This is a genomic window from Arthrobacter sp. B10-11 (assembly GCF_033142195.1).
Lineage (GTDB): Bacteria > Actinomycetota > Actinomycetes > Actinomycetales > Micrococcaceae > Arthrobacter > Arthrobacter oryzae_C.
In genome coordinates, this window is sequence record NZ_JAWMTH010000003.1 from 628,525 (window position 1) to 686,195 (window position 57,671).

Consider the following 57,671-nt stretch of genomic DNA (forward strand, 5'->3'; position numbering starts at 1 on the left):
CCTGGACGATCATCGGGCCATAGGCGGTGACGTCGCCCGCGCCGGCCGTAAGCACGATGTCCCCGGGTACCGCGTTCGCCACAATGGCCGGGACTGCGTCCTCGGCAGCGACAAGCCGGCCGCCCGTGGAAAGGCGGTCCGCGATCAGTTCACTGCTGACTCCCGGAATCGGATCTTCACGGGCCGGGTAGATGTCCAGCACGAGGGCGGTGTCAGCGGCGTTGAGGGCTTCGGCGAACTCGGCCGCGAACTCCCGTGTCCGGGAAAACAGGTGCGGCTGGAACAGCACGTGCACCTTGTGGTCGCCCGCCACGGAACGGGCAGCCGACAACGCCGCCCGGACCTCCGTGGGGTGGTGGGCGTAGTCGTCGTAGACCCGCACTCCCCGCCCCTCCCCCTTGAATTCAAAGCGGCGCGATGCTCCGGAGAAATGGGCCAGGGCGCTGGACGCCGCCTCGGGCGCAACACCAAGTTCCAGTGCCACGGCAAATGCCGCGGCAGCGTTGAGTGCATTGTGGCGGCCGGGGACCTGCAGTTCCAGCGCGAACCGTCCCGCAGGGGTGGACACCCACACGTCTCCCGGTCCGCCGTCGTGCAGCCGCAGCTGCGAATCTTCGGCGGTGCCGTAGGTGACCACCCGGGTGTTGCCCCGTGCGCTGGTCCGCTCCGCGAGGGCGCGGGCGCCGGCATCATCGGCGCACGCCACGAGGACGCCGTCGGCCGGGAGCAGTTCCGTGAAACGGTCGAACGACTCGTAGACGGCTTCCGCGGTTCCGTAGTAGTCAAGGTGGTCGGGTTCAACATTGGTGACAACGGCGATGTTCGGCCGGTAGTTCAAAAACGATCCGTCGGATTCGTCTGCCTCGGCGACAAAGACGTCGGACGTGCCGCTGGCAGCGTTAACCCCCAGGGCCGGAACGTTGGCGCCGATGGCAAACGTCGGGTCCAGGCCGGCACGCTGGAGCAGCACCGTGACCATGGACGTAGTGGTTGATTTTCCGTGCGTTCCGGCAACCGTGACCACACGGTCGCCCGCCATCGCGGCCGCCAGCGCCTCCGAACGGTGCAGCACGGGCAGCCCGGCGTCACGGGCGGCCTGGAGTTCCGGATTGTCCGCCCGGATGGCGGAACCTGCCACCACGGTCTGGGCGGCCCCCACGTTGCCGGCGGCGTAGCCCACGCGGATGCCGGCACCCGCGGCGGCCAGGTCTGCCATCACCGGGAGGTCCTTGGCGTCGGAGCCCGTCACCGGGACACCGCGGGCCACCATGATGCGGGCAACGGCCGACATGCCCACGCCGCCAATGCCGATGAAATGTACGCGGCCCAGGGATTCCATACTCCGCTGGCCGGCGCCTGCCGTTGACGTGGTCATTTGCTTACCGCTTCCAGGACAAGATCAGCCATGCGGCGATCTGCGTTTCGGATACCCAGGGACTCTGCGCTGGCTGACATCTTGGCCAGCCGGGCAGGATCTGACAGCAGGGGGATGATTTCGCGGGCTACCCATTCGGGCGTGAATGCGGCATCGTCCACCATCAGCGCCCCTCCCGCCGCCACGGGACCGGCCGCGTTCAGTGCCTGTTCACCGTTGCCGATAGGGAGCGGAACGAACACTGCCGGAACCCCAACGGCCGCGGTCTCGCAGACGGTGGCTGCCCCCGCGCGCCCCACCAGCAGGTCGGCAGCGGCGTAGATGTTCTCCATGCCGTCGACATATTCCACCTGGCGGTAGCCGTCGGCAGCCAGCGGTTTGCCGTCGTCGTCAAGAACGGCTTTGCCCTTTCCGGTGATGTGGAGGGTTTGGATTCCTGCCTCGGCCAAGGCGTGCACGGACGCCGCGACGGTCCGGTTGATGCTCTGCGCCCCGGACGATCCGCCTGTGACAATCAGGGCCGGCTTGTCCTGGTCCAGACCCAGCAGTGCGCGTGCCCCGTGCTTTGCGGCGGCACGGTCCAGCCCGGAGACTTCCTTGCGCATCGGCATGCCGACGTGACGGGCGCCCGGGAGTTTGGTGCCGGCGAAAGCAACTCCGACATGGCGGCTGAACCGGGCGCCCACCTTGTTGGCCAGGCCGGCCCGCGTGTTGGCTTCATGAATGACGATGGGGAGCTTACGGCGCCGGGCGGCGAGGTACAGCGGCGTGCAGACGTAGCCGCCAACACCGACCAGCACGTCCGCGTGGGCGTCGTCGAGGATTTTTCCGGCCTGCTTGACCGCGCCGGCCAGCCGTCCGGGAAGCCGCAGCAGGTCCAGGGAGGGCCGGCGGGGAAATGGCACCCGGCTGATGGTGGCCAGCTCAAGGCCCGCGGCGGGGACCAGCCTGGTCTCCATCCCGCTGGGCGTTCCCACTGCCAGCAGGCGAACGTCCGGACGGACGTCCCGTACCGCGGCCGCTATGGCCAGCAGCGGACTGATGTGCCCCGCTGTTCCGCCGCCGGCAAGGACTACTGACAAAGACTCGGCATTCATTAAGTGCTATTTACGCTTTCGTGTGGGGTGTGGGCGCCCGCCCTTGGTGCGGAACTTGAGCAGCCGCTTGGGCTGGACGCTTGGCGCCATCTGTTCCCGCGCCAACGACAACACTACGCCGACGGCACACAGCGACATCAGCAGCGCCGAACCGCCGTAGGAAATGAACGGCAGCGGAACTCCGATGACAGGAACGAGTCCGGTGACTACGGACATGTTGACAGTGGCCTGGCCCAGGAGCCACACCATGATGGTCCCGGCAAGGACACGGTGGAACAGGTCTTCCTGCGCCACCACCACGCGGTAGATCGCGGCACCGAGGATGGCAAAAAGGACGAGTACGACGACGGTGCCTACCAGGCCGAGTTCCTCGCCAATGATGGCGAAGATGAAGTCGTTGTGGGCTTCGGGGATCCAGCTGTACTTCTGCCGGCTTTGGCCGAGGCCCACTCCGAACCAGCCGCCGGACGCCAGCCCGTACAGCCCGTTGGTGGCCTGGTAGTTGGCGTCGATGCCGTTCGCGCACGACTCGCCGGTCCACCAGGACGTGATGCGGCACATGCGGTTTGAACTCGTGACGGCCATGACGGCTGCTCCGGCAGCGCCGAGCAGCCCGGCAATGCCAAAGAAGTAGAGCGGGACGCCGGCGAAGAACAGGGCCGCAGCCACCATCATCATGATGATCATGGCGGTGCCGAGGTCGTTGCCCACCAGGACCAGTCCGATGATGATCATGGCCATGGGGACGGCCGGGATAGCAACGTGCTGCCAGCGGCTGAGCAGCTTGCCCTTCATGGCCAGCACGGTAGCCATCCAGAGAGCGAGGGCAAGTTTTGACGCCTCCGACGGCTGGAAGGTGATGCCGCCGAGGTCGATCCAGTTCTTGTTGCCGTTGACCTCGTCGCCCACCACTTGCACGAGGACCAGCAGGACCAGCGCCGCTCCGATCGCCGGCCAGGCCAATCGTTTGAGCCAGACCACATTGATCCTGGACAGCACGAACATGGTGAAGATGCCGATAGCGGCGAACATGCCCTGCTTGAGCGCCGCCGTGTAGGGCGACTCCCCCGCGGCAATGGCTTCGACACTGGAGGCGGAAAGAACCATCATGATGCCGATGGCCGTGAGCGCAAGGGTGGAGCCGAGGATCAGGTAGTACGTGGATCCGTTGCGTGACTTTCCATTGCCTTCCAGCTTCGCCCAAAAGCTCCGGTGCAGGCTGCGAAGCCGGGCCAGCGGAGGCACGTGGCCGGTCCTCGAAGCGGACGGAAGCCGGTTTGCGCCCCGTGGCTTGGCAGCCGGGGCACGGGTGGGCGTGCTGACCATTGTTACTCCTCGCCGGTCTGAGCCTGCCCTTCCACGAGCCCGCGGACGGCTTCAATGAAGGCGTCACCACGGTGAGCGTAGGAAGAGAACTGATCCATGGAAGCAGCCGCCGGGGCCATCAGCACAGTGTCCCCCGGAGCGGCCAGCTGTGCCGCTGCGGCAACGGCCTGGGCCATCACAGTTTCCCCGTAGATTGGCGAGGGCACTGTACCGGCGTCACCCGTTTCGGCGGACTGCACATTTTCAGTGTCGCCCTTGGTGCGGCCGATCACGGGGACATCGGGTGCGTGTCGCTTGAGGGCGGCCGTCAGCGCCGTTGTGTCCGCTCCGATCAGGACGACGGCCTTCAGCCGGGATGCCTGCTCCTGGACCAGTTCGTCGTAGCTCACACCCTTGGAGAGTCCGCCGGCGATCCAGATGACGTTGCTGAACGCCGACAGGGATGCTGCCGCGGCGTGCGGGTTCGTTGCTTTGGAGTCGTTGATCCAGAGCACATCGTTGTGGCGGGCAACAAGCTGGATGCGGTGCTCGCCCGGGATGTAGCTCTTCAGTCCCTGCCGGACGGCCTGCGCTTCGACGCCGTATGCCCGGACCAGTGCCGCCGCTGCCAGGGCATTGGCCACCATGTGGCGCGGTGCCACCGGGCCGAGGTCCGCCATGGCGGCAAGCTCGGCGGCGCTGTCCTTGCGTTCGGCGATGAAGGCGCGGTCCACAAGGAGTCCCTCGACCACGCCGAGCATGCTGATGGCCGGGGTTACGGTGGTGAAGCCCACGGCACGGCAGCCTTCCACGACGTCCGCGTCCTCCACCATGCGTTCGGTTTCGATCTGCTCGGCGTTGTAGATGCAGGCTTTCTGGGTCCGCTCGTAGACCTTGGCTTTGTCCGCCAGGTAGGAAGCGTAGGAGCCATGCCAGTCCACGTGGTCCTCAGCGACGTTGAGGCAGACGCTGGCGACCGGCGAGACGGAGTGGCTCCAGTGCAGTTGGAAGCTCGAAAGCTCTACGGCGAGGACGTCATACTCCACCGGGTCACGCAGGGCGTCGAGGATGGGCGTTCCCACGTTGCCGACGGCAATGGCTTTGAGTCCGGCCGCCTGAAGCATGGACTCGGTCAGGCCAACAGTGGTGGTCTTTCCGTTCGTTCCGGTGATGGTGAGCCAGTCCGCGGTCTTGCGGCCCTCCCGCTCACGCACCCGCCAGGCGAGTTCCACGTCGCCCCAGACGGGGATGTGGGTCCGGGCAGCCAACGCGAGCAGGGCCTGATCCGGACGCCATCCCGGGGACGTCACAATGAGATCCGGCTTCTGGCCGTCAATCTTCGGCATGGCGTGCACGGCGTCTTCGCCGAGGAGGACGTCAACGGCACCAACAATTTTCAGGGTGTCCGCCTGGGCCCGGGCTATCGGACTCGTGGCGGCGTCGACCACCACAACCCGGGCGCCGAGTTCGATCAGGGTGTCGGCGGCGGCGAACCCGGAGACGCCAATTCCCGTGACAACGACCCGGAGGCCGGCCCAATCGGAGTCCCAGCTCACGAGGTTCTCGAGGCGGGGCGACGTTGCCAGCGGCGACGGTATAGGACTGCTCACAGCAGGACCACCCATTCTGCGTAGAAGATGCCAAGGCCGGCGGCGACGAACAGGCCGCCGAGGATCCAGAAACGGACCACTACGGTGACTTCCGCCCATCCCTTGAGTTCGAAGTGATGCTGGAGCGGTGCCATTTTGAAGAAGCGCTTGCCCTTGGTGATCTTGAAGTAACCCACCTGGATGATCACTGACAGCGTGATCAGGACGAACAGGCCGCCGATGAAGGCGAGCAGCAGTTCGGTCCGGGACAGGATGGCGAAACCGGCAACCGCGCCGCCGATGGCCAGCGAGCCGGTGTCGCCCATGAAGATCTTCGCCGGCGACGTGTTCCACCACAGGAAGCCGACCAGGGCTGCGCTCAGGATCGCGGCAAGCAACGCCAGGTCCAGCGGGTCCCGGACGGAATAGCAGCCGCCGCCGGCCTGCCGCGGGGATCCGCAGGCCTGGTTGCTCTGCCAGATGCCCATCAGCGTGTAGGCACCGAACACCATCACCGATGCCCCTGCCGCGAGCCCGTCCAGGCCATCAGTGAGGTTCACGCCGTTGGTGGCCGCCGTGACGATCAGGTTGGACCACAGCACAAACAGGATGGCGCCGAGGACGGAACCGCCGAACGCAAGGTTCAGCCACGGGATGTCACGCACCAGCGAGATCTGGGTGGACGCCGGAGTCACGCCGTCGGCATTGGGAAAGTTCAACGCCAGGATGGCGAAAATAATGCCCACAGCACCCTGCAGAATCAGCTTGGCCTTGGCATTGAGGCCAAGGCTGCGCTGCTTGGAAATCTTGATGAAGTCGTCCAGGAATCCCACCAGCCCCATCCCCACCATCAGGAACAGCAGCAGGAGCGCGGACGCCGACGGTCCGGCCGACCGCGGATTAACCATCCACATGATCAGGTGGGTCAGCGCGTAGCTGAGCAACACCGCCATGACCACCACGGTGCCGCCCATGGTCGGGGTGCCGCGCTTCGTGTGGTGCGACGTGGGACCGTCGTCCCGGATGAACTGGCCGTAGCTCTTCCGTACCAGCAGACGGATGAACAGGGGGGTTCCCACCAATGCAAACAGCAGGGCCAGGCCAGCGCCGATCAGCAGTGCAATCACAGCGACTCGCTCCCTTCATTGGCGGTTGCTCGGACATGTGGGGGTAATGCTATCCGATCACCCAGATGCCGCAGTCCCACGCTGTTGGAGGACTTGAAGAGGACCAGGTCGCCGGGTTCCAGTTCCCGCTGGAGCAGATCGTAGGCTTCGTCCACTGACTCCGTAAAGACGCATTCGTCGCCCCAGGAGCCCTCGTTGACGGCGGAGACATAGAGCGACCGTGCCTCCCGGCCAACCACCACGAGGCGGGCAATGTTGAGCCGCACCACCTGCGTGCCGACTGCCATATGCTCCCGGATGGACTCGTCGCCCAGTTCCAGCATGGCGCCGAGGACGGCCCAGGTGCGGCGTCCGCGGCCGAGGTCCGCCAGTGTCCGCAGGGCGGCACGCATCGATTCAGGGTTGGCGTTGTAGGCATCGTTGATGATGGTCACGCCGTCAGGCCGCTCGGTGCGTTCCATCCGCCAGCGGCTGGCAGCGGCCTGTGAGCTGAGGGACGCCGCGATCCGTTCCGCCGGGACGCCGGCGGCGTAGGCCGCGCCGGCGGCTGCCAGGAGGTTGGTCACATGGTGCGCACCGATCAGCCGGCTGCGGACCTGGTGTCCGGCGGCTTCGCCGGGGAAACGAAGTTCGAACTCGGGATTACCGGCTGCATTCGTCTCCACGTGCACGGCCCGCAGTCCGGCGGCAGGGACGTCCTCTGCGGACTGCGCGGAGAATCCCAGGACGTTCGCCTTGGTCCTGCTCGTCATGGCGGAAACGCGGCCGTCGTCGAGGTTGATCACGGCCGTACCGCTGTCCGGAAGGGCCTCTACGAGTTCGCCCTTGGCAACGGCGATGTTGTCCACGCCGCCGAACTCCCCGGCATGGGCGGTACCGATGCCCAGGACCACCCCGATGGTGGGCCGGACCATGTCGGCGAGGTAGCGGATGTGGCCCACCCCGGTGGCGCCCATTTCGATCACGAGGTAGCGGGTGTCGAACCCTGCCTTGAAAACGGTCAGCGGAACTCCCACTTCGCCGTTGTAGGAGCCCTGGGGCGAGACCGTGGTGCCTTCGGCAGCAAGGATCCCGGCGAGGAGGTCCTTCGTGGTGGTTTTGCCGGCCGAGCCGGTGATGCCGATAACGGTGAAATCCGACCCCTCGGCCTCACGGCGGGCACGGATCCGGCGCACGGACTCGGCGGCAAGGGCGCCCATGGCGAGGACCGCGTCCTCCACCACAATGGACGGATACGGCTTGCCGGAGTCATCCGCCACGTCCCGCTCCACCAACGCCAGGACTGCGCCGCGCTCAAAGGCTGCACCAGTGAAGTCGTGGCCGTCGGCGGCCTCACCGGGCTTGGCTACGTAGAGGGACCCCGCCATGGCCTCGCGGGAGTCCGTGACCACTGCCGAGGGCGTAATGGTCGGATCGGCGGCAAGGCGGCCGTCAGTAATTTCGGCAATTTCCGCCGCAGTAAATGCAATCATCTCGGTCTAGGACTCTATCCGCTGGTCGTTCAGAACGGTGAATCCGCGGGCTGTCAAGGCCTCGCGGAGCTCCACCCTGTCGTCGAGCGCCAGGTTGACGCCCTTGACTTCCTGCCAGACCTCGTGCCCGCGCCCGGCCACAAGGATGGTGTCGTGCGGATGTGCCATGTCCACAGCCTGCCGGATCGCCGCGTCGCGCGGGAAGGACTCCAGGATCGTGCAGCCAAGGCCGTCGGTTTCCTTGGCCTCCAGGGCGCCGGCCAGGACGTCTGCACGGATGGCAGCGGCGTCCTCATCGTGGGGATCGTCATCGCTGACAATGACCACGTCCGCCAGGCGGGCGGCGATGGACCCCATGGCAGGCCGTTTGCCCTGGTCCCGCTGGCCGGTGGCCCCAAAGACCACGATCACCCTTGAGCCGGGCTCAGGTGAGCGGACAGCTTCCAGCGCCCTCTGCAGGGCGTCCGGGTTGTGGGCGAAGTCGACGACGGCGGCCGGCGCCGTGGAGACGAGCTGCATGCGTCCCGGGACGGCCACGGTGAAGGGATCGGCCGAGTCGAGGGCTGACTGCAGCGTTGCGGCGTCAACTCCGCTGGCAAGGACCATAACGGTTGCGAGGGCTGCATTGGAAACGTTGAAGCTTCCCGGGAGACCCGTATGGACCCGGAGTTCCGTTCCATCGCGGTGCCGCAACAGGAAATCCGTGCCGAGCCCCCGGGGCGCGGTGGCCGCGACGGTCCAGTCAGCGGACTCCGCCGGCTCGTTGCCTTGCGCCGTCGCCAGGGTGGTGACCGGAATTCCGGCAACGGAAGCGAGCCGGCGGCCCCATTCGTCGTCCACGGTGACCACGGCTGTCTTGGCGTGCGGGGGCGTGAAGAGCTCCGCCTTGGTCTGGAAATACTCGTCCATGGTGCCGTGCAGGTCGAGGTGGTCCTGGGTGAGGTTGGTGAACCCGGCGACGTCGAACTCAACCCCGTCCACGCGGTGGAACGAGATGGCGTGCGAGGAGACCTCCATGGAGGCAGCGTCGAGGCCACGTTCGCGCATCAGGGCCAGCAGGGCGTGGACGTCGGTGGACTCAGGCGTGGTCAGCAGGCTGGGAATCGGCTCACCGCCGGCCAGGATCTCAATGGTGCCGATCAGGCCGGTCCTGCGGCCCAGCGCCTGCAGGAGCGCGTTGATGAAGTAGGTGGTGGTGGTCTTGCCGTTGGTGCCGGTGACGCCGAACAGCGAGGGAGCAGCGCCGCCTTCCGGCCGGCTCTGGTAGATCAGCGCGGCCAGGCCGCCCACGGCGCCGCGGGGCGCGTCAACCACGAGGACCGGCACGGGAGTGTCCGCGGACAACGCCAGGAGCCTGGCGCCGTCGTCGTCTGTCAACACTGCCACAGCCCCTGCGTCGACAGCCTGCGACACAAAGTCCGCTCCGTGCCGGGTTGCCCCGGGAAGGGCGACATAGAGGTCGCCGGGCGCCACGGTACGCGAGTTGAGGGAAATCCCGGTGACGGGAACGGAGCTTGACGCCCCGGGAACGACGACGCCGACCGACTCGCCGATGGTGCCGAGCGGCACCGCCGCAACGGCGGTGGGGCGGAACCCGGAACCGGGAACCGTGCCGCTCGTTGCGTCTGTACTGCCTGGGGCATGGTGCTCTGACAAGTGGATCTCCGTTGGTGCTAGTGGATCACACCGGGCGTAGGGGAAGTTCCCCTGGTACGTACGATGTAGTGGGCGTGCTATTTGACGTACTGGGGCAGCCTGACCGGCTCGCCCGTCGACGGCGGAACGTTGTACGTCCGCAGGGCCTGGCTCATCACGGAGCGGAACACCGGACCATTGGTAATTCCGTAGATGCTGCCTTTGGGACGCTGCAGGACAACTTCAACAATAAACCGCGGATCGTCCATCGGCGCCATCCCCACCATGGAGGCCGTGTAGCCGCAGTACCCTGACTTGCCGTCATCGCATGGCGATTCGGAGGTTCCGGTCTTGGCGCCGACGCGGTAGCCGTCAATGGCCGCATCCTTGATCTGGCCCTCGGTCACTGCGCTCTCCAGGATGTCCCGCACCTGCTGCGCGGTTTCCTTGGACACGATCTGTCGACTTTCCTTCGGCGGGACTTTCTCTTCGGTTCCGTCGGGGCTGATGTAGCTGTCGATCAGGCGCGGCTGGAGCATGACGCCGTCGTTGGCAATGGACTGGTAGGCGCGGACGGTCTGCAACGTGGATTGCGACACGCCCTGGCCGAAGAGGACGGTGTATTCCTGCCGGCCGTCCCACTGGTCGGCCGGGGTGAGGATGCCGCGGGCTTCGGCGGGAAGTCCGATCTCGGGGGCTTCGCCGATGCCGAACTTCTGCAACCAGTCGTGTCGCTGTTCCTTGGTGAGCCGCTGCCCGGCCATGACGGTTCCGGTGTTCATGGACCAGCCAAGAATGCCGGCCAGCGTCCGTTCCTCGGTCCCGTGATCGAAGGAGTCCGTGAACACCTGGCCGTCGACCACGTACGACGACGGGATGGTGAACTTATCCAGCGGGCTGGACTTGCCTTCCTCGATGACGGCGGCGGCAGTGATCATCTTCTCCACAGACCCCGGTTCGTAGGCCGCCGTCACGGAGCGCACGCCGCGGTCCTTGGCGTCCACTTTGCCGGGATCATTGGGATCCGGAGAGTTGGTGTCTGCCATGGCGACGATGTTGCCGGTCTTGATGTCCTGGACAATGATGACGCCCCACTCGGCGCCCAGCTTGTCCGACTGGTTCTGGATGGCCTGCTGCGCAAAGTACTGGAGGTCGGAATCGAGGGTGAGCCGGATGTCCTTGCCGTCAACGGCGGGAGTCAGTTCGTCCACGCCGACAGGGATGCGCAGGCCGTCGGCGCCGATTTCGAAGAGCCTCTTACCGGGGGTTCCCTTGAGGACCTCGTCCTGGGTCTGCTCCAGTCCCGCCTGGCCGGTGGTTCCGTCCTGCAGGAATCCGACGATCCCCCCGGCCACCGAGCCGTTCGGGTAGACACGCTTGCTGGTGCCGACGGTAACTATTCCCGGAATCTGGAGCTTGGAGATCCGGTCCTCCATATCCGGCTTGAGGTCCTTGGCAACAATGTAATAGGGCTTCTCCCCCGTCAGGGCGTCCTTGATGTCCTCGGAGTCCTGGCCCAGCAGGGAGGCCAGTTCCTTGATGCCCTGGTCCCTGGAAACGGTGACGAGCTCCTCTTTATCGCCGACTGTGTCCAGTCGCTTGAAGGACTCCGTCTTGGTGTTGACGCGCTGGTCCACCACGACGTTATAGCGGATCACGCTGTTGGCGAGGACCGTCCCGTCCGCGTCAAGGATGCTCCCGCGCTCGGCAGGAAGCTCGATGGGAGTGAGCCGGTTGTTCAGCGCGGCCTCAGCCATACCGCCTATGTCCAGTCCCTGGACCATGAACAGCTTGCCGCCGACCACCAGCAGCAACGCAAGCATCATGCCCAGGCCGAGGCGGAGCCTTCTGGTGGCGTTGGGCACTTTTGCGGTTTTCTTCTTGCCGGTGCGCTGTGCCACGGTGAGTCCTTGCTGCTTGCTTGCTGGTGGTCAGTCCCGTCGGTTACTGTCCCGGCGTCCTCTGCTGCGGCGCCGGAACGGATCCGCCGTGAAGATTAACCGCAGGCTTCTGGGCAGCCGCGGCCGGTGCCGGTGCTGCCGGTGGAGCGGCCGCTTCCGGGGCGGCCGCTTCCGCCGGTTTGCGGACGGCCAACGGTTCCTTGGTGGTGGCGGGAGGAACCACGGTCAATTGCCCGGCGACTGCCGGCGCAGCAATGATCGCTCCGGGCTTGTCGCCCTTGACGGCCGGTTTGGGCGTGCCGCTGACGGTCAGCGTGGACAGGTCGATCTGGCCCTTGCCGGTGGAAGCAACCATGCCCAACTCCGTCGCCTTGGCCGCCAGGTTCTGCGGAGCATCAAAGTTCTGGACCTGCTGTGTCAGGTCCTGGTTCTGCTTCGTCAGGGTGGACTGCTCACTGCGGAGCTGCACCAGCTGGTACTGGGCTGTGGAGACGGAAATGTTCAGGACAAGGACCGCCATGAGCGCCACGGCCAGCAGGGCAAAGCAAAGTACGACAAAAGGGGCCCTGCGCTTGCGCGGCGTCGAGCGGACTACGGACAGCGGGGTCCGCAGCTTCCGTTCGGATCCTCCCGCGGGCTTGAGCCCCGTGAGGGCACGGGCCGCCGTGCCGGACACGACTGGGAAGTTCTTGGCAGCGGCGGTGCTCATGCGGCCCTCCTGGCTCTGATTCGTTCAACTGCACGCAACCGGGCGGACGCTGCGCGTGGGTTTTCGGCGATCTCATCGGCGGTGGGCACCTCGGTGCCCTTAGTCAGGGTCTTGAGTTCGGGCTTGTGCTCTTCCAGTTCCACCGGGAACCCCAGCGGCGCGGACGACTTGGAGCCGGCCTGGAAGACCTTCTTGACGATCTTGTCCTCCAGCGAGTGGTAGGACATGACCACAACACGGCCGCCCATCGCCAGCGCGTCCACGGCGGCAGGAACGGCGCGTTCGAGGACCTCGAGTTCTTCGTTGACTTCGATCCGCAGGGCCTGGAAGGTCCGCTTGGCCGGGTGCCCGCCGGTCTTTGCCGCCCCGGCCGGAACCACGGCACGGATGGTGTCAACCAGTTCGCCGGTTGTGGTGAACGGTTTTACCTCACGCGCGGCCACGATGCGGTTGGCGATCCTGCCTGCGAACTTCTCCTCACCCCATTTGCGGATGATGCGGACCAGGTCCTCTTCGCTGTAGTTGTTCACAACGTCCGCGGCCGTCTGCCCGCGGCTGGTGTCCATCCGCATGTCCAGGGGTGCATCAAAGGAATAGGCAAAACCGCGTTCACGCTCGTCCAGCTGCAGGGATGAAACCCCCAGGTCCATGAGGACGCCGTGGACCTCCGTGATGCCAAGGTCCCGGAGAACGTCAGGTATTTCATCGTAAACAGCGTGAACCAGGTCCGTGCGGCCGGCAAAGGGCTTCAGACGCTCGCCGGCCAGCGCCAGAGCCTCTTCGTCACGGTCGATCCCGACCAGGTGGAGGTCAGGAAACCGCTGGAGCAGGGCTTCCGAGTGCCCGCCCATTCCCAGGGTCGCGTCGATGACCACCGGCGTCTCGCCGCGGCGGAGGGCTGCTTCTATTCCAGGGGCCAACAAATTGATGCACCGGTCCTTGAGGACCGGTACATGGCGTTCGGACGTGGGCTTTGGCTGGTTGGGATCGCTCATACCTTCGTCCTTTCGTGCCTGGTTGTCTGCCGTGGTGGGCCTCGGTGCGCTTCTTGAGCCAGATCCCCATCCGCGCCTATCCAAGCGTCCGCCTGGCTCCGGGGAAGTGAGCCAGGACAACGATCGGATGGGCGGCTGGAGATCTCGTTCAAGAAACGCTTGCCTTGTCGCCTCCGGGACTCAAAAGATTCCCGGGATTGCGTCGTCGGTTTCGGAGAAGGAGGTTTCCTTTTCCGCCAGGTACTCGTTCCAGGCCTGGGCGTCCCAGATCTCCGCCCGGGAGCCGGCACCGATAACGGCGAGCTCCCTGCCAAGACCTGCGTACGCCCGGAGTGCGGGAGGAATAGTCACGCGCCCCTGCTTGTCAGGTACCTCGTCCGAGGCTCCAGAGAGAAAAACCCGGATGTAGTCACGAGTCTGCTTGGAGGAGATGGGCGCCTCCCGCATTTGCTCGTGAATCCGTTCGAATTCCCGCTCACTGAAGACGTAGATGCAGCGTTCCTGGCCTCTTGTGAGTACCAGTCCGCTGGCAAGTTCCTCGCGGAACTTCGCTGGGAGGATGATTCGCCCCTTTTCGTCCAGACGCGGCGAGTGAGTGCCAAGAAACATGGCCACCCGCCTGTCTGTCGTCAGGAGCAGCACGTCCCCTGTGCTGCCACTACCCTCTTACTTGCTCCACTTTACTCCACATCGCTCCACAGTCAACGCGACACGGAAGATTCATCCCGGGATTGGAGGAAACCTCGCCGCGAAATACCGGGGTTTTGGGCCGGTGGTGGAAAGTGGAGGGATTATGGCGCCGCGGGGCGCGCCAGGGTGCGTGGGAACGTCCGACGGCGGGCGTCAAGGCCCCTGCGCCTGTTCCGATCCCTGACAACCGGGGGCTTTAAATGCAAAAGACCCGCATGGGCGGGTCTTCCTGCAAGCTGCACCAGGGCAGGTGGTGCGAAGTGGAGGTTAGCTGACGGCCGTCACGCGAAGGCTGTTACGGTTCGCCGCGGCGGCGTTCGTCCCAGCGTTCTTCGAGGCCGCTCATGAAGGAGCTGCGCCCCTTGCCGCTTTTCTTACCGCCGGTCGATTTTGCCTTGCCGGCAGCGGAGCTACGCATCGTTGCGAAATAGACTCCGGCTCCCATCACAATGAATCCGAGGACACCGACAAAAATGCTCTGAAGTGATACGCCCACCAGCAGGAGGAGGACACCGGCCAAGGTGGCCAGCACGCCGATCACGATGTGGCGCGTGGACCAGTTACGGCCCGGATCCGATCCCATTGAGTTGGCAAACTTCGGATCGTCCTCGTGCAGCTGCTTCTCCAACTGCTCGAGCAACTTCTGTTCGTGCTCCGAGAGCGGCATCACGACCTCCTTAAGTCGGCCAACGTCCGGACGTGCCGTGGCCTCTGTGCTGTCAATCCGATAACGACCGGGATGCGCAGGAGGTTCCCGGCACCCGCATATCGGACGACCTGACTCCACGCATTCGGACGAAGGGCTGATCCAGAAGACCTTTAGGCATGTCCAGACGTTCGAAATCTATGTATATCTAAGGATAGTTTGTTGCGCCCTGTTCTGAAAGACACTGCTCAGTTAGTCAGCGGCGTTATGAGGGTCCAGCAGCCGCGCAGGAAGCACTGACTTCGAGCCGAACTTCTCCGCCACCCTGTCCAGGGCTTGTTCCGCGGCCCGCCAGTTATCATCACGGCGGTCAAAGCTCAGCTGGAGCGAGGTCTGGGCCGCGTCCTCGAGTTGCTCGGCCCTGACACCGACCAGACGGACCGTCATGGCCCGCGGACCGAGCGATTCGAGGAGCTGCACGGCCACGGCATAGATCAGTTGCGCACTGTCCACCGGGGCGTGCACCGTCCTGCTGCGCGTGATGGTGGAAAAGTCGGTGTAGCGGAGCTTAAGCGAGATCGTCCTGGCCACCATCCCCGTGCTTCGGAGACGTTCGGCGGTGCGGTGCGACAGGCGCAGCAGCTCGCGGTGCAGGAGTACGTCGTCGGAAGTATCCACGGCAAACGTTTCCTCGGCACCGATGCTCTTCTCCAGGCGGACCGGAGTCACGGGCCGGGGATCGATTCCCCAGGAGAGCCGGTACACGTGCTCCCCCGATGCGCCGAGCAGCTTTTTCAGTGCGGACGGCGGGGTAGCGGCAACATCAGCCACGGTGCGGATTCCCATGCGGGCCAGCACCTCTCCCGTCTTCGCTCCCACACCCCACAGCGCGTTAACCGGAAGACTGTGCAAGTAGGCAACGGTTTCATCCGGGCCGATCAGCAGGAGCCCGTCCGGCTTGCAGCGGGTGGACGCGATCTTGGCCACGAATTTGCTGGCCGCAATTCCCACGGAGGCTGTGATGCCGAGCTCTTCATGCACGCGCCGCCGTATGATCCCGCCGATCTCCCGGGGGCTCCCGAGCCGCCGGATCGCCCCGCCAACGTCAAGGAAGGCTTCGTCCACGCTCAGCGGCTCCACCAGGTCCGTAATCGAGCCGAAGATTGCCATCAGCTGGGCGGAGACCTCGTAGTAGAGCTTGTGCCTTGGCTCGATAATGACCGCCGAGGGGCACATGCGCGCCGCCACCGCCATGGGCATCGCGGATTTGACACCGAATTTCCGGGCCTCATAGGAAGCGGAAAGCACCACCGAACGGTCCGCCGGGTAACCAACAATCACCGGTTTTCCGCGCAGCTCAGGACGGCTCCGAAGTTCCACCGAGACGAAGAAGGCGTCCATGTCCACATGCATGATGCTGCTTCGACGGAGCTCCCGGAGGGTCGCTTCGAGCTGCTGTTTATCCTGTTCCGACCCCACGCCTTCAATCCTATGCCGTGGTACTGACTAAACTGGAGGCTGCATCCGGCGTCAACACCAGGAGGACTGTCCCTGTGAAGGTAATTGGAAAGCTCAAGCCTGCGGGCTGCGCCGTTATGGTGGCTGGCGCAATGCTGGCCCTGGCGGCGTGCACCCCGGCCGATCCCGGCGGCGCGGCCACCGGGACCGCCAGCGCTTCAGCTTCCGCCACGGGGCAGGTAACCACCACGGCACCGGCCAGCCCGTCGGCGTCGCCCGGGACCACCGCGGCCGTCGGTGCCCTCGTCGCCGGGTTCCCGGAAAAGCTGCTTCCCGTGATGCCGGGGGCGAGGGTGGTCTCGAGCAGCTTCGACAAGACGACCACTCCGGCCACGGCAGCGTTGGTGGGCAATATCGGCTCGCCGGCCGCCGACGTCGTTTCCTTTTACACGAAGGCGCTGGAGGCCCAGGGATTCAAAGCGGTGCCCGGGGAGAACGTGGGCGCGGTCGCGTCAAAGGATTTCCTGCGCGGTGACAACGAGACGGTGAACATCGCCGTGGTGGAAACCGGCGGGGTCTCCACGTTCACCATCGGCGCCAACGTCGCAGCCGAGTCCGCCAAGTGACGGTCGCAGAGCAGCTGCGCCTGGAGCAGACGGCCTTCGTGGCCGCCGTCGCCGGCAAGCTCACTGATTTCCTTGCCACCCGCCAGTCGGTCATGTCCGCCATTTCCCAGGACATTGATCCGCTCATGGGCTCCATCTCAAACCTGGTCACCGGTGGCAAAAGGCTGCGAGCCCTGATGTGCTATTGGGGCTGGCGCGGTGCCGGTGGCGAGGCTGCTGCCACCGAAGTGGTTACTGCCGGATCCGCCCTGGAACTTTTCCAAGCGGCGGCACTGATCCACGATGACATTATTGACCGTTCGGATACGCGGCGCGGTGGCCCCAGTGTTCACCGACGCTTCAGCCAACTGCATGAAGCGCAGGGCTGGGCCCTGGACAGTGAACGGTTCGGCCATGCCGCAGCCATCCTGACCGGTGACCTCTGCCTCTCCTTCAGCGAGGAGACGTTTACCGAAATAGGCGAGGCGGCAGCATCTGGCAGCCGGGCCCGGCTGATCTTCAACCTGATGCGGGCCGAAGTGATGGCCGGGCAATACCTTGACATCCTGGAAGAAGTGGCCGGCCCCATGCGCGACCGCGCCGGGGCTGTCAGCCGGGCCCAGTCAATCATCCGGTTCAAATCGGCGAAGTATTCGACTGAGCACCCGCTGGCCCTCGGAGGCGCCCTGGCGGGCGCGTCCGATGAACTGCTCCGCGGCTATTCCGCATTCGCCTTGCCGCTCGGCGAGGCCTTCCAGCTCCGTGACGATGTACTCGGAGTCTTCGGTGATCCGGTTACCACCGGGAAGCCGGCCGGCGATGACCTGAGGGAAGGCAAACGAACGGTCCTGGTTGCCTTCGCCCTCGACCAGGCGTCTCCGGCGGAGTCCAGCTTCCTCGATGCACGACTCGGAAGCCCGGACCTGTCCGACGGCGATGTGGAGGAAATCCGGCGCATCATTGTGGACTGCGGTGCGCTCCAGGCCACTGAAGTCCTGATTGAGGAATTCGGCCGCGCAGCTTTCACGGAACTGGACCTGCTGCCGCTGGAAGACCTGCCTAAGACGGCCCTGCGGAAACTTGCCGAGGCAACTGTCAGCCGCGCCGCCTGACATATCGGAACGGCCCCTGCGCTTGGACTCGTCCAAGCACAGGGGCCGTTCCGGTACTGCCTGCGGGGTACTACCAGGCGAGGGACTGTGCCCGGCGGCGGATCTCCGTTTTGCGGCCTTCGCGCAGTGCGTCAATCGGGCGGCCCCGAAGTGATTCATCCGGAGTAAAGAGCCAGGTAATGAGTTCCTCGTCGGAATAGCCGGCATCGGACAGGACCACGATGGTCCCTTTCAGGCTTTCGACCGGATGGCCGTCCTGCATAAAGTCGGCGGGTACGGACCTGATTCGACGATCGCCGACCCGGAGGGCCACCAGCGCCTTTTCGTCCAATAATCCGTGGACCTTCGTGATGGAAACGTTCATCATTTCTGCAACGTCGGGCAGCGGCAGCCAGTCGCCTACAAGGCTTTCTACAGTACTCACGGATCAAGATTGCCACGGAGGGTGCTATTGCGCCTAGTCGTCGCGATTCGGGGGGCGTGGCCCGTGAATCGACACTCCGCAAATAGGCATATATCCAGTGCCAGACATTTCTTGTGCTAATCGATAATTCGTGAGAGATTCACATAGATCACATTTGCATCAACACTAACTTTAGTAACACTAGTATCATTCGTAACACCGGCCTGACCGACAGCATTCGCCGCTGAGAAGAGGATCATCCCCATGACCACGCCCCGATCGCCAAAGCAGCACCCCAGGCCGAGCCTGCCTATGATTGCGGCGACCACGGCCGCCCTTCCCGCAGTAGTCCTCTCTTCGCTGGCCATCGCGCAGCCGGCAGCGGCGGAATCGCGCCCGCGGACCGTGCCCGCGACCCTGGCGGCTGCCATGCAGGCCCAGGAAGCGGCGCTGAAGTCAGGCGTCATTCCGGCCGGATCCGTTTCCACTTCCCTCCCGGCCTCCCTCCGGCCCGCCCAGCCCTCCGCGCCTGCCGAATACACTATTGCGCGCGGCGACACCATCAGCGGCATTGCAGGTCGCTACGGCCTCGACACCTACGCCGTCCTGAAGCTGAACAACCTGCAGCCGAACACCGTTATTTACCCGGGGCAGAAGATCAAGCTGACCGGTTCGGCTTCCGCTCCGGCCTCCTCCGCTCCAGCCGCCAAGCCGGCGGCCCCCGCCCTGGCCAGCTCCGGGGGAAGCGTTTACACCGTTAAGTCCGGTGACACCCTCGGCGCCATCTCCGCGCGGCACGGCGTCAAGCTGTCCGAGGTGTTGAGCTGGAACGGCCTCAACATGAACTCCGTGATCCACCCGGGTCAGAAAATCAAGATCGGCAGCGGCCAGGCCTCGGCACCGGCTGCTTCCGCCCCGGCGGCCAAGCCCGCTCCTGCGGCGGCTCCGGCTCCTGCTGCCAGCTCGGGCTCTTACACGGTGAAGTCCGGCGATACGCTCTCCGCCATCGCCGCCAAGCACGGGGTCAAGCTGTCCGAGATCCTGTCCGCGAACAAGCTGACCATGAGCAGCGTGATCTACCCCGGCAACAAGCTGGTCATCCCCGGCGCTTCGATCCAGCCGGCCGCGAGCGTCACTCCCCTGGTGCCCAGTTCGTTCCTCGGCTTCACCTACCCGGCCGCAGTGGTCTCCTCCGCCAACCAGAACAAGGCACTGCTCAACGCTTCGCCAGTACCCTCCAGGGAACAGATGAAGTCGATCGTCGCGGACACGGCACGCCGCATGGGCGTGGATCCTTCCCTGGCCCTGGCCTTCGCCTACCAGGAGTCCGGCTTCGACCAGCGCGCTGTCTCGCCGGCCAACGCCATCGGCACCATGCAGGTCATCCCGACGTCGGGCGAATGGGCCTCAGACCTCGTGGGCCGCAAGCTGAACCTGCTCGATCCCTATGACAACGCTACCGCCGGTGTAGCCATCATCCGCCAGCTGACCCGCACCAGCAAGGACATGGACCACGCCATTGCCGGCTACTACCAGGGCCAGTACTCCGTCAGCAAATACGGCATGTACGACGACACCAAGGCGTACGTTGCAGCGATCAAGGCGCACAAAAAGAACTTCAGCTGATTTGTCTCCGGTACTCGTGCAGCGAGTGCCGGGAGGGTAACGATACGGGTCCGGATCGCATGTCGATTCGGGCCCGTTTCCTTGTAGCACTTAGGATCGTAGGGTGCAGGAAAAAGTGTCGGACTCCCTCGTTGGAACGCTGGTGGACAACCGCTACCGGGTTCAGTCCAGGCTGGCGCGCGGCGGCATGTCCACCGTTTACCTTGCTACGGACCAGAGGCTGGAGCGCGACGTTGCACTCAAGGTCCTGCATCCGCACCTCGTCAATGACGGCAACTTCCTGGACAGGCTGGGCCGGGAGGCAAAAGCGGCGGCCAAGCTGTCCCATGCCCATGTGGTGGGCGTCCTTGACCAGGGCAGCGACGGGCACACTGCCTACCTGGTGATGGAGTACATCAAGGGCCACACGCTCCGGGACGTCATCAAGGAGAAGGGGGCGTTGTCTCCCCGGCTCGCACTGGCACTGATCGACCCCGTGGTGGAAGGACTCGGAGCCGCCCACGCGGCGGGACTGATCCACCGGGACATCAAACCTGAAAACGTGCTGATCGCCGACGACGGCCGGATCAAGGTCGGTGACTTCGGCCTGGCCCGCGCGGTCACCACCTCAACGAGCACCGGCGCCCTGATCGGCACTGTGGCCTACCTGTCACCGGAGCTTGTGCTCGGCAGGCAGGCGGACGCCCGCAGCGATATCTACTCGGTGGGCATCATGCTGTACGAAATGCTCACCGGCAAGCAGCCGTTCGACGGCGAGGTCCCCATCCAGGTGGCCTATCAGCACGTGAATTCCTCGGTGGAGGCGCCCTCGGCGGTGGTTCCAGGGCTGGCCGCCGAAGTGGACGAACTGGTGCAGTGGTGCACGGCCAGGGACCCCGAACAGCGCCCGGTGGACGGCAACGCGCTCCTCGCGGAGCTCAGGCACATCCGTACCAACCTGACCGACGCGGAACTTGATCTCCAGCCCCCTGCGGCCATCGCCGCCGTCGCCCATGCTCCGGCGCGCCTCCGCCCGCCTGCACTCCCTCCCGCCACCCCTCCGTCCGGCAAAGAGAAGTCCGGGCCGCAGTCCCCCGGCCGCCAGGACCAAACGGAAATCCTGTCCGCCGGGCAACATCCCACCGAAATCATCACCCGCCAAAGCAATCCCACGACGGTGCTTTCGGCGTCGGGACGGCGGCCGGGCCAGTTCGGCGCACTGGCGGCTCCCTCGGACCCGGAACCCGCCTTCGGGGACGCAGACGATGACGGGCCGGACACCGCCGTCCCCCTGAGCAAACGGGCGCTCCGCAAACAGGACCGCGACGCCGCACGGGCGCAGTCGAAGGCGGCATCAACCCCGGTCCGGTCCCTCCGCGAAGGGAACCCCCGTCGTCGCGGCATCCTCTGGATCATCATCCTGGTGATCGCCGCCCTGCTGGCAACGGGCGCCGGCTGGTTCTTCGGCATGGGCCCCGGCTCGCCCGCGACCATTCCCCGGGTTGCCAACAAAACCGTGGCCGAGGCCCAGCAACTGCTGGGCACCGCGGGGTTCCAGTCCACCACCAAGGACGTATTCGACGACGACATCCGGTCCGGTCTTGTCGTGGGCACTGAACCTGAAGCGGGGCGGGAAATCCGCAAGTTCCAGGTGGTGTCGCTGTTCGTTTCCAAGGGGCCCCAGCTCTTTCCCCTGCCCGGAATGGCGGGAAAGTCTCTGGACGAGGCAAAGAACGATCTCAACAGGGCCGAGATGGCCTTGGGCACCGTCACGGAGGCCTACAACGAAACTGAGCCGGCAGGTACCGTCCTCGCCCAGGACCCGGCGGCTGCCACCCCCGCCCGGCGTGGCACTCCCGTCAGCCTGACGGTCTCCAAAGGACCCGAACCCATTGCCGTCCCCGACGTCCGCGGGCAGGAGCAGGGGGCGGCGGTCAAAGCCCTTGAGGCCGCGGGACTGACAGCCGTCATTTCGCCCGAAACAGTCAACGACAAGAAGGTGCCCAAGGGGGCGGTCGTAGCGCAGGACCCGTCGTCCGGTACGCTCACCCGGGGCAAGCCTGTCACCCTCACCGTGTCCAAGGGCCCCAAGCTCGTGGAGGTTCCCAGCTACATCGGCAAGCAGGCCGATGATGCCCGCAAGGCTTTGGAGAAACTCGGATTCGAAGTCCGGGTGAACAACATCCTGGGCGGATTCTTCGGAACAGTGCGGGACCAGGACCCGGTAAACGAACAGGTGCCCGAAGGTTCCGTCATCACGCTCACCGTCGTCTGACGAAAGGCTCCCGCCTGACGGACGACTCAAACCGCTACTACGAAAAAGCTCCGCCCGGCTGGTACCGGGCGGAGCTTTTGCGTCTCTCAGCTGTTTTTCACGCTAACAGGCAGCGGCTCAGCGCTTGGACAGCGCCCCTGCGACAAGGAAGGCCATCTCCAGGGACTGCATGTGGTTCAGCCGCGGATCGCAGACTGATTCGTAGCGGTCCAGGAAGGCTTCCTGGTCGATGGGGTCGGCGCCGCCGAGGCACTCCGCCACGTCGTCCCCGGTCATCTCGACATGCAGGCCGCCCGGAACGGTTCCGAGCGAGTGATGGACCTCGAAGAAGCCGCGCACTTCGTCGATGACGTCGTCGAAGTTGCGCGTCTTGTAGCCGTTGGGCGATGTGACGGTATTGCCGTGCATGGGGTCGGTAACCCACAGAACCTGCGCGCCGGAGGCCGTGACCTTCTCAACGATTGCGGGGAGCTTTTCACGGATGTTGCCCGCGCCCATCCGCGTGATGAAGGTCAGCCGGCCGGGCTCGCGGTCCGGGTCCACTTTGTCGATGAGCCGCAGGGCGTCGTCCCCGGAGGTCTTGGGACCCAGCTTGACGCCGATCGGGTTGCGGACGCGGGACAGGAAGTCGACGTGGGCGTGGTCCAGTTCGCGGGTGCGTTCACCGATCCAGAGGAAATGCGCCGAAGTGTCGTACGGGAGTCCCGTGCGGGAATCGATGCGGGTCAGGGCGCGCTCGTAATCAAGCAGCAGCGCCTCGTGGCTCGCGAAGAACTCGACGCGCTTCAAGGCCTCGAAGTCGGCGCCGCAGGAAGCCATGAACTTGATGGCCCGGTCAATGTCGCGTGCCAGTGACTCGTAGCGGGCGTGGGCCGGGTTCTCGGTGAAGCCTTTGTTCCAGTGGTGCACCAGGCGCAGGTCAGCGAAGCCGCCCTGCGTGAAGGCCCGGATGAGGTTCAGCGTGGAGGCCGACGTGTGATAGGCCTTCAGCATCCGGCCCGCGTCGTGGGCACGGGATTCCGGAGTGAAATCGTAGCCGTTGACGATGTCGCCGCGGTAGGCCGGGAGGGTCACGCCGTCGCGCGTTTCGTCGTTGGAGGAGCGCGGCTTGGCGAACTGGCCAGCCATGCGGCCCATTTTGATGACCGGCATCGCAGCGCCATATGTCAGGACGACGGCCATCTGCAGGATGGTCTTCACCCTCGCGCTGATCTTGTCCGCCGTTGCTGCCTCGAACGTTTCGGCGCAATCTCCGCCCTGGAGCAGGAACGCCTTGCCCTGCGCAGCAGCGGCGAGCCTTTCGCGAAGGATGTCCACCTCGCCGGCGAAGACGAGCGGCGGAAGGACGGAGAGTTCCCTCACGGAGGCGTCAAAGACCTCTTTGTTTTGCCAGCTGGGCTGCTGGGAAACCGGCAGTTCCCGCCAGTGGTCCAGTCCCGGATAGTTGGCGGCACCGCTCTGGGCAGTACTGGTCAGCAGGGAGGCAGGTTTTGCAGATAGCTCAGTCACACTACAAGACTAGTTCCCGCATCCGGGTTTCCGCACCGCACCCGTCATTCGGCCCGAAGTTCCGTCACAGAACCCCGTCACGATTTTCCGGGCTCCGCGGGACCTGTGCCGCCGGCGCCGTCGCCTGAGCCGGTGCCGTCGCTGGTGGGTTTGCCCGCCAGCCGCAATTTGACCACCGCCGCGTACTCGTCCACATACTCCTGCCCGGACAGGCGCATGAGTTCATACATGATTTCGTCGGTGACGGACCGCTGGATCAGGCGGTCTTCTTCCATCCCGTAGTAGCGGCTGAAGTCCAGCGGTTCGCCGAAGATCATGCCGATGCGCCTGATGTTCGGCATCCGTTTGCCGATCGGCTGGACCTTGTCCGTCCCGATCATCGCAACGGGGATCACCGGAACCCTCGCCTGCAGGGCGAGCTTGGCGACACCGACCTTGCCTCGGTAAAGCCTTGAATCCGGACTGCGGGTTCCCTCCGGATAAATGCCCAGCAGCGATCCGTGCGAGAGGACGTCCATGCCGGCGTTGAGCGAAGCCGCGGAGGCCGCTCCCCCGGACCGGTCCATGGGGAGCTGGTTTGTCAGGCGGAAGAACAGCGCCGTCAGCCTGCCTTTGAGCCCGGTGCCGGTGAAGTATTCCGACTTGGCCAGGAAGATCACGGGACGAGGAACCATCAGGGGCATGAAGATGGAGTCGGAGAACGACAGATGGTTGGAAGCCAGGATGGCGGCGCCGTCGGCCGGGACGTTGTCCAGCCCCTTGACCCAGGGCCGGAACAGGAGCTTGAGCACCGGCCCCAGGACGAACGTCTTCATGAACCAATAAAACACGTGGTGTACCTCTCCGGAAGGCGTCTGGCCGGCCCTCCGTCGGGTCCGGCCAGGACTTCAATGCAACCCTACTCTAGTGAGATTTGTGCCGAATGATGACACGATGGGCATATGAGAGAAAGCAGCAAACCGACGGTGCCTGCCACTTTCAGCTACCCCGGCCATGGACCGAACTCCCGGATCGGCGTTGCCATTTGCCACGGTTTCACCGGGAGTCCACTCAGCGTCATGCCATGGGCCCTGCACCTCGCGGAACAGGGCTTCGCCGTCTCAGTCCCCCTCCTGCCCGGGCACGGGACTGACTGGCGTGAGCTGGCCCGTTCGGGCTGGCATGACTGGGCCGATGCGTTTGAGGCCGCCTATCTCGAGCTCGCGGACCGTACCGACGCCTGCTACGTCGCCGGGCTCTCCATGGGCGGCGCCGTCGCCCTGCGCACCGCGTCCCGCCACCCTGTGGCCGGCGTGGTCGTGGTCAATCCCGGGCTCAGCTTCTACGACCGCAGGGTTCGGGTCATCGGCATCCTGAAGTACTTCCAGCGGACCACCCTTCCGATCGTGGAGGCCAACCCCACCGCGGCCGTCACTGACGACGGCGACTATTCGCAGACTCCGCTGGCCGCTGTCCACCAGCTGAAGAAGCTGTTCGTTGCCACCCGCCGTGGACTGCCCCGTGTGACGGCCCCGGTCCTGGTGTTCAAGTCGGACACGGACGACGTCGTCCCGCCGACCTCCCTTCAAATGATCCGGCGCCGGCTGGGCTCGGCCGAGCTTCAGGTGGTGCCACTGCCCAACAGCGGACATGTGGCCACGCTGGACAACGACGCCCCGGCGATCCTCAAGGATTCGACCACCTTCTTCCACAAGCACGCGCCGCATCACGTACCTTCGGAGACATCATGAGCATCGCCGACCACAGCCCCTTGAGTACCCCTTTCACCGGCGACGGGCCATCGATCGGCGTTGCGGTTTCCCACGGTTTTACCGGAAGCCCGCACGGCGTGCGCGCCTGGGCCCAATCATTGGCCGAAGCCGGGTTTGCCGTGCGGATGCCGCTCCTGCCGGGGCATGGCACCAGCTGGCAGGAACTTGCCAGGACCCGCTGGCAGGACTGGTATGCCGCCTACGACGCCGCCTACCTGGAGCTCGAAGCGGAATGCGACCATGTGTTTTCGGCCGGCCTGTCCATGGGAGGGGCCCTGGCCTTGAGGGTGGCGGCGCTGCGCCCGGTGGCGGGCACGATTGTGGTCAACCCGGGCCTGGTCATTGACGATCCCCGGGCGCCGCTTGCCGGCATCCTGAAGCTGGTCATGAAAAGCACGCCGGCCATCGCGAACGACATCCTCAAACCGGACACGGACGAGGGCGCCTACCCGCGGACACCGGTGGCGGCGGCCCACGAGCTCAACAAGATGTTCAAGGACACCCGGCGGCTGCTTCCGCGGATCACCGCACCAGTGCGCGTGTTCCGCTCCACAGTGGACCATGTGGTGTCCGACTCGAGCATCCTGGCTCTGCGCCGGGGCCTCACGAACGCCCCGTTGCAAGTGACTGCCTTGGAAAACAGCTACCACGTGGCCACCCTGGACCATGATGCCGACCGGATCTTCAGCGGGACCGCGGACTTCATCCGCGCGGTCGTGTCCGGACACGGTGTTGCCGGAAACATCGATGCTTCCCCCGCCAGCCCTGAAGGACACAGCCGATGACCAGATCCGACTCCAACTCCTCGGACCAAAGCGCCAACCAGGACGATGCCGTATGGCTCGACCTGGTTGCCCGGCTCGAGGGCACCGACGCCCCGGCCACCGGCACGCCCGCTCCGGGCGGGGATGATGGCGGACCCCGGAGACGGCCCTTCCGCGACTTCGATCCGCTGGGCCTCTCCGGCGCCGCTCCGGCCGAGCCCTCGGCATCCGAACGGCAGGCTGCTGCGCGGGCGCCGCTCCCGGGCGCGGATGACACCGGAACGGACAACGCAGCAACGGACAGCGCACGCCCAGTCAACGGCCCGCGCGACTATGAGGCCGAGGACGACGAGCCGTTCATTCCGGAAGAACCGCCGAGCCTGGCAGGCACTGATCCCCTCACCATGCTGGCCTGGCTGGGGGCAGTGGGCGGACCCGTCGCCCTGGTCCTCGCCGCCATGTTTTGGCGCTCGGCGCCACTGATGGCAATTTTGGGAATCGTCGCTGCCTTCGTGCTGTCGGTGATCTACCTGATCATGCAGCTGCCGCAGGAAAAGGACGAGCACGACGACGGCGCACGGGTTTAGCTGTCCGGTTGAGGGCTGCTGATTTCGCGGTTAGCCGTGCATCCGGCTGCTGACCCGGGACAGGTCCGCGGCGCCGATCAGCCCGGCGTTGGGCCCCAGCGCTGCCAGGGCAATTTCGGCTGCCGGACGGAATCCGCGGCCGGTCAGGTTCCGGGCAAAAGCCTTCCGGGCCGGCGCCACCAGCAGTTCGCCGGCGTCGCACAGGCCTCCGCCGATTACGAACTTGCCGGGATCCAGCGCGGCCGCCAGGTTGGCGAGCCCCAGTCCCAGCCACTCTCCGACGTCCTCCAGCAGTTCCCGGGAGGTGGGGTCCCCTGCCTTGGCCAGTTCCGTCACGATGACTCCGGTAATCCGGTCCACCTGCCCGTCCACGGCCTTCAGGAGTTCCTGCGCCACCGGCGAATTGGCGGCAGCCAGCTCGCGGGCTTCGCGGCCGAGGGCGTTTCCGGATGCGTATTGTTCCCAGCAGCCTCGGTTGCCGCATTCGCAACGGTGGCCGCCGGGCATGATGATCTGGTGGCCGAATTCGCCCGCAACGCCAAAACGTCCGCGCTCCAGCCGGCCGTCCATCACCATGGCACCGCCGATGCCGGTGCCGAGCGTGATGCACACGAGCCGGTTCTGTCCCTGACCGGCACCAAAGCGCCACTCCGCCCATGCGGCGGCGTCGGCGTCGTTCGTCAGGAGGACCGGCCTGCGCAGCAGGCGCTGGAGGTTGTCCCGCAGGGGCTCATTGCGCCAGGCGAGGTGCGGGCTGAACAGCACCGTCCCGCCGTCGAGGTCCATCCAGCCGGCCGCGCCGATTCCCACTGACCAGATGCGGTGGCCGCGGCTCAACTCCTCCACGAGTTCCACAATCACCTGTTCCACTGCCCGGGGGTCGTTGCCCGGAGTAGAGCGCCGGGCCTGGCTCAGGATCCTGCCGTCGGCATCCACTACGCCGGCGGCAACCTTGGTGCCACCGATATCGACGCCGATGGCCAGGCCCTTGCGCCCCAGCCGGAGGTGCTCGCGGAAGGTCTGGCTTGCGGCCAGCGCTTCCTGCCCCTCAGGCTTCCTGCGCCGCCACGCGGCCGTCCGTCGAAAGGGTCTGGGCGCGGCGCCGGGCGAAGGAGTATGCATGGTTCCCCATTCTATTGCCCGCCCCTTATATTCCGGCGCGGTCCGCCTGCGGGACACGACTCCCGAAGGGCCGGGGGTGGCGGGTGCCAGGCCCTTGACCGTAAAGTTACTCGCCAGTAGGTGAAACAGAACACACCTCCGCAGCGGGCGTACTAGTGTTAGCAGTACCCCCTGCGGGTCTATGGATAACAAAGGAGCTATCGTGCGCGAATTCAGTGTTCCGCCCTTGGTGAATGTACCCCCGGAAACCAACATCACCGACCTGGTGCTGCGGCAGGCCGCCAAGGCCTCGAACCCTTCCCTGTATTCGAGGCTCGATGCCGCCGGACAGTGGCAGGACATTTCCGCCACCGATTTCCTCGCCGACGTCCGCGTGCTTGCCAAGGGCCTCATGGCCAGCGGCGTCGCGGCCGGCGACCGCGTGGGCATCATGTCCCGCACACGGTATGAGTGGGCGCTGGTGGATTTTGCGATCTGGTTCGCCGGCGGCGTCTCCGTTCCCATCTACGAAACATCCTCGCCCAGCCAGGTTGCCTGGAACCTGGGCGATTCAGGGGCCGTTGCCGCGTTCGGTGAGTCGGCGCACCACGAGGACGTCATCCGGCAGGCCGCCACGTCCGAGGGGCTCTCCTCCCTCGCCCACGTCTGGCAGCTGGAGGGCGCGGGGCTGGACGAACTCCGCGCCGCCGGAACCGCCGTCAGCGACGACGAACTGGAAGCCCGCCGGAGCCAGGCTTCGCTTGCCGACGTGGCGACGATCATCTACACCTCCGGCACCACCGGCAGGCCCAAGGGTTGCGAACTGACCCACGGAAACTTCGTGGAGCTTTCGGAGAACGCGCTGGCCACTTCGCTGTCCGGCATTGTCCACGAACAAGCGCGGACCATCATGTTCCTGCCGCTGGCCCACGTGTTCGCCCGGTTCATCTCGGTCCTTGCCGTGGCGGCCGGCGTTACGGTGGCGCACACTCCGGACATCAAGCACCTTTTGCCGGATCTGCAGAGCTACAAGCCCACGTTCATCCTCGCGGTGCCGCGCGTGTTCGAAAAGGTCTACAACTCGGCCATGACGAAGGCGGAGGACGGTGGCAAGGGCGCCATCTTCCACAAGGCAGCCGACACCGCCATCGCCTACTCCCGCGCCCGCCAGGCCGGGTCGATCGGCTTTGGCCTCAAGCTCCGCCACGCGCTGTTCGACAAGCTCGTGTACAGCAAGCTGCGCGCAGCCATGGGCGGCCAGGTGGCCCACGCCGTTTCCGGCGGCGGCCCGCTGGGCGAACGCCTGGGGCACTTCTTCCAGGGCATCGGCATGCAGATCCTCGAAGGCTACGGCCTGACCGAGACCACGGCTCCGATCACCGTGAACACGCCTGACCTCATCAGGATCGGCACGGTCGGGGCTCCCCTGCCGGGGAATGCAGTGAAGATAGCCGACGACGGCGAGATCCTCGCGAAGGGCGTCTGCGTGATGCGCGGCTACTACAAGCGCGATGACCTGGCAGCCGACACGTTCGTGGACGGATGGTTCCGTACCGGCGACATCGGACAAATGGACGATGACGGCTTCCTGACCATCACGGGCCGCAAGAAGGAAATCATCGTGACGGCCAGCGGCAAAAACGTGGTGCCTGCTCTGCTCGAAGACCAGATCCGCGCCGACGCCCTGGTTTCGCAGGTGCTCGTTGTCGGCGACAACATGCCGTTCATCGGCGCGTTGGTGACCCTCGACGAGGAAGCCCTGCCAGGGTGGCTGCAGCGGCACGGCCTGCCGGCTTCCACCACCCTCGCGGAAGCCGCGGACCACCCTGTGGTCAAGGCCGCCGTCCAGGACCTCATCACCCGCGCCAACCAGTCCGTGTCCCAGGCTGAAGCCATCAAGTCGTTCCGGATTGTGCCGTCCGACTTCACGGAGGCTTCCGGCCACCTGACCCCGTCCATGAAGGTCAAGCGGGCCCAGGTGATGAAGGACTTCGAAGCGGTCATCGGGGAGATGTACGCTTCTCCGCGCCCGGCCCGTACGGAGCCGTCCGGACAGCACTAAAGGGTACGCCGGCACAACAAAAGGGAGGTCCTCCCGGTTCGCACTGAACCGGGAGGACCTCCCTTTTGTGGTCTTACTCGGGCTTGTTGCCTTACTCGACGACGAGCAGCAGGTCCCCGCCCTGGACCTGTTCCACGGCCCCGACAGCGAGGCGTCCGACCGTTCCGGCCACCGGCGTCGTGATGGACGCCTCCATTTTCATGGCCTCAATGGTGGCAACGGTATCGCCGGCGTTGACCGCGTCCCCCACCTTGACCGTAAGTGTCACGGCTCCGGCGAACGGTGCGGCGACGTGGCCCGGCTGGCTTACATCCGCCTTCTCTGCTGCCTTGACGTTGCTGACCACGGAACGGTCGCGGACCACCACCGGCCTGGACTGGCCGTTGAGCGTGCACATGACAGTGCGCATGCCCTTCTCATCCGGCTCCGATACTGCTTCAAGGGAGGCGATCAGGCGAACGCCCTTCTCAAGCTCGATCTCGTGCTCCGCGCCGCGCTGGAGGCCGAAGAGGTAATCGCGGGTGTCCAGGACGGACAGGTTGCCGTAAGTCTCCACGCTCTTCTGGTAGTCCTTGGTGGGACCTTCGAAGAGCAGGCGGTTAAGGGTCTGCTGCCGGGTCTTGGAGTCACCCTTCAGCGCTTCGCTGTCCTCGGCCTTCAATTCGGCGTCGCGCACCTTGATGCTCCGGCCCTGGAGGGCCTTGGTGCGGAACGGCTCCGGCCAGCCTCCGGGGGGATCGCCCAGTTCGCCGGACAGGAAGCCGATCACGGAATCCGGGATGTCATAACTCTGCGGGTTTTCGTTGAAGTCCGCGGGATCAGCGTTGAGGCCGACGAGGTGCAGGGCGAGATCGCCAACCACCTTGGAGGACGGGGTGACTTTCACGAGACGGCCCAGGATGCGGTCCGCTGCCGTATACATGTCCTCGATGGCCTCGAAGCGTTCACCCAGCCCGAGGGCCATCGCCTGCTGCCGGAGGTTGGAGAGCTGGCCGCCGGGGATCTCGTGCTGGTAGACGCGGCCGGTGGGGCCCGGCAGGCCCGACTCGAAGGGTGCGTAGACGCGCCGCACGGCCTCCCAGTAGGGTTCCAGCGAGCTGACCTTGGCCAGGTCCAGGCCAGTGTCGCGCGGCGTGTTTGCCAGGGCGGCGACCAGCGCCGACGCCGAGGGTTGGCTGGTAGTGCCTGCCAGGGAAGCCGACGCGACGTCCACGGCGTCCACGCCTGCGTCCACTGCCGCCAGGAGTGTGGCCAGCTGGCCGCCTGCGGTGTCGTGGGTGTGCAGGTGGACCGGGAGGTCGAACCGTTCCCGCAGGGCTGCCACAAGCTTCGCAGCGGCCGCCGGACGCAACAGCCCTGCCATGTCCTTGATGGCGAGGATGTGGGCACCGGCGTCAACGATCTTCTGCGCCAGCGCCAGGTAGTAGTCCAGCGTGTACAGGTTTTCGTCGGGATTCAGCATGTCACCCGTGTAGCAAAGGGCCACTTCAGCGACGGCGGTGCCGGTGGCCCGGACAGCGCGGATGGCAGGAGCCATCTGGTTCACGTCGTTGAGCGCGTCGAAGATCCGGAAGATGTCGATGCCGGTAGCGGCGGCCTCGTTGACGAATGCAACGGTGACTTCCTCGGGGTACGGCGTATAGCCCACGGTGTTGCGGCCGCGGAGCAGCATCTGGAGGCAGATGTTGGGCAGTGCCTTGCGCAGCGCGGCAAGCCGGTCCCAGGGGTCCTCGCCGAGGAACCGCAGGGCGACGTCATATGTGGCACCGCCCCAGGCTTCCACGGACAGCAGCTCGGGAAGCAGAGCGGACACGGCGGGGCCTGCCGCGACCAGGTCGCGGGTGCGGACCCGGGTGGCCAGCAGGGACTGGTGGGCATCGCGGAACGTGGTGTCCGTCACGGCGACGGCGTTCTGCGCGCGCAGGGCCTTGGCAAAGCCTTCAGGACCCAGCTCGATCAGCCGCTGGCGTGAGCCCTCCGGTGCAGGGGTGTCCCCCACTGCGGGCAGTTTGGCCGCAGGGTTCGAGTGGACCGTGAGTTCCCCGTTGGGCTTGTTGACTGTCACCTCGGCCAGCCAGGTCAGCAGCTTGGTGCCGCGGTCCGCGGAGACACGGGCCTTGAGCAACTCGGGGCGCTGGTCGATGAAGTTGGTGGCCACATCGCCGGCGATGAAGTCCTTATCATCCAGGACGGCCTGCAGGAAGGAAATGTTGGTGGACACGCCGCGGATGCGGAATTCCGCCAGGGCGCGACGGGCGCGCGCCACAGCTGCGGGGTAGTCGCGGCCGCGGCAGGTCAGCTTGACCAGCATGGAGTCGAAGTGCGGGCTGATCTCGGCACCCGAGTACACGGTCCCGCCGTCGAGCCGTACACCGGCACCGCCGGCGGATCGGTAGCCGGTGATCTTGCCGACGTCGGGCCGGAAACCGTTGGCCGGATCCTCCGTGGTGATGCGGCACTGAAGGGCCGCGCCCTTGAGCTGGACCGTCTCCTGGGAGAGGCCCAGGTCGGCCAGCGTCTCGCCGGAGGCGATGCGCAGCTGCGCCTGGACCAGGTCCACGTCCGTCACTTCCTCGGTGACTGTGTGCTCCACCTGGATGCGGGGGTTCATTTCGATAAAGACATGCTGGCCGGCGCGTTCGCCGACGGTGTCCACGAGGAACTCCACGGTTCCGGCGTTGACGTAGTTGAGCGCCTTGGCGAACTTCACGGCATCGCGGTAAAGCGCCTGCCGGATGCCCTCATCCAGGTTGGGGGCCGGCGCGATTTCCACGACTTTCTGGTGGCGGCGCTGGATGGAGCAGTCGCGTTCGAAGAGGTGCATGATGTTGCCCTCGGCATCGGCCAGGATCTGGACCTCGATGTGGCGGGGGCGGAGAACGGCCTGTTCGAGGAACATGGTGGGGTCGCCGAACGCGGCGTCAGCCTCGCGCATGGCAGCCTGCAGCGCTTCCGGGAGAGCCTCACGGGTGTCCACGCGGCGCATGCCGCGACCTCCGCCGCCGGCCACGGCCTTGGCGAAAATGGGGAAACCGATAACGTCTGCGGCGGCGATCAGCTCATCCAGGTCCTTGGAGGGCTGGCTCGACTTGAGGACGGGAACGCCCGCGGCACGTGCCGCCTCCAAGGCGGCAACCTTGTTTCCTGCCAGCTCAAGGACCTCAGCCGGAGGGCCGACGAAGGTGATGCCGGCTTCTTTGGCGGCCCGGGCCAGGCGGGGATTCTCCGAGAGGAATCCGTAGCCGGGGTAGATGGCGTCGGCGCCGGATTCCTTGGCTACCCGGACCACCTCATCCACGTCGAGGTAGGCGCGGACGGGATGGCCCTCTTCGCCGATCAGGTACGCTTCATCAGCCTTCTGGCGGTGGATGGAGTTACGGTCCTCGTTGGGGAACACGGCAACCGTCTTGGCGCCCAGCTCGTAGCCGGCACGGAAGGCGCGGATCGCGATTTCGCCGCGGTTAGCCACCAGAATCTTGGAAAACATACTTCTCCTGCATCATCGCGGGTGTATCGGTAAGTGGTCACAGTGTGTAAGACGGGTGCGTGGAAACACAAATCATTGTGTCGACCATCACAGAATTATCCGTCATGGAGGCAGGATTAGGCAGGCCCCGCCGATCCCGGCCCCCGTCGCCCGCACGGGATCGGGCGGGATGTGCCGCGCACACGCCGGATGAAGCGGGATTCATCACCGCGGCAACATATGATGAGTTGGGGGTGCTTACGCGCGCCCTCCGCTCCGGGGAGCCGGAGCCGGCACTACCCCAACACGGCAACCGGCGTTAGGTATTGGTTTTTCAAGTGCAAGTAGTCAGCATCAGCAGCCTCAAAGGCGGGGTCGGCAAAACTTCCGTCACCACCGGATTGGCATCTGCGGCCCTGGCCGCCGGCATCCCCACCCTCGTGGTGGACCTTGATCCGCATGCGGACGCCAGTACGGCACTGGGCGTCCAGCCGGATGACCAACTGGACATCGGCCGGATGCTGAAGAGCCCCCGCCGTGCCAGGCTTGCCGAGAACGTCGTCACCAGCGGCTGGGTGGCCCGTGAAAACTACAACGGAGCCCGGCCCGCCGTCCTGGATGTTGCTGTAGGTTCCGCTTACACAGGCATTTACGATCGGCCCGACCTTGGCCGCAGGGACCTGCGCAGGTTGTCAGCGGTTCTGGCCGGCACGGACAAGTACCAGCTGATCCTGGTGGACTGCCCGCCCTCGCTGAACGGACTGACCCGGATGGCGTGGTCCGCCAGCGACAAGGTGGCCCTCGTCGCCGAACCGGGGCTGTTTTCCGTGGCGGGAACGGAGCGCACCATGCGCGCTATCCAGCTGTTCCGCCAGGAGTTCGCCCCCAACCTCTCCCCCGCCGGCATCATTGCGAACCGCGTCCGCTCGGGTTCGTCCGAACACGCCTTCCGCCTCGCGGAAATGCAGTCGATGTTCGGAGAACTGCTGCTGACACCCCACATTCCGGAACAGGCAAACTGGCAGCAGATCCAGGGTGCGGCGCATTCCGTGCACCACTGGCCCGGTGATTCGGCGAAAAATGCCGCCAGCATGTTCAACACTCTTCTTGACAACCTCCTGGCATCCAACGGCTCCGATCCCGCCGGAGCACTCCGGGAACGGAGCCTCCGGTAGTTGGAATGCCGTCCCCGTGGCCTCCCCACGCACTGACAGCAGAAAGGCCGCCTTCCTTCCGGAAGGCGGCCTTTCTGCTGAGGGTAGGGGTGCTAGCCTGTGGTGCCGGTCTTGCGGGCTGCGCGGCGCTTGCTGAGTTCATCGTCCGGAAACGACTGCTCGACGGCGTGCTCGCTGGGAAGCGCTGCGAGGCTGCCTTCCACTTCGCGCCACACCCGGCCGACGGCGATTCCGAACACACCCTGGCCGCCCTGGACGAGATCAATGACCTCATCCGCGGAGGTGCATTCATAGACGCTCGCGCCATCGCTCATGAGGGTGATCTGGGCGAGGTCTTCAACGCCGCGTTCACGCAGGTGTTCGACGGCGGAACGGATCTGCTGCAGTGAAACGCCCGTATCCAGCAGCCGCTTGACCACTTTCAGCACCAGGATGTCGCGGAAGCCGTAGAGCCGCTGCGAGCCGGAACCGGCGGCGCCGCGAACTGCGGGCTCAACCAGGCCTGTCCGTGCCCAGTAGTCGAGCTGGCGGTAAGTGATGCCTGCGGCCTTGCAGGCAGTCGGTCCGCGGTAGCCGGCGTCCTCGTCCAGGACAGGAAGGTCTTCCGTGAAGAGGAGGCCCTGAGCACCGCTCGCGGGCAGGGCTACGCCTGCCGTTGAAGCCTGCTTTAGCTCGCCTGCTTCGCCTTTCGGACTCACGTGGACCCTCCTCGTCGTATGCTCCCCTAAGGAAGTTGCAGCAACAGCGATCACAGATCCGAAATTCATCTGTGTAATTTCAGCCGGAGCTGCACATTCCAGTGTGACTTGCGCGGCTGTTGTATGCAATGGGAACTTGATATGTTCGACGTTAGGCCTGCCAGGGCCCAAGGTCAAAGACGTTGGCCCTCTTCGAGGGGCGTGTCGAAACTTTCAGCCTCAACTTTAACCTTAACGTGCCCCTAGCCGTCGAAGTCTTCGGGCTCCACGTCGTCGAGGAACTCACGGAAGCGTCGCAGTTCACGCTCCTCGTCCACGGTGGGGCCTGGCTCGGTGTCTTCACCTTCATCGTGCTCGGTAATCCGGACACCGGCCTCATCCATCACCGAGTCCGCGCACCAGATGCGGCACTTGGCCCGCAAGGCCAGGGCAAGGGCGTCCGAGGCCCTGGAGCTCACGGTGGTGCCGTCTTCGAACTGGAGCTGTCCGTAGAAGATGTTGTCTTCGACGGCGACGATATTGACGCTGACGATGGAGTGGCCCAACGATTCGACGACGTCGATTAGGAGGTCGTGCGTCATGGGCCGCGGCGGCACCACACCCTGCTGGGCCAACGCGATGGCACTGGCTTCAGGGGTTCCGATCCAGATGGGCACGTGCCGTTCGCCGTGGATTTCGCGAAGCAGCACCAGCGGCTGGTTCGACGGCAGTTCGATCCTCACGCCTACGATCTCGACTTCAATCATCAGATATCCATTCGCGATATGCGGTCCTGCACCAAGGCCCGGTGCAGCGTCAGGCAGAGATCACTGATCTCCCGGGCTGCCTCGGCGGCCCGGGCATGGGATGCGGCGTCCTTGCGGGAGGTCAGCGGCGCCACGGCACGTTCCACCAGGCCAAACTCCCGCTCTGCGGCGGCCTGGAAAGGCCGTAGGTGGCGGGGTTCGAGGCCGTGGCTTTCCAGCTGGACGCAGGCACGGGCCACCTGCAGGGCATGCTCATCGAACTTCCCGTTGACGTGGCGGATCAGCCCGAATTCAAGCAACGACCGCAGCAGCGGCACGCTGGCGCCGGACTCGGCCCGCAGCTGGTCCTCGCTGAGCCTGCGCACCTTGTTCTGCAGTTCGGTGGCGAGTTCGTCCGACACGATCCGCGGGGACACCGTGACGCCCGGCGGCAGGTTCTCCGGGCGTTCGCCGCGGTCGATCGCGTCAAGATAGTCCTTGATCACCTTCAGCGGCAGGTATTGGTCGCGCTGGAGAGCCAGCACGAAGCGCAGCCGCTCCACATCCGTGTCCGCATACTGCCGGTAGCCGGCCGGGGTGCGCTGCGGATTGATCAGGCCCTTTTCTTCAAGGAACCTGATTTTGGACGCGGTCATGCCGGGGAAGTCGTCACTCAGTTGCGCGAGTACTTCCCCGATGTTCAGGACCTGGGGTCCGCGCCGTTCCGGTTGTGCCAGAGCCACAGGCAACTACCCCGGGATCAGACGTTGCCTGCAGCGCGGGCAGGGCTGAGGTAGAAAGTGAGCCGGAACTTGCCGATCTGGACTTCATTGCCGGACTTGAGCTCCACGCTGTCCACGCGGTCGTGGTTGACGTAGGTTCCATTGAGGCTGCCGGTGTCAACGACCTCGAAACTGCGTGCCGTCCGACGGAATTCCACGTGGCGGCGGGAGACCGTGACGTCGTCAAGGAAGATGTCCGCGTCCGGATGCCGTCCGGCAGTGGTGACGTCGGAGTCCAAGAGGAACCGCGCACCGGTGTTGGGTCCGCTATGGGCCACCAGCAGCGCCGAACCGAACGGAAGGGCCTCCACGGCAACCCGCTCCTCCGGAGACAGCTTGGGCGCAATGATCGGCTCATCACGGATCGGCGTGAGATGAATCGAGGTGGTCTCCGAAGCCTTCACTCCGCCCGTGCCGTAATCACCAACGTTGTGGCTATTCTCGTGACCAACCATGGATTCCTCCTCTTCCGTTGCAGATGTCCCCCTGCAAACAACGCGTGCCCTCCGGAAAAGCCTGGCAGATCCGGTACTACCGGCGTGCCGCCGGCTGCTGATCACTCAGCAGCCGGCCCGCCATGCCGGTTATCTTTAGCCTACCTGTTGTTCGTACTCCGATGCACTGAGCAGGGACTCCACCGCGTCGGCCTCCGCGAGCTTGACCTCGATGAGCCAGCCTTCGCCGTACGGATCGCTGTTAATCAGGGCCGAATCGGTGTCCAGTGCCTCGTTCCGGGCGACGATTTCTCCGCTCACGGGAGCGTAGATGTCGCTCACGCTCTTGGTGGACTCAACCTCGCCAACGACCTCGTTCGCGGCGACCTTGGTGCCGACTTCGGGCATCTGCGCGTACACCACGTCACCCAGGGCGTCCTGGGCGAAATCGGTGATGCCTACCCGCACTACGCCCTCGGCGTTGGGGGCGGAAACCCACTCATGTTCGGCAGTGTAGGACAGGTCTTCGGGAATGTTGCTCATCAGGGGCCTTTCATCGGGTCAACCACGAATATTGGTCAATCAGCAATGTCAACGGAGGTCTGCAGAACAAGCCGCCGCTGAAAGTATATGCACATCAATAGCCGCGGCAGGGAGCCCTTGTCAGGACCCTTGTGGCACAGTAGTGACATGCCAGAACTTCCCGAAGTGGCCGGGCTGAGCGCTTTCCTGGGCGCCCGGCTTCGTGGAGCTGTACTGACGAAAATCCAGATCGTGTCCTTCGCGGTCCTCAAGACGGCGGACCCGCCATATACGGCACTGGAAGGCCGCACCATCTCCGGTGTCCAGCGCCGGGGAAAATTCATCATCCTGGAGACTGAGGGCATCTATCTCGCGTTCCACCTGGCAAAGGCCGGCTGGCTCAGGTACACGGAATCGCCGTCCCATGCCGTGCTGGCACGGGGCAAGGGGTACATCGCTGCGCGGCTGGAGTTCACCACGAACCGGCCGGACGCCGACGGCGGCGCAGTACAGATAGGGATCGACCTCACCGAGGCAGGCACCAAGAAGAGCCTGGCACTCTACGTGGTCCGGGACCCGGAACAGATCCCGGCGGTCGCCACCCTGGGCCCTGATCCGTTAAGCGACTCGTTCAGCCTTGATGATTTCGCTGAAATTCTCGCCGCGAGCACCCAGCAGATTAAGGGACTGTTACGGAACCAGGGAGTGATCGCCGGCATCGGAAACGCCTACAGCGACGAAATCCTCCACGCGGCGCGGATCTCCCCCTTCGCCATCGCGAAGTCCCTGGACCCGGCAGCCGTCCGCGTCCTTTACGACTCCGTCCACAGCATCCTGGGCCAGGCGGTGGCGGAGGCTGTGGGAAAGGCGCCCAACGAATTGAAGGACGCCAAGCGGAACACCATGCGCGTCCACGGCCGGACCGGTGAGGAGTGCCCCGTCTGCGGGGACACCATCCATGAAGTGTCTTTTGCCGACAGGGCTTTGCAGTACTGCCCGACCTGCCAGACAGGCGGCAAGATCCTGGCGGACCGGAGGACGTCCCGTTTCCTGAAATAGGGCGCCACAACCGGCACAACGAAAAAACCGCCCCGGTCCCGGGATGATTCCCGGAAACGGAGCGGTTTTTCCTGCTGGTCGGGCTGACAGGATTTGAACCTGCGACCCCTTGACCCCCAGTCAAGTGCGCTACCAAGCTGCGCTACAGCCCGTTAGTCCCGCCGTTCTCCGCTTCGGTGGCCTCCCAGGTTTCCCTGCGATTTTCACCTAAGCAGTCCGGCCGAACCACCTTGAAAAGCTTACACGATGTCAGAGGGTGCAAGTGACACTTTCTGTGTGACACATGCAACGTGTGCCGTGATTAACGCTTCTTGCCGCGCTTTTCGCGGACGCGCATGTTGACCTCAATGGGCGTTCCCTCGAAACCGAAGGTTTCGCGGAGGCGGCGGGTGATGAAGCGGCGGTATCCCGGGTCCAGGAATCCGGTGGTGAACAGGACAAATTTCGGCGGGCGGCTGGAAGCCTGCGTGCCGAAGAGGATGCGGGGCTGCTTGCCGCCGCGGACCGGGTGCGGGTGCGCAGCCACGAGCTCGCCGAGGAAGGCGTTCAGGCGCCCGGTGGGGATGCGCTTGTCCCAGCTTTCCAGTGCCGTGTCCAGCGCAGGAACCAGGCGGTCCTTGTGCCAGCCCGTCAGCGCCGAAATGTTCACGCGCGGCGCCCAGGCCACGTGGGCCAGGTCCTGCTCGATTTCACGTTCCAGGTAGGTGCGGCGTTCGTCATCCAGCAGGTCCCACTTGTTGAACGCGAGAACCAGTGCACGGCCGGATTCAATGGCCAGCTGCAGGATGCGGACATCCTGCTCGCTGAGCACTTCGTCCACGGCGAGGAGCACGACGGCGACCTCCGCCTTTTCGAGGGCGCTCTGCGTACGCAGCGAGGCGTAGAAGTCCGCGCCCTGCGCCATGTGCTGGCGGCGGCGGATGCCGGCGGTGTCGACGAAGCGCCAGGTGCGGCCGCCGAGTTCGATGAATTCATCGACGGGGTCGCGCGTGGTGCCGGCGGTGTTGTCCACGACAACGCGCTCGGATCCCGCCAGCTTGTTCAGCAGGGAGGACTTGCCCACGTTCGGACGGCCGATGAGTGCGATACGGCGCGGCCCGCCGGAGCGCTCCAGCCCTTCGATCGTTGAGTACTCAGGCAGGGTGTCCATTACGTGGTCGAGGAGGTCGGCGACGCCCCGGCCGTGCAATGCCGACACCGGGTACGGCTCGCCGAAGCCGAGGCCCCAGAGCGTTGCCGAGTCGGCTTCCTGCGCAAAGTCGTCCACCTTGTTGGCCACCATGATGACCGGCTTCTTGGACTTGCGGAGCATTTTGACGACCGCTTCGTCCGTGGCGGTGGCGCCGACGGCTGAGTCGACGACGAACAGCACGGCGTCGGCGAGTTCCACGGCCATTTCGGCCTGCTCTGCGACCCGGGCGTGGATGCCGCGGGCATCGTGCTCCCAGCCGCCGGTGTCTACGACCGTGAAGTTCCGGCCGTTCCACGTGGCCGAGTACATCACCCGGTCGCGCGTGACGCCGGGGGTATCCTCCACCACGGCTTCGCGGCGGCCGAGGATACGGTTCACCAGGGTGGACTTGCCCACGTTGGGGCGGCCGATGATGGCCAGCACCGGATCAAGCTTGACCGGACCGTCGAAGTCCTGGTCGTCGTAGTGGCCGCTCAGGAGGGCGGCGTCTTCCTCGTCCAGTTCGTAGTCGTCCAGGCCGGCCCGGAGGGAGGCGGCTCGAAGCTCTGCCTCGTCATCGTCCAGGGCAGCAAGATGCTCCGCCACCTGGTCCGTGCCGGTGGGCGTGTATTCGTCTTCGCCGGCGCCAAATTTGCCGGAGGCTTGAGTCGTATCGCTCATTGCACTTTCCTTAGTGGTGATCTGCCGGCGTCCCGGCTACTTCTTCATGACGTTTTTGCGGGGAATCCGCGCCGGGCAAGGGCTGCCCGCTGAGTTGAATCGTTTGCTGGACATGCCGTGCCAATGCAGCGCGGATCTCGTTTCCCGCCCTGTCCATTGAAACACGCCCTGTCTCGCCGGGCCTGCGCCCCACAGCCAGCGCCTTGCCGAAACTGACGTGCAGCCGCCGGCCCGGCCGCGGAACGGCGTCGAGGTGTTCGCCGCCGATCCTGGTGCCCAGGATGGCCACAGGAACCACGGTGGCGCCGGAGTTCAGCGCCAGCCAGGCAACCCCGTTGTTAATGGTGGTCGCCTCGCCGCTCCCCCGTGTACCTTCGGGGAGGATACCGACGCAACGGCCGGCGTCGAGCGCGCTTTTGCTGAGCTGCAGCGCGGCACGGTCGCCGGAGCGGTCCACCGGAAGCTGGCCCGAAGCCTTGAGGACGCCCCCGAGGAAGCCTTTGAACATTTCCTTCTTAACGAGGATGTGCATGGGGCGCGGTGACGCGCCGAACATCACCGGCCCGTCCAGGAAGCTGATGTGGTTGCCAGCGAAGATCACGGGACCTTCAGTGGGAACGTTCTCCCGTCCGTGGACTGTGGTCCGGTAGACCACATGGTCCAGGATCCACCCGACCGGCCGGCTCCAGGCCATGGTCCATCCGCCCGGGAGTACGCCGCCGCCTGCCTGCGCCCGGTCGGGACGGGTGCCCCCTGCGTCAGTCACGGTTGAGGACCTTGTTGACGATACCCAGGGCCGCGTCAACGGTGCCGTCGAAGTCCAGATCCGACGAATCCAGGGTGACGACACCGTCCGCAGCCGTGGTGAAGTTGACGACGGTCGAGTCCTTGGCGTCGCGCTGGGTGACCTGGGCCGCCAGCTGCTCGGCGCTCTGCGTGCCGCCCAGCTGGACGCCCCGTCGGCGAAGCCTGGCCTCCTCGCTGGCCGTCAGCAGCATCCGGACTTCGGCGCCGGGAGCGACGACCGTGGTGATGTCGCGTCCTTCCACCACGATGCGGCGGTGGTGGACCTCAATCAGTTCACGTTGCCGGCGAACCAGTTCCTTCCGCGCACCGAGGGTGGTGGCGATGGCACTGACGGCCGAGGAGATGGCCGGTTCCCGGATCGCCTGCGTGACGTCCGTGCCGCCAACCCGGACGTATTCCTCATTCGGGCTGGTGCTGACGTCCAGCGGCAGGTCCTCGGAGGCCTGCTCGATGGCCGCTGCGTCGCCCAGGTCGATTCCCCGGTCCAGGCAGTACCAGGTCAGGGCACGGTACATGGCGCCCGTGTCCAGGTAGGCCAGGCGGAGGCGTCGTGCCACTTCCCTGCTGACGCTGGACTTTCCGGACCCGGAAGGGCCGTCGATGGCAACCACCAGCGGCCTGCCTTGGCGAAGCATAGGCACGGTGTCAATGAGTTCCTGTGTCATTACTGCAGTACCCGCCATCCACGGTCGTTGAGTGCTTCGATGAGCAGATCATGTTTGTTGGGCAAAACCGACAGTTCCACCATTCCTACATTCTGCCCGGACGAATGGTCCAGCCGCAGGTCTTCGAGGTTGACCCCGATTTCGCCGATCTCCGTCAGGAGGCGGGCGATCTGCCCCGGCCGGTCGTCCACCAGGACGGTCAACCAGGAATACGCCTGCGGCGGTCCGCCATGCTTGCCGGGAATCCTGGACTGCCCGGCGTTGCCCTCACTGATCAGCTGGGCCAGGTCCAGGCGGGCACCGGGGGCGGCAGGATCTTCAAGCGTGCCGATCAGGCGGTTGAGGTCCTCCCGAACGCCGTGCAGGATCTCGACCACCGGGCCCGCGTTGGCGCCCAGGATCTGGACCCACAGCGTCGGATCGCTGGCCGCGATCCGGGTGACGTCGCGCAACCCGTTTCCGGCCAGCGACAGGGCGTGCAGGGGCGTACCCTGCAGCCGGCTGGCCACCAGCGATGACATCACCTGCGGAAGGTGCGACACGAGCGCCACGGCGTGGTCATGTTCCTCGGCGCCGAACTGCGTGACCACGGCACCGAGGTCCGTGGCCAGGGCACGGGCTGCCAGCAGGGCACCGGGCGACGTTTCGCCGGAAGGGCAAACCACCCAGGGCATGGAGGTGAACAGCTCACCGCGGGCCGCCACGGGCCCTGACTTTTCCCGGCCGGCCATCGGATGCGTGCCCACGTAGCGGGCAAGGTCCACGCCGCGCCCCCGAAGGTCGGCCAGGATTCCGGACTTAACGCTGGCGATGTCCACCACCGTTGCGGCCGGGTAATCAGTCAGTGCGCGCTCCACCACGTCCGCTGTAACGTCCGGCGGAGCGGCCACCACAACAAGTTCGGGCTGCTCGTCGCCAAGGCGCGACAACGGAAGGCCTGCCCCGATGTCGACGGCGACCGCCTGGTTGGTGGGTGACGGATCGGACAGGAACACCGAGACGCCGCGGCCCCGGAGCCCGAGGCCGATGCTGGTCCCCAGCAGTCCCGTTCCGATAACCACCACCGGGCCGCGCAGGTGGCCGCGCCCGTGGGTACGAAAGGCAGACATGGACTACAGCCCTACGGATGCCAGCAGGTGGCCGACTTCCTGCTTGCCGAGGTTGCGGATGCTCCCCTGGCGCTGGTCGCCCAGGCCGATGGGGCCCACTTTGACCCGCACCAGGCGGAGTACCGGGAAACCGACGGCGTCGAACAGGCGGCGTACGATGCGGTTCTTGCCGGAGTGCAGCACAACCTCGATCAGCACGTGGCCCGGGGTGGAGTCCACCAGCTTGAAGGAGTCCACCGAAGCGAACCCGTCCTCAAGCTCGACGCCGGACTTCAGCTGCGCGCCGATTCCCTGCGGGAACGGGCCGCGGACCTGGACCAGGTACGTCTTGGGCACCTCGTAGGACGGGTGCGTCAAACGGTTGGCGAGTTCGCCGTCGTTCGTCAGCAGCAGCAGGCCCTCGGTGGCGACGTCGAGGCGTCCCACGTGGAAGAGGCGTTCGCCGTGCGTGTTGCGGACGAAGTCGCTGATGCACGGACGGCCGTCAGGGTCCTCCATGGTGGACACAACACCCTTGGGCTTGTTGAACACCATGTACACCATGTTCTCGTCCAGCTGGATGCGCAGTCCGTCAACGTGGATCACGGCGGTCTTCGGGTCGACGCGGACGCCGAGCTCCGTGACAACCTTGCCGTCCACTTCCACGCGGCCCTCCGAGATCATTTCCTCGCACACGCGCCGGGAAGCGACGCCGGCGGAGGCCATGACCTTCTGCAGGCGGATGCCGTCGGCATCGTGCATTTCGGACTGCGGCACGTCGCCGCGGGGTCCGCGCTTCCGCGAAGGCTTGCGGACGGGGCCGAGGTTCTGGCCGAACCGTTCGCCGCCGAACGCGCGCGAACCGAAGGTCTTCGCTGCAGCGGACCGCGGCTTGGGCTTCAGGGCGCCGGGCGTACCGGGCTCTTTGCCGGCGCCGGGCTTGCGCGAACCGGGCTTCCGGGCGGCAGGTTTTCCCTGCTTCCAGTCTCCGGACGCCGGGCGGTCTGCCGGTGCGCCGGCCGGGCCCTGCAGGTCCGGATCGATGAAGGCCTCTTCGCGAGGCTTGGGGCGTTTGAAGGGACGGTCGCCGCCGCCTTTGTAGCCGGCGCCGCCGGCTCCGCCTCCGCGGCTGCCGCCGCCCTGCACCGGATTGCGTCCGGCTTTATTTTGTCCGGCGCTGTTGCGTCCCGAACTGTTACGTGGTGAACCCTGGCGTCCCGCCTGTGTCATGACCCGTCCTTCGTTATGGTGGCCGGCGTTGGTTGTCTCCCGACAACACTAGCCAGCCGGGCGGATTAAGTCCGCCCTGGTGGATTCTCGTGCGCAGGCATGGATACTGCCTACATTCTTCCGGCGTCGTAGAACTCTTCGATGCCTTCAAGCCCTGGAAGATGGGGTGAAAGCTGCGGCAACTCAGCCACCGAGCCGATTCCCATGCGCTCCAGGAAATACGACGTCGTGCGGTAAAGGACGGCCCCGGATTCGGGATCGGTACCCGAGTCTTCGATGAGTCCCCGCTGCATGAGCGTCCGCACGACAGAGTCAACATTAACTCCTCGAATTGCAGACACCCTGGCCCTTGATACGGGCTGGCGGTAAGCGATGACGGCGAGCGTTTCCAGTGCCGCCTGCGTCAGCCTGGCTGTCTGTCCCTCCAGCACGAACCCGCCGACGACGTCGGCGAAATCCGCGCGGGAATAGATGCGCCAGCCTCCGGCGATATTCCGCAATTCAAAACCCCGGGGTCTGGATGTGCGGCCACTGTCTGTGGCAACACCCGAGTCCGGGGCATTAACAGTATAGCCGTTATACTCACGCTGAAGTTCCGCCAGGAGCTGCTCGACGGCGTCGACGGTGAGGTTGAGCCCTGTGGCCAGTTCGACGGCGGTGGCCGGCTGGTCAATGACCATCAGCACAGCCTCGAGGGCGGCATGCGCGCCGCCGGGGAGTTCAGCGACGTTCACTCCGCTGTCCGCCTCCGCGCTGCTTGCCGGATCCGGTGTGGTGGCGCTCAAGGCTGCTCCTCGTATTCTTCGCTGAGATTGTCACTGCTCCAGTCATCGTGCCCCGCCGTCCAGTGCACTGTCAGGTCGCCCAGAGGGAGCAACTGGTCGAACGCAACCACCGTGTCCCTGAACATTTCCAGCAGCGCCAGGAAGCGGGCCACCACAACCATCGTTGATTCAGCATCGGCGATCAGTGCCCGGAATGACAGCGGCTTTCCCGCCTGAAGCTTCAGCCCAATGATTTCAGCCTGTTCCTTGACGCTCACGGCGCTCCCGTGCAGGTGCGCCAGGCCAACCTCGGTCGGCGCCGCTTCCTTGGGTTTCAGCGCGGCGTCCGCGAGGGCAGCGAACTGCGCGGGTGTGTGGCGCCACACGAGTTCCGGAAGCAATGCCGCGAACCCGGGTTCCAGTGCGACCTGGCGGGGGTAGCTGCGGGCCTCGAGTTCAAGGGTGGAGTTGATCAGGCCGGCCACCTGCTTGAACGCCTTGTATTGGAGCAGCCGGGCGAAGAGGAGGTCACGCGCTTCGAGCAGGGCGACGTCTTCGTCGTCCTCCACTTCACCTGCCGGCAGGAGCCGGGCGGCCTTGAGGTCCAAAAGCGTGGCGGCAATGACCAGGAATTCGCTGGCTTCATCCAGCGCCCATTCCTCCCCCAGCTGCTGGAGGTTGCGGATGTACTTGATGAATTCATCGGTCACCGTGGCCAGGGCTACCTCGGTGATGTCCAGCTGATGCTTGCTGATCAGGCCGAGCAGCAGGTCGAAGGGTCCCGTGAAGTTGGCGAGCCGCACCTCGAAGCCTGATTTTTTCGTCGGCTCCGCGAGCGGGGTGACTGCCAGTGCCACGGCCTTGGCTAGGGTGCGCCGCCGCGCGAAATCAGCTCCTTGGCCAGGCGGCGGTAGGCGTCGGCACCGATGTGGTTGGCGGCGTAGCTGGTGATTGGCTCCGCGGCCACCGTGGCGTCTGCAAACTTGATGGAGCGCTTGATGACGGTCTCGAAGACTTTATCTCCGAAGGCTTCCACCAGCCGGCTGATGACTTCGCGGCTGTGCAGGGTGCGGGCGTCATACATCGTGGCCAGGACCCCGTCCACCTGGAGCCGCGGGTTCAGCCGGTCCTGGACCTTGTCGATGGTTTCCACCAGAAGCGCGACGGCCCGCAGCGCAAAGAACTCGCAGATCAGCGGAATGATGACTCCGTGGGCGGCGGTGAGGGCGTTGACCGTCAGCAGGCCAAGCGACGGCTGGCAGTCGATCAGGACGACGTCGTAATCGTCCTCCACTTTTTTCAGGGCACGGTCCAGCACCTGCTCGCGTGCAACTTCGTTGACCAGCTGCACTTCCGCGGCCGAGAGGTCGATGTTGGCCGGCAGCAGGTCGACATTTTCGACGCCGGTGTGCTGGATGGCGTCCCGGATGTCCACTTTGCGGTCCATCAGGACGTTGTAGACCGTCAGGTCCAGTTCATGCGGGTTCGTCCCAAGGCCGGCGGACAGTGCCCCCTGGGGATCAAAGTCCACCAGCAGGACCCGGCGGCCGTATTCGGCAAGGGCAGCGGCCAGGTTAATGGTGGAGGTCGTCTTGCCGACGCCGCCCTTCTGGTTCACCATGGCGATCACGCGGGCGGGGCCATGGGACGACAGAGGCGCAGGCTCGGGGAATTCGCGGTAGGGGCGCCCGGTAGGACCCATGACGGCGTCTTCCAGATCGAGTTCGGTGCCTTCCAGAGTTGCTGAACCCTGTTCGCTGCTCACGTATCTATCCACACTTTCGATGACGTTGATGTCCTGCCGCTGAATCTCCAGCGCCTATGGTTCCTTCCCACCAAGGTTACAGCGCCGCATCAGTGATTCAACGGAACTTGACACGCGCCCTTGATTGAGCCTTTACCTTCTGGTAAAGGTCGAAGGTTTAGGCCGTCCATGCAAAAAACCGCCCGTACAGGATGATCCTGTACGGGCGGTCTTTTCTTTTTCTGCTACTGCGTTACTTCCGTTTCCCTGCAGTATTTCCGGTTCAGGCGTTGGCGGGAACCGGTGCAGCCGGAGCTTCCTGCTCCACATGGTGGTGGGCGATCATGGTCTGCTCGTCGAAGGGCTCTTCGCCGGACAGCACACGCTCCACCTGGCCGCCGTCGATCTCCTTGACCCAGGTGCCGATCAGGACCGTGGCGACCGCGTTGCCGGTGAAGTTGGTCAGGGCGCGGGCCTCGGACATGAAGCGGTCGATGCCGACGATCATGCCGACGCCGCCGAGCAGTTCCGGCTTGTGGGCCTGCAGGCCTGCGGCCAGGGTGGCCAGGCCGGCACCGGTGACGCCTGCTGCGCCCTTGGAGGCGATGATCATGAAGACCAGCAGGGAAACCTGGGCGCCCAGGTCCAGCGGGGTGCCCATGGCGTTGGCCACGAACAGGGACGCCATGGTCAGGTAGATGGCCGTGCCGTCAAGGTTGAAGGAGTATCCGGTGGGAACCGTGACGCCGACAACCGGCTTGGAGACACCCAGGTGCTCCATCTTGGCGATGAGGCGCGGCAGCGCGGCTTCAGAGGAGGACGTGGAGAAGATCAGGAGGTATTCGCGGGCCAGGTACTTCATGAGCCGGAAGATGTTGACACCTGCCACAACCTGCAGCAGCCCGCCAAGGATGATCACGATGAACAGTGCGCAGGTGATGTAGAAGGCGGCCATCAGGGTGAACATGCTGACGATGGCCTGGACGCCGGTGGCTCCCACGACGGCGGCGATGGCACCGAAGGCGCCCACCGGGGCAAGCCACATGATCATGATGAGGATGCGGAACACGACAGCCTGGCCGTAGCCGATGGCCTTGAGTACCGGCGCACCCTGCGGGCCCATCTTCTGCAGGGCGAAGCCTACGAGGAGTGCGGCAAAGAGCGTCGGAAGGACCGGAATGTCTCCCGGGATGATTCCGAGGAGGAAGGCGACGGTGCTGTCGACTTCTGCCTTCTTGGAAGGATCGTACGGCGCCAGCTTCAGGCCCTCGCCCGGGTGGATCAGGTTGCCAACCACCAGGCCGATGGCGAGCGCGAAGGTAGACATGAGCACGAAGTATCCCAGCGCCAGGCCACCGACCTTGCCCACCGTGGCCGCCTTCGCGATGGAGCCGATGCCCAGGACGATGGTGCAGAAGATGATGGGCGCAATCATCATCTTGATCAGCTTGATGAACCCGTCGCCCAGCGGCTTGAGGGATTTCCCGACCTCCGGGAACATGAGTCCGATCACTGCGCCGAGGATCACGGCGGCGATGACGGCGATGTAGAGGTAGTGCGACTTGTCGAGTCCCTTGCGCTTTGCCTTGACAGGCGTAGCTGACTCTCCTCTTTGAGAAGCCATGATGTGTCTCCTTATGGATAATCTGGAAGACGTTGCGGCACAGTCTCTGGGCTCCACACGTCCGTCCGGTGTGATATCCATCATTGGGCATGGCGTGACCTGGCTCACCGTTGCGTTCATATTGGTCGTGGAAGGTTGGCATGAGGCACAAATGGAGCATTGCGCGCCGGCTGTTCGTGGCGCATTTGCTGTTTATGCTCGCCCTGACCGCCACGGTGGGAACGGCCACCTTCATCGATGCCCGGGACCATGCGTACGACGAGGCCGGCCGCCGGATGTCCGGGATCGCCACGTCTGTTGCTGACAATCCCCTGGTGCTGCAGGCCGCCGGGCTGCCGGACCCGTCCGCGGTGCTGCAGCCCTATGCCCTGGACGTGATGGCCGACGCCGACGTGGATTTCATCACCATCATGGCTCCGGACCGGACCCGGTGGACCCACCCGCGCAGCGAGGAACTGGGCAAGCCGTACATAGGATCGATTGATGCCGCCCTGAACGGACAGGTGTTTACCGAAATCACTGCCGGGACGCTGGGGCCGTCGGTTCGCACCATTGCACCCGTGAAGGACCAGTCGGGAGACGTCAAGGCCCTGGTGGCTGCCGGGGTAACAGTCCGGACCGTTGACGTCGCCGTCTCGGGCCGCCTTCCGGCCCTGCTGGCCATCGCCTTCGCTCTCCTGGTGGGCGGTTCAGTGGCGTCCTGGGTCCTTGGCCGGTACCTGCGCAACGTCACGCGGGGCTGGGGACCCGAGCAGCTCGCCCAGCTGTTCGCGTACTACGAGTCCGTCCTTCATTCCGTCCGTGAAGGTGTCATCCTGATCGATTCCAAGGGGCGGGTGGTGATGTACAACGACCAGGCCGCAGAGCTCCTTGGGCTCGCGCCACGGCCGTCCGGGAGCGACCCCGCAGACGCGGCCCTGCTCAGCGACCTCCCGCTGGCACCCAGCCTGAAGGACCTGTTCGAATCCGGACGGACTGCGAAGGACGAAATCCATTTGGCCGGACCGCGCGTCCTGGTGATCAACCAGGGACCCGCCGTGGGTCCGTCATCCTCGGCCGGCCGCCAGCGCCCGGCTGTTTTCGGGACCGTGGCAACCATCCGCGACCGCACGGAGATCGAGTCCCTCGGCAGCGAACTGGAAACCATGCGCACGCTGTCCGACGCGCTCCGGGCCCAGACCCACGAGCACGCCAACCGCCTCCACACCATCGTGTCGCTGATGGAACTGGGCCGGGCGGACGAGGCCCTGGATTTTGCCACCAAGGACCTGGAGCTCAGCCAGCAGCTCACGGATGAGATGGTGGGTGCCATTGAAGAACCCGTACTCGGTGCCCTCCTCATGGGAAAGGCAGCTGAGGCGCACGAGCGCGGCGTCGAACTGGGCCTGCAGGCGAACAGCACCGCGGGGACCGCCGGCGTCGCCGTCCAGGACCTGGTGACCATTCTTGGCAACCTGCTGGACAACGCCATCGACGCGGCGGCCGACGCTCCGGCGCCCAAATGGGTGGAACTGTCGGTGGAGTCCGGCGTCCGGGGCATTGAGATCACAGTGGAGGACTCCGGACGCGGCATTGACCCCGATGCCGTGGAGGACGTGTTCCGGTATGGATTCAGCACCAAGCCCGCCGGCAAGTACGGCCGGGGCCTGGGCCTGGCACTGGTCAGGCAGGCCGTCCACCGGCTGGGCGGCACCATGGCCATCACGAATCCCCGCGGGGCGCATTTCCACATCTTCCTTCCAGCAGCCGGCACCACCAAGGAGACTTCATGAGCGATATCCGGGTCCTCGTCGTCGAGGACGAACCGGTGGCCGCGGCCGCCCACGGCGCCTACCTGGGGAGGCTTCCGGGTTTCTCGCTGGCCGGCACGGCCCCCGACGGCCAATCGGCGCTGCGCCTCCTGGCGGAATTCGCCGCCGCCGGCAACCCCGTGGAACTCGTCCTCCTGGACATGAACCTCCCCGACCTCCACGGCCTGGACATTGCGCGGCGGATGCGGGCCTCGGGGCTGCTTCCGGACATCATCGCCATCACCGCCGTGCGTGAGCTCAACATCGTGCGCAGTGCCGTGTCCATCGGGGTGGTCCAGTACCTCATCAAGCCGTTCACCTACGCGACCTTTGCAGACAAGCTGACCAGCTACCGGCAGTTCCGCGAGCAGCTGGCCGCAAGCCTGGGCGGGACGAAATCCGGGGCATCACAGAGCGACGTCGACCAGGCCTTCGCCAGCCTGCGGGCGCCGAGCGAGCTTCCGCTTCCCAAGGGCCTGTCGACGTCGACCCTGGACGCCGTCCAGGAGTTCATGAAGCAGCAGGCGGACGCCGTCTCGGCCACGGAGGTCATGGATGCCCTCGGGATGTCCCGGGTGACGGCCCGGCGATACCTGGAGTACCTTGCCGACGCCGGAACTGTTTCCCGGACCGCCCGCTACGGCGCCCCCGGCAGGCCCGAAAACGAGTACCGCTGGACCCGGGGCTGACCGCAAGGCACCACCCACCGGTGCCTGCCGGCAGCTCAGCGTGTCATGGCCGGGGACCGGCGGGACCGGCAGGACGCAGGGTGCTGATCAGCTGGTCAATCACTCCGGCGTCTTCAATCGTGGACGGCACGACATATTCCTCGCCGTCCGCAATCTGCCGCATCGTCTTGCGGAGGATCTTCCCCGACCGGGTCTTGGGCAGCGCATCCACCACTGCCACGTGCTTGAAGTCCGCAACTGCTCCGATATCCCGGCGGACCAGCGCGATCAGGTCCTTGACCAGGATGTCCTCCGGCACCTCCACTCCCGATTTCAGGACCACGTACCCGCTGGGCCGCTGGCCCTTCAACGGATCCGCGAGGCCGATCACTGCGCATTCGGCCACCGCCGGGTGCTGCCCGATCACCTGCTCCATGGCACCAGTGGACAGCCGGTGCCCGGCCACGTTGATGATGTCGTCGGTGCGGCCCATGACGAACACATAGCCGTCCTCGTCCCGGTAACCGGAGTCGCCGGTGGCATAGGAGCCCTCGAAGGCCTGGAGGTAGGAGGATACGTAGCGTTCGTCGTCGCCCCAGAGCGTGGCCAGCGTTCCCGGCGGCAGCGGCAGGCCGAGCACGATGTTGCCCTCCGTACCGGCCCCGACGTCCTCCCCCAGGCCGTCCACGATGTTGAGCTTGAACCCCGGCATCGGAACACTCGGCGACCCTGCCTTGATCGGGAGCTTCTCCAGTCCCCTGGGGTTGGCACAGATGGCCCAGCCCGTCTCGGTCTGCCACCAGTGGTCCACCACCGGAACACCCAGGGCCTGCGTGGCCCAGTGGAAGGTATCGGTATCAAGCCGCTCCCCTGCAGCGAAAAGTGTCCGCAGGCTGGAGATGTCGTACTCCCGAAGCAGCGTCGCCTCCGGATCCGCCTTCCGGATGGCGCGCAGCGCGGTGGGGGCGGTGAACAGGACGTTGACCTTGTGGTCCCGGATCACGCGCCAGAAGGCACCCGCGTCCGGAGTTCCCACCGGTTTGCCCTCATAGAGGACGGTGGTGGCGCCGGCCAGCAGGGGGCCATAAACGATGTAGGAGTGCCCCACCACCCAGCCGACGTCCGAGGCAGTCCACATGACGTCGCCGGGGTTGATGTCATAGATGTTCTCCAGGGTCCAGCTGAGCGCCACGGCATGGCCGCCGTTGTCCCGAACCACTCCCTTGGGGCTGCCCGTGGTTCCCGAGGTGTAGAGGATGTAGAGAGGGTCGGTGGCTTTGACGTCCACCGGCGCCGCCGGTTCCGCAGAGGCCATCTCCGATTCCCAGTCCAGCCAGCCCGCGTAGTCCGATGCTGCGGAGGCGAAGCCGTCACGTGCCGTGACAATCACGGGGAGCTCCGGTACTCCGGCCAGGCGGAGGGCTTCCTCCACGGCGGGAAGGTATTCGATCCGGCGCGACGGCTCCATCCCGCCTGACGCCGTGACCACGACGGCGGGCGCCGCGTCCCGGATGCGGGCAGCGAGCTCCTTGGGGGCAAACCCGCCGAAGACCACCGAATGGACCGCCCCAAGCCGCGCCGTGGCCAGCATCGCGATGGCGGCTTCGGGAATCATCGGCATGTAGATCACAACCCTGTCCCCCTGGCCGACTCCGCGCCGCCGGAGAACTCCGGCAAAGCGGGCCACCAGCTCCGTCAGTTCCGCATAGCTGAAGTGCCGCCGGGTCCCCAGCATGGCCGAATCGTAGATCAGCGCATCCTGCCCGCCCCGACCGGCCTCCACGTGGCGATCCAGGGCGTTATAGGACGTATTCAGGACGCCGTCCGGAAACCAGCTGTACAGTGGCGCGCGGCTGGAATCCAGGGCCTGCGTCGGCGGCGCGGACCAGGAAATCTTTCCGGCAGCATCCAGCCAGAACTCTTCGGGCTTCTCCAGGCTCTGTGCATAGCTGTCCTGATAGCGCTTGGTAACCATGAATTGCATCCCGTCCACGACGTTGTGATGAGGGCCATGCTAGTCCGGACGGTCACCCTGCACAAGGGTCCTTGTATACAAATTCGGCAGGCAGTCGCACTTCTCGGGCCAACTACTGGGCAAAGAGTAGTTCTGTGTATACACTGAGGACACGTCAACCAATGAAGGAGTCAGGGATGCGCGCCAGCGACAGGGCCTACGCGGCATTGCGCGACGACATCATCGAATGGCGCCTCCTGCCCGGCACAGTGCTCGCGGAAGTGGAGCAGTCCGAGCGGTTGGGTGTGTCCCGCACTCCCCTCCGGGAGGCCCTCAGCCGGCTCACCGCGGAGGGCTTGACGACGGCGGGCGGCCGCGGCGTCGTCGTCACCGACATTTCGCTCGACGACATCGATGAGCTGTTCGAACTGCGTGAAACCCTCGAAGGCAAGGCGGCCGCGCTGGCCGCCGAGCGCGGGGACCGCGCAACCTTCGAACAGCTCCGGCTCGAGCTCCTTCAGGCACCGGAGCTGATCAACGGCAGCGACCCCGGCCGCCATGCCTACTATCAGCTCGCGGGCCGCCTCGATGCGGCCATCGATGCGGCCATATCCAACTCGTATCTGGTACAAGCAATGCGCAGTTTGCGCGTGCACCTGGTCCGTGTGCGCCGGCTGGCCGCCGACGACGCACAGCGGCTCACTGCGGCCGCCGCAGAGCACGCGGCCATTGCCGAGGCGATCGCCGCAGGCAATCCGCGGCTTGCCGAGGCGGCCACCACGCTTCATCTGCACCGCAGCCTTTCCCACGTCAAAGTCACGCATACACCCCAGTCATAAGGAGCATCATGGTCAAGGAACACCACGTCCGCGTTTACAAGAGCGAGGAAAACCTGCCCCGCGAGGACCAGCTCGCGTACAAGATCGCCCAGGTTGCCACCGATCCCGTCGCCGTCACCGAGGAGGTCACCGACATGGTGATCAACCGCGTGATCGACAACGCCTCGGTTGCGATCGCTTCCCTGAACCGCGCCCCCATCGTTGCGGCCCGCGCCCAGGCACTGACCCACGGACCCACCACCGGCGGCAAGGGATCCAAGGTCTTCGGCATCGACGAGCGGGTCTCCCCGGAATGGGCGGCCTGGGCCAACGGGGTCGCCGTCCGTGAACTGGATTACCACGACACGTTCCTGGCAGCGGACTACTCCCACCCGGGCGACAACATTCCGCCGATCCTGGCCGTCGCCCAGCACGTGGGCTCCAGCGGACACGACCTGATCCGCGGCATCGCCACCGGCTACGAGATCCAGGTGAACCTGGTCAAGGCCATCTGCCTGCACAAGCACAAGATCGACCACGTGGCCCACCTCGGCCCGTCCGCCGCTGCCGGCATCGGCACCCTGCTGGGACTCGACGTCGAGACCATCTTCCAGTCCGTCGGCCAGGCACTGCACACCACCACCGCCACACGCCAGTCGCGCAAGGGCGAGATCTCCACCTGGAAGGCCCACGCCCCGGCCTTCGCCGGAAAGATGGCGGTCGAGGCCGCGGACCGCTCCATGCGCGGCCAGACCTCGCCGGTGCCGATCTACGAAGGCGAAGACGGCGTCATCGCCTGGATGCTCGACGGCCCGGATGCCTCCTACATGGTTCCGCTGCCGACACCCGGCGAAGCCAAGCGCGCCATCCTGGACACCTACACGAAGGAACACTCCGCCGAGTACCAGGCCCAGGCCTGGATCGACCTCGCCCGCAAGCTCCACCGCGAACACCCCGAGGCCGCCGACCCGGCCAACGTGAAATCGGTGCTGATCAAGACCAGCCACCACACCCACTACGTGATCGGCTCCGGCGCCAACGACCCCCAGAAATACTCCCCCACGGCTTCCCGCGAAACCCTGGACCACTCCATCCCGTACATCTTCACCGTCGCCCTGCAGGACGGCGCCTGGCACCATGTGGACTCCTACGCCCCCGAACGCGCCGCCCGCCCCGACACCGTGGAACTGTGGCACAAGGTCACCACCGTCGAGGACCCGGAATGGACCCGCCGCTACCACTCCCTCGACATCGCCGAGAAGGCCTTCGGCGGCTCCGTGGAAATCACCCTCAATGACGGCACCGTCATCACCGACGAAATCGCCGTGGCCGACGCCCACCCGCTCGGCGCCCGGCCGTTCGCCCGGGAGCAGTACATCAACAAGTTCCGCACCCTCGCCGCCGGCATCGTGGCCGAAGCGGAAATCGAACGGTTCCTGGCCGCCGTCGAACGCCTTCCGGAACTTGCCGCCGGTGAGCTGGACCAGCTCAACATCAAGGCAGCCGACGGCGTGATCGACCTCGCCGCCGCACCGAAGGGACTGTTCTAAATGCTGTATTCGAAGGTCACGCCGGAACAGAAGCGGGTCCGGTTCCGGCAGCTCCTGGCCTCCGGGACCATCCAGCAGTTCCCCGGCGCGTTCAACCCCCTCTCAGCCAGGCTGATCGAGGAAAAGGGCTTCGCCGGGGTCTACATCTCCGGCGCCGTCCTCGCCAACGACCTCGGCCTGCCGGACATCGGCCTGACCACCCTCACCGAAGTCGCCACCCGGGCCGGGCAGATCGCCCGCATGACCGACCTGCCCAGCATCGTCGACGCAGACACCGGCTTCGGCGAACCCATGAACGTGGCCCGCAGCGTCCAGGAACTCGAGAATGCCGGCCTGGCCGGCTGCCACATCGAGGACCAGTTCAACCCCAAACGCTGCGGCCACCTGGACGGCAAGAACGTGGTGGACCTGGACACCGCCACCAAGCGCATCCGCGCCGCCGCCGACGCCCGCCGGGACCCCAACTTCCTCATCATGGCCCGGACCGACATCCGCGCCACCGACGGACTGGCAGCGGCGCAGGACCGGGCCAAGGCCCTGGTCGAGGCCGGCGCCGACGCCATCTTCCCCGAAGCCATGAAAGACCTCAGCGAGTTCCAGGCCATCCGCGACGCCGTGGATGTGCCCATCCTCGCCAACATGACCGAATTCGGCCAAAGTGAGCTCTTCACCGTGAAGGAACTCCAGGGCGTCGGAGTGAACATGGTCATCTATCCCGTCACCCTGCTGCGTAGTGCCATGGGCGCCGCTGAGCGTACTCTGGAATCGATCAGGTCCGACGGCACCCAGGAGGCACAGGTAGAGAGCATGCTGACCCGTGCGCGGCTGTACGACCTCGTGGACTATGAGGCCTACAACCGCTTCGACACCGGGGTCTTTAATTTCCAGATCCCCGGTACCCACTGACCCCCATCCCGGACTTCCGGTTTCGGCCGGCACCACAGCATTAGGAACGAAGGAGTTTCAGCATGGCTGAAAATGAGATCAAAAAGGGCCTCGCCGGCGTCGTGGTGGACTACACCGCGGTTTCCAAGGTCAACCCGGACACCAACTCGCTGCTGTACCGGGGCTATCCGGTCCAGGAACTCGCCGCCAGGTGCAGCTTCGAGGAAGTGGCCTACCTGCTCTGGAACGGCGAGCTGCCCACGCCGGAACAGCTGGCAGAGTTCACCGCAATGGAACGGGCGGGGCGGCGGTTGGATCCGGTGGTCAAGCAGGTCATCGATGCGCTGCCCACCACTTCCCACCCGATGGATGTCTGCCGGACGGCGGCGTCGGTCATGGGCGCCCGGCATCCGCTCGCCGAGGATTCATCGCGCGAAGCCAACATGAAGAAGGCCACCGACCTGTTCGCCGCTATGCCGGCCGTCGTGGCCTACGACCAGCGGCGCCGCCATGGCCAGGACCTCGTGGAGCCCCGCGATGACCTGGGTTACGACGCCAACTTCCTCTGGATGACGTTTGGCGAGGAGGCTGTCCCCGAAGTAGTCGACGCATTCAATGTCTCAATGATTTTGTACGCCGAGCACTCCTTCAACGCCTCCACGTTCACGGCCCGCGTGATCACGTCCACGCTGTCGGATCTGCACTCGGCCGTGACCGGCGCCATCGGCGCCCTCAAGGGCGCGCTCCACGGCGGAGCCAACGAAGCAGTGATGCACACCTTCGACGAGATCGGTATCCGGCCGGAGGAATCCCTGGAGGACGCAGCCGTCCGGGCAAAGGCCTGGATGGAGGACGCCCTGGCCCAAAAGAAGAAGGTCATGGGCTTCGGCCACCGCGTCTACAAGCACGGCGATTCGCGCGTGCCCACCATGAAGGCCGCGCTGGACAAGATGATTGCCCACTACGGCCGTCCGGAACTCCTGGGTCTTTATAACGGGCTGGAGACCGCCATGGACGAGGCCAAGGGTATCAAGCCAAACCTGGACTATCCCACCGGCCCCACGTACCACCTCATGGGCTTCGACACCGATACCTTCACTCCCCTGTTCGTCGCCAGCCGCATCACCGGCTGGACTGCGCACATCATGGAGCAGCTGGAATCGAATTCCCTGATCCGCCCGTTGAGCGAGTACAACGGCGTGGAAGAGCGGCACCTTTCATAGTTTGACCGCGCGTACGACGGCGGCCCGGTCACCTTTGGACTCAAAGGTGGCCGGGCCGCCGTCGTACTTCCCTCCTACAGGTTCCGCAGGATGCTCACGGAAGAAGCCACCGTCTCGTTGTCCGCGTTGAGCGTCACCACGATGTTCACGATCCCGCCTTCCAATACAGGCGGCAGCCAGTGGTCCGCGTCCTGCCACATGCGGTCCACGGGCAGCGATAACGCGTCAAACCATTCGGGCGCGATCTCCGGACTTTCTGCCGGTTCGCCGTGCCACCGGCGCGTGGTGAACATGGTGGTGTGCATGTTCCATTCCGGGCGGTGGGGGAAAACGAACTCCACCACACCGGCGGGGCGCAGGTCCCGTTCGAGCACC

General features: G+C 65.4%; 49 protein-coding genes, 1 tRNA gene and 1 pseudogene (2 of these 51 only partly in view). 16 read left to right on the plus strand and 35 right to left on the minus strand.

The window, feature by feature from the left end; all coding sequences use genetic code 11:
* The 13 genes from murC to dinB all read right to left on the minus strand — a co-directional run.
* On the minus strand, window positions 1–1,375 hold the 5' portion of the coding sequence (gene murC / locus RW112_RS12810; protein ID WP_317782130.1) for a UDP-N-acetylmuramate--L-alanine ligase. 29 nt of this gene lie to the left of the window's left edge; only the first 1,375 of its 1,404 coding nucleotides appear in the window; the start codon lies at window positions 1,373–1,375; its stop codon lies off the left edge, out of view.
* Window positions 1,372–2,472, minus strand: a complete 1,101-nt coding sequence (gene murG / locus RW112_RS12815) for an undecaprenyldiphospho-muramoylpentapeptide beta-N-acetylglucosaminyltransferase (RefSeq protein ID WP_317782131.1) — start codon at window positions 2,470–2,472, stop codon at window positions 1,372–1,374. Before murG ends, murC begins: the two co-directional genes overlap by 4 nt.
* A gap of 6 nt (window positions 2,473–2,478) precedes the next feature.
* Complete coding sequence (gene ftsW / locus RW112_RS12820) at window positions 2,479–3,798, minus strand: putative lipid II flippase FtsW (protein ID WP_317782132.1); 1,320 nt, start codon at window positions 3,796–3,798, stop codon at window positions 2,479–2,481.
* A 2-nt stretch (window positions 3,799–3,800) separates the two neighbouring features.
* Window positions 3,801–5,402, minus strand: a complete 1,602-nt coding sequence (gene murD / locus RW112_RS12825) for a UDP-N-acetylmuramoyl-L-alanine--D-glutamate ligase (RefSeq protein ID WP_411709899.1) — start codon at window positions 5,400–5,402, stop codon at window positions 3,801–3,803.
* Window positions 5,384–6,493 (minus strand): phospho-N-acetylmuramoyl-pentapeptide-transferase, encoded by a 1,110-nt coding sequence (gene mraY, locus RW112_RS12830; protein WP_305940505.1) that lies wholly within the window; start codon window positions 6,491–6,493, stop codon window positions 5,384–5,386. Before mraY ends, murD begins: the two co-directional genes overlap by 19 nt.
* Window positions 6,490–7,965, minus strand: coding sequence for a UDP-N-acetylmuramoyl-tripeptide--D-alanyl-D-alanine ligase (locus RW112_RS12835; RefSeq protein ID WP_317782134.1), 1,476 nt, complete (start codon window positions 7,963–7,965; stop codon window positions 6,490–6,492). Before RW112_RS12835 ends, mraY begins: the two co-directional genes overlap by 4 nt.
* A 6-nt stretch (window positions 7,966–7,971) precedes the next feature.
* Window positions 7,972–9,621 carry a UDP-N-acetylmuramoyl-L-alanyl-D-glutamate--2,6-diaminopimelate ligase gene (locus tag RW112_RS12840; protein WP_317782135.1) on the minus strand — a complete coding sequence of 550 codons (1,650 nt, stop codon included), beginning with the start codon at window positions 9,619–9,621 and terminating at the stop codon, window positions 7,972–7,974.
* A 77-nt stretch (window positions 9,622–9,698) separates the two neighbouring features.
* Window positions 9,699–11,501 carry a penicillin-binding protein 2 gene (locus RW112_RS12845; protein WP_317782136.1) on the minus strand — a complete coding sequence of 601 codons (1,803 nt, stop codon included), beginning with the start codon at window positions 11,499–11,501 and terminating at the stop codon, window positions 9,699–9,701.
* Window positions 11,502–11,544: 43 nt separating this feature from the next.
* Entirely contained in the window at window positions 11,545–12,210 is a 666-nt protein-coding gene (locus RW112_RS12850; protein ID WP_317782137.1) for a hypothetical protein, read from the minus strand.
* Window positions 12,207–13,205, minus strand: a complete 999-nt coding sequence (gene rsmH / locus RW112_RS12855; protein ID WP_317782138.1) for a 16S rRNA (cytosine(1402)-N(4))-methyltransferase RsmH — start codon at window positions 13,203–13,205, stop codon at window positions 12,207–12,209. The genes RW112_RS12850 and rsmH overlap by 4 nt, the downstream gene beginning before the upstream one ends.
* Before the next feature lie 180 nt (window positions 13,206–13,385).
* A complete protein-coding gene (gene mraZ, locus RW112_RS12860; RefSeq protein WP_028271726.1) occupies window positions 13,386–13,814 on the minus strand; it encodes a division/cell wall cluster transcriptional repressor MraZ in 429 nt (142 codons plus the stop codon).
* A gap of 376 nt (window positions 13,815–14,190) precedes the next feature.
* Window positions 14,191–14,562 carry a DUF3040 domain-containing protein gene (locus RW112_RS12865; RefSeq protein WP_317782139.1) on the minus strand — a complete coding sequence of 124 codons (372 nt, stop codon included), beginning with the start codon at window positions 14,560–14,562 and terminating at the stop codon, window positions 14,191–14,193.
* Window positions 14,563–14,793: 231 nt separating this feature from the next.
* Window positions 14,794–15,954 (minus strand): DNA polymerase IV, encoded by a 1,161-nt coding sequence (dinB, locus tag RW112_RS12870; RefSeq protein ID WP_411709906.1) that lies wholly within the window; start codon window positions 15,952–15,954, stop codon window positions 14,794–14,796.
* 140 nt (window positions 15,955–16,094) lie between these two features.
* Here dinB and RW112_RS12875 point away from each other — a divergent pair, with 140 nt between their 5' ends.
* Together RW112_RS12875 and RW112_RS12880 are read left to right on the plus strand one after the other, a co-directional pair.
* Entirely contained in the window at window positions 16,095–16,625 is a 531-nt protein-coding gene (locus RW112_RS12875) for a hypothetical protein (RefSeq protein WP_317782141.1), read from the plus strand.
* Window positions 16,622–17,716, plus strand: coding sequence for a polyprenyl synthetase family protein (locus RW112_RS12880; RefSeq protein ID WP_305940496.1), 1,095 nt, complete (start codon window positions 16,622–16,624; stop codon window positions 17,714–17,716). Before RW112_RS12875 ends, RW112_RS12880 begins: the two co-directional genes overlap by 4 nt.
* A gap of 70 nt (window positions 17,717–17,786) precedes the next feature.
* On the opposite strand, the gene RW112_RS12885 is transcribed toward RW112_RS12880, so the two are convergent.
* The gene (locus tag RW112_RS12885; RefSeq protein WP_317782142.1) at window positions 17,787–18,140 is read right to left on the minus strand and encodes an Rv2175c family DNA-binding protein; all 354 of its coding nucleotides are present in this window, start codon (window positions 18,138–18,140) and stop codon (window positions 17,787–17,789) included.
* A 243-nt stretch (window positions 18,141–18,383) separates the two neighbouring features.
* Between RW112_RS12885 and RW112_RS12890 the strand changes: the two genes are divergently transcribed.
* Both RW112_RS12890 and RW112_RS12895 read left to right on the plus strand, forming a co-directional pair.
* Complete coding sequence (locus RW112_RS12890) at window positions 18,384–19,745, plus strand: LysM peptidoglycan-binding domain-containing protein (RefSeq protein WP_317782143.1); 1,362 nt, start codon at window positions 18,384–18,386, stop codon at window positions 19,743–19,745.
* 103 nt (window positions 19,746–19,848) lie between these two features.
* Entirely contained in the window at window positions 19,849–21,999 is a 2,151-nt protein-coding gene (locus RW112_RS12895; protein WP_317782144.1) for a Stk1 family PASTA domain-containing Ser/Thr kinase, read from the plus strand.
* 117 nt (window positions 22,000–22,116) lie between these two features.
* Here RW112_RS12895 and RW112_RS12900 read toward each other — a convergent pair whose 3' ends face one another.
* Window positions 22,117–23,508 (minus strand): class II 3-deoxy-7-phosphoheptulonate synthase, encoded by a 1,392-nt coding sequence (locus RW112_RS12900; protein ID WP_317782145.1) that lies wholly within the window; start codon window positions 23,506–23,508, stop codon window positions 22,117–22,119.
* A 77-nt stretch (window positions 23,509–23,585) separates the two neighbouring features.
* Window positions 23,586–24,338 carry a lysophospholipid acyltransferase family protein gene (locus RW112_RS12905; protein WP_317782146.1) on the minus strand — a complete coding sequence of 251 codons (753 nt, stop codon included), beginning with the start codon at window positions 24,336–24,338 and terminating at the stop codon, window positions 23,586–23,588.
* 111 nt (window positions 24,339–24,449) lie between these two features.
* Between RW112_RS12905 and RW112_RS12910 the strand changes: the two genes are divergently transcribed.
* From RW112_RS12910 to RW112_RS12920, 3 genes are read left to right on the plus strand one after another with little or no spacing between them, the layout of a single operon-like run.
* Window positions 24,450–25,238 carry an alpha/beta hydrolase gene (locus RW112_RS12910; RefSeq protein WP_317782147.1) on the plus strand — a complete coding sequence of 263 codons (789 nt, stop codon included), beginning with the start codon at window positions 24,450–24,452 and terminating at the stop codon, window positions 25,236–25,238.
* Complete coding sequence (locus tag RW112_RS12915) at window positions 25,235–26,044, plus strand: alpha/beta hydrolase (protein WP_411709900.1); 810 nt, start codon at window positions 25,235–25,237, stop codon at window positions 26,042–26,044. Before RW112_RS12910 ends, RW112_RS12915 begins: the two co-directional genes overlap by 4 nt.
* Window positions 26,041–26,610, plus strand: a complete 570-nt coding sequence (locus RW112_RS12920) for a hypothetical protein (protein WP_317782148.1) — start codon at window positions 26,041–26,043, stop codon at window positions 26,608–26,610. Before RW112_RS12915 ends, RW112_RS12920 begins: the two co-directional genes overlap by 4 nt.
* A 30-nt stretch (window positions 26,611–26,640) precedes the next feature.
* On the opposite strand, the gene RW112_RS12925 is transcribed toward RW112_RS12920, so the two are convergent.
* Window positions 26,641–27,732, minus strand: coding sequence for an ROK family glucokinase (locus RW112_RS12925; RefSeq protein WP_317782149.1), 1,092 nt, complete (start codon window positions 27,730–27,732; stop codon window positions 26,641–26,643).
* 202 nt (window positions 27,733–27,934) lie between these two features.
* Between RW112_RS12925 and RW112_RS12930 the strand changes: the two genes are divergently transcribed.
* Window positions 27,935–29,773: an AMP-dependent synthetase/ligase gene (locus RW112_RS12930; protein ID WP_317782150.1), complete on the plus strand. Its 1,839-nt coding sequence runs from the start codon at window positions 27,935–27,937 to the stop codon at window positions 29,771–29,773.
* Window positions 29,774–29,864: 91 nt separating this feature from the next.
* Here RW112_RS12930 and RW112_RS12935 read toward each other — a convergent pair whose 3' ends face one another.
* Window positions 29,865–33,260 (minus strand): pyruvate carboxylase, encoded by a 3,396-nt coding sequence (locus RW112_RS12935; RefSeq protein ID WP_317782151.1) that lies wholly within the window; start codon window positions 33,258–33,260, stop codon window positions 29,865–29,867.
* A gap of 317 nt (window positions 33,261–33,577) precedes the next feature.
* Here RW112_RS12935 and RW112_RS12940 point away from each other — a divergent pair, with 317 nt between their 5' ends.
* Entirely contained in the window at window positions 33,578–34,414 is an 837-nt protein-coding gene (locus RW112_RS12940; RefSeq protein ID WP_317782152.1) for a ParA family protein, read from the plus strand.
* A 92-nt stretch (window positions 34,415–34,506) separates the two neighbouring features.
* Here RW112_RS12940 and RW112_RS12945 read toward each other — a convergent pair whose 3' ends face one another.
* From RW112_RS12945 to gcvH, 5 genes are all read right to left on the minus strand, one after another.
* Window positions 34,507–35,112 carry a MerR family transcriptional regulator gene (locus RW112_RS12945; RefSeq protein WP_305940484.1) on the minus strand — a complete coding sequence of 202 codons (606 nt, stop codon included), beginning with the start codon at window positions 35,110–35,112 and terminating at the stop codon, window positions 34,507–34,509.
* Window positions 35,113–35,354: 242 nt separating this feature from the next.
* Window positions 35,355–35,858: a bifunctional nuclease family protein gene (locus RW112_RS12950; RefSeq protein ID WP_011691403.1), complete on the minus strand. Its 504-nt coding sequence runs from the start codon at window positions 35,856–35,858 to the stop codon at window positions 35,355–35,357.
* Entirely contained in the window at window positions 35,858–36,574 is a 717-nt protein-coding gene (locus RW112_RS12955; protein ID WP_317782202.1) for a MerR family transcriptional regulator, read from the minus strand. Before RW112_RS12955 ends, RW112_RS12950 begins: the two co-directional genes overlap by 1 nt.
* Before the next feature lie 23 nt (window positions 36,575–36,597).
* Window positions 36,598–37,074: an FHA domain-containing protein gene (locus RW112_RS12960; protein ID WP_317782153.1), complete on the minus strand. Its 477-nt coding sequence runs from the start codon at window positions 37,072–37,074 to the stop codon at window positions 36,598–36,600.
* 135 nt (window positions 37,075–37,209) lie between these two features.
* Window positions 37,210–37,596: a glycine cleavage system protein GcvH gene (gene gcvH, locus RW112_RS12965; protein ID WP_305940482.1), complete on the minus strand. Its 387-nt coding sequence runs from the start codon at window positions 37,594–37,596 to the stop codon at window positions 37,210–37,212.
* Window positions 37,597–37,743: 147 nt separating this feature from the next.
* Between gcvH and RW112_RS12970 the strand changes: the two genes are divergently transcribed.
* Window positions 37,744–38,634 (plus strand): Fpg/Nei family DNA glycosylase, encoded by an 891-nt coding sequence (locus RW112_RS12970; RefSeq protein WP_317782154.1) that lies wholly within the window; start codon window positions 37,744–37,746, stop codon window positions 38,632–38,634.
* A gap of 75 nt (window positions 38,635–38,709) precedes the next feature.
* Here the strand turns inward: RW112_RS12970 and RW112_RS12975 are convergent.
* The 10 genes from RW112_RS12975 to RW112_RS13020 form a co-directional block, all read right to left on the minus strand.
* Window positions 38,710–38,786, minus strand: a tRNA-Pro gene (locus RW112_RS12975).
* 149 nt (window positions 38,787–38,935) lie between these two features.
* Window positions 38,936–40,486: a ribosome biogenesis GTPase Der gene (der, locus tag RW112_RS12980; RefSeq protein WP_305940480.1), complete on the minus strand. Its 1,551-nt coding sequence runs from the start codon at window positions 40,484–40,486 to the stop codon at window positions 38,936–38,938.
* Between the two features lie 10 nt (window positions 40,487–40,496).
* Window positions 40,497–41,180 (minus strand): lysophospholipid acyltransferase family protein, encoded by a 684-nt coding sequence (locus RW112_RS12985; protein ID WP_317782203.1) that lies wholly within the window; start codon window positions 41,178–41,180, stop codon window positions 40,497–40,499.
* A gap of 64 nt (window positions 41,181–41,244) precedes the next feature.
* Window positions 41,245–41,958, minus strand: coding sequence for a (d)CMP kinase (cmk, locus tag RW112_RS12990; protein ID WP_317782155.1), 714 nt, complete (start codon window positions 41,956–41,958; stop codon window positions 41,245–41,247).
* Window positions 41,958–43,067, minus strand: a complete 1,110-nt coding sequence (locus RW112_RS12995; RefSeq protein ID WP_317782156.1) for a prephenate dehydrogenase — start codon at window positions 43,065–43,067, stop codon at window positions 41,958–41,960. The genes cmk and RW112_RS12995 overlap by 1 nt, the downstream gene beginning before the upstream one ends.
* A gap of 3 nt (window positions 43,068–43,070) precedes the next feature.
* Entirely contained in the window at window positions 43,071–44,276 is a 1,206-nt protein-coding gene (locus RW112_RS13000; RefSeq protein WP_317782157.1) for a pseudouridine synthase, read from the minus strand.
* A gap of 110 nt (window positions 44,277–44,386) precedes the next feature.
* Window positions 44,387–45,061 (minus strand): SMC-Scp complex subunit ScpB, encoded by a 675-nt coding sequence (scpB, locus tag RW112_RS13005; protein ID WP_411709901.1) that lies wholly within the window; start codon window positions 45,059–45,061, stop codon window positions 44,387–44,389.
* A complete protein-coding gene (locus tag RW112_RS13010; RefSeq protein ID WP_317782158.1) occupies window positions 45,058–45,897 on the minus strand; it encodes a ScpA family protein in 840 nt (279 codons plus the stop codon). Before RW112_RS13010 ends, scpB begins: the two co-directional genes overlap by 4 nt.
* Before the next feature lie 8 nt (window positions 45,898–45,905).
* Window positions 45,906–46,805, minus strand: a complete 900-nt coding sequence (locus RW112_RS13015) for a ParA family protein (RefSeq protein ID WP_028271698.1) — start codon at window positions 46,803–46,805, stop codon at window positions 45,906–45,908.
* 262 nt (window positions 46,806–47,067) lie between these two features.
* A complete protein-coding gene (locus RW112_RS13020; protein WP_317782159.1) occupies window positions 47,068–48,408 on the minus strand; it encodes a cation:dicarboxylate symporter family transporter in 1,341 nt (446 codons plus the stop codon).
* A 140-nt stretch (window positions 48,409–48,548) separates the two neighbouring features.
* On the opposite strand from RW112_RS13020, the gene RW112_RS13025 reads away from it, so the two are divergent.
* Window positions 48,549–50,180: a sensor histidine kinase gene (locus tag RW112_RS13025; protein ID WP_317782160.1), complete on the plus strand. Its 1,632-nt coding sequence runs from the start codon at window positions 48,549–48,551 to the stop codon at window positions 50,178–50,180.
* Complete coding sequence (locus RW112_RS13030) at window positions 50,177–50,887, plus strand: response regulator (RefSeq protein WP_317782161.1); 711 nt, start codon at window positions 50,177–50,179, stop codon at window positions 50,885–50,887. The genes RW112_RS13025 and RW112_RS13030 overlap by 4 nt, the downstream gene beginning before the upstream one ends.
* Before the next feature lie 43 nt (window positions 50,888–50,930).
* Here RW112_RS13030 and RW112_RS13035 read toward each other — a convergent pair whose 3' ends face one another.
* Window positions 50,931–52,841 carry a propionyl-CoA synthetase gene (locus tag RW112_RS13035; RefSeq protein ID WP_317782162.1) on the minus strand — a complete coding sequence of 637 codons (1,911 nt, stop codon included), beginning with the start codon at window positions 52,839–52,841 and terminating at the stop codon, window positions 50,931–50,933.
* 176 nt (window positions 52,842–53,017) lie between these two features.
* On the opposite strand from RW112_RS13035, the pseudogene RW112_RS13040 reads away from it, so the two are divergent.
* The 4 genes and pseudogenes from RW112_RS13040 to RW112_RS13055 all read left to right on the plus strand — a co-directional run.
* Window positions 53,018–53,672 (plus strand): annotated as a pseudogene (locus tag RW112_RS13040) (GntR family transcriptional regulator); the annotation flags it as partial.
* Entirely contained in the window at window positions 53,668–55,188 is a 1,521-nt protein-coding gene (locus tag RW112_RS13045) for an MmgE/PrpD family protein (RefSeq protein ID WP_317782163.1), read from the plus strand. The pseudogene RW112_RS13040 and the gene RW112_RS13045, both read left to right, overlap by 5 nt.
* Window positions 55,189–56,094, plus strand: a complete 906-nt coding sequence (gene prpB / locus RW112_RS13050; protein WP_317782164.1) for a methylisocitrate lyase — start codon at window positions 55,189–55,191, stop codon at window positions 56,092–56,094.
* A gap of 62 nt (window positions 56,095–56,156) precedes the next feature.
* Complete coding sequence (locus RW112_RS13055; protein ID WP_317782165.1) at window positions 56,157–57,296, plus strand: bifunctional 2-methylcitrate synthase/citrate synthase; 1,140 nt, start codon at window positions 56,157–56,159, stop codon at window positions 57,294–57,296.
* A 74-nt stretch (window positions 57,297–57,370) separates the two neighbouring features.
* Here the strand turns inward: RW112_RS13055 and RW112_RS13060 are convergent, their stop codons facing one another.
* Window positions 57,371–57,671, minus strand: partial view of an 8-oxo-dGTP diphosphatase gene (locus RW112_RS13060; protein ID WP_317782166.1) — the 3' portion only. Its footprint extends 191 nt past the window's final position; 301 of the gene's 492 nt are visible here — the last part of the coding sequence; its start codon lies off the right edge, out of view — the gene reads right to left on this strand; the stop codon is at window positions 57,371–57,373.

Coding starts and splice junctions, on each gene's coding strand:
- RW112_RS12865 (WP_317782139.1), bottom strand. CDS start 14,562: ATGCCGCTCTCGGAGCACGAACAGAAGTTGCTCGAGCAGTTGGAGAAG.
- ftsW (WP_317782132.1), bottom strand. CDS start 3,798: ATGGTCAGCACGCCCACCCGTGCCCCGGCTGCCAAGCCACGGGGCGCA.
- RW112_RS13055 (WP_317782165.1), top strand. CDS start 56,157: ATGGCTGAAAATGAGATCAAAAAGGGCCTCGCCGGCGTCGTGGTGGAC.
- RW112_RS12935 (WP_317782151.1), bottom strand. CDS start 33,260: ATGTTTTCCAAGATTCTGGTGGCTAACCGCGGCGAAATCGCGATCCGC.
- RW112_RS13030 (WP_317782161.1), top strand. CDS start 50,177: ATGAGCGATATCCGGGTCCTCGTCGTCGAGGACGAACCGGTGGCCGCG.
- RW112_RS12925 (WP_317782149.1), bottom strand. CDS start 27,732: ATGCATACTCCTTCGCCCGGCGCCGCGCCCAGACCCTTTCGACGGACG.
- mraZ (WP_028271726.1), bottom strand. CDS start 13,814: ATGTTTCTTGGCACTCACTCGCCGCGTCTGGACGAAAAGGGGCGAATC.
- RW112_RS12970 (WP_317782154.1), top strand. CDS start 37,744: ATGCCAGAACTTCCCGAAGTGGCCGGGCTGAGCGCTTTCCTGGGCGCC.
- RW112_RS12960 (WP_317782153.1), bottom strand. CDS start 37,074: ATGGTTGGTCACGAGAATAGCCACAACGTTGGTGATTACGGCACGGGC.
- RW112_RS12910 (WP_317782147.1), top strand. CDS start 24,450: ATGAGAGAAAGCAGCAAACCGACGGTGCCTGCCACTTTCAGCTACCCC.
- RW112_RS13020 (WP_317782159.1), bottom strand. CDS start 48,408: ATGGCTTCTCAAAGAGGAGAGTCAGCTACGCCTGTCAAGGCAAAGCGC.
- RW112_RS12835 (WP_317782134.1), bottom strand. CDS start 7,965: ATGATTGCATTTACTGCGGCGGAAATTGCCGAAATTACTGACGGCCGC.
- prpB (WP_317782164.1), top strand. CDS start 55,189: ATGCTGTATTCGAAGGTCACGCCGGAACAGAAGCGGGTCCGGTTCCGG.
- RW112_RS12950 (WP_011691403.1), bottom strand. CDS start 35,858: ATGATTGAAGTCGAGATCGTAGGCGTGAGGATCGAACTGCCGTCGAAC.
- RW112_RS12920 (WP_317782148.1), top strand. CDS start 26,041: ATGACCAGATCCGACTCCAACTCCTCGGACCAAAGCGCCAACCAGGAC.
- der (WP_305940480.1), bottom strand. CDS start 40,486: ATGAGCGATACGACTCAAGCCTCCGGCAAATTTGGCGCCGGCGAAGAC.
- RW112_RS12850 (WP_317782137.1), bottom strand. CDS start 12,210: ATGAGCACCGCCGCTGCCAAGAACTTCCCAGTCGTGTCCGGCACGGCG.
- RW112_RS13045 (WP_317782163.1), top strand. CDS start 53,668: ATGGTCAAGGAACACCACGTCCGCGTTTACAAGAGCGAGGAAAACCTG.
- RW112_RS12985 (WP_317782203.1), bottom strand. CDS start 41,180: ATGGCCTGGAGCCGGCCGGTCGGGTGGATCCTGGACCATGTGGTCTAC.
- rsmH (WP_317782138.1), bottom strand. CDS start 13,205: ATGAGCGATCCCAACCAGCCAAAGCCCACGTCCGAACGCCATGTACCG.
- RW112_RS13035 (WP_317782162.1), bottom strand. CDS start 52,841: ATGGTTACCAAGCGCTATCAGGACAGCTATGCACAGAGCCTGGAGAAG.
- murD (WP_411709899.1), bottom strand. CDS start 5,402: ATGGGTGGTCCTGCTGTGAGCAGTCCTATACCGTCGCCGCTGGCAACG.
- gcvH (WP_305940482.1), bottom strand. CDS start 37,596: ATGAGCAACATTCCCGAAGACCTGTCCTACACTGCCGAACATGAGTGG.
- RW112_RS13000 (WP_317782157.1), bottom strand. CDS start 44,276: ATGACACAGGCGGGACGCCAGGGTTCACCACGTAACAGTTCGGGACGC.
- RW112_RS12890 (WP_317782143.1), top strand. CDS start 18,384: ATGACCACGCCCCGATCGCCAAAGCAGCACCCCAGGCCGAGCCTGCCT.
- RW112_RS12995 (WP_317782156.1), bottom strand. CDS start 43,067: ATGTCTGCCTTTCGTACCCACGGGCGCGGCCACCTGCGCGGCCCGGTG.
- cmk (WP_317782155.1), bottom strand. CDS start 41,958: ATGACACAGGAACTCATTGACACCGTGCCTATGCTTCGCCAAGGCAGG.
- murG (WP_317782131.1), bottom strand. CDS start 2,472: ATGAATGCCGAGTCTTTGTCAGTAGTCCTTGCCGGCGGCGGAACAGCG.
- RW112_RS13025 (WP_317782160.1), top strand. CDS start 48,549: ATGAGGCACAAATGGAGCATTGCGCGCCGGCTGTTCGTGGCGCATTTG.
- RW112_RS12915 (WP_411709900.1), top strand. CDS start 25,235: ATGAGCATCGCCGACCACAGCCCCTTGAGTACCCCTTTCACCGGCGAC.
- dinB (WP_411709906.1), bottom strand. CDS start 15,954: ATGCATGTGGACATGGACGCCTTCTTCGTCTCGGTGGAACTTCGGAGC.